Annotated in this window: 53 protein-coding genes (1 of these 53 running past the window's edge); 36 read left to right on the forward strand and 17 right to left on the reverse strand. The window is 60.2% G+C overall.

From position 1 onward, the window contains the following. Positions 1-193: 193 nt before the first annotated feature. Positions 194-754 (reverse strand): response regulator transcription factor, encoded by a 561-nt coding sequence (locus tag NA645_RS07945; protein ID WP_256048334.1) that lies wholly within the window; start codon positions 752-754, stop codon positions 194-196. A gap of 33 nt (positions 755-787) precedes the next feature. Continuing rightward, complete coding sequence (locus NA645_RS07950) at positions 788-2,041, reverse strand: ATP-binding protein (protein WP_256048335.1); 1,254 nt, start codon at positions 2,039-2,041, stop codon at positions 788-790. A gap of 318 nt (positions 2,042-2,359) precedes the next feature. On the opposite strand from NA645_RS07950, the gene NA645_RS07955 reads away from it, so the two are divergent. From NA645_RS07955 to NA645_RS07980, 6 genes are all read left to right on the forward strand, one after another. After that, positions 2,360-3,055, forward strand: coding sequence for an SIMPL domain-containing protein (locus tag NA645_RS07955; protein ID WP_256048336.1), 696 nt, complete (start codon positions 2,360-2,362; stop codon positions 3,053-3,055). A 462-nt stretch (positions 3,056-3,517) separates the two neighbouring features. Then, entirely contained in the window at positions 3,518-5,749 is a 2,232-nt protein-coding gene (locus NA645_RS07960) for a TonB-dependent receptor domain-containing protein (protein ID WP_256048337.1), read from the forward strand. Between the two features lie 162 nt (positions 5,750-5,911). Further along, positions 5,912-6,505, forward strand: coding sequence for a PepSY-associated TM helix domain-containing protein (locus NA645_RS07965; RefSeq protein WP_256048338.1), 594 nt, complete (start codon positions 5,912-5,914; stop codon positions 6,503-6,505). 9 nt (positions 6,506-6,514) lie between these two features. Beyond that, on the forward strand, positions 6,515-7,024 hold the full coding sequence (locus NA645_RS07970) for a DUF2271 domain-containing protein (RefSeq protein ID WP_256048339.1): 510 nt from the start codon (positions 6,515-6,517) through the stop codon (positions 7,022-7,024). Between the two features lie 16 nt (positions 7,025-7,040). After that, the gene (locus NA645_RS07975) at positions 7,041-7,916 is read left to right on the forward strand and encodes a DUF4198 domain-containing protein (RefSeq protein ID WP_256048340.1); all 876 of its coding nucleotides are present in this window, start codon (positions 7,041-7,043) and stop codon (positions 7,914-7,916) included. A gap of 92 nt (positions 7,917-8,008) precedes the next feature. Beyond that, positions 8,009-9,577, forward strand: coding sequence for a flavodoxin domain-containing protein (locus tag NA645_RS07980; protein WP_256048341.1), 1,569 nt, complete (start codon positions 8,009-8,011; stop codon positions 9,575-9,577). Positions 9,578-9,736: 159 nt separating this feature from the next. Here the strand turns inward: NA645_RS07980 and NA645_RS07985 are convergent, their stop codons facing one another. Next, a complete protein-coding gene (locus tag NA645_RS07985; RefSeq protein ID WP_256048342.1) occupies positions 9,737-10,900 on the reverse strand; it encodes a type III PLP-dependent enzyme in 1,164 nt (387 codons plus the stop codon). 439 nt (positions 10,901-11,339) lie between these two features. Here NA645_RS07985 and NA645_RS07990 point away from each other — a divergent pair, with 439 nt between their 5' ends. Both NA645_RS07990 and NA645_RS07995 read left to right on the forward strand, forming a co-directional pair. Beyond that, complete coding sequence (locus tag NA645_RS07990) at positions 11,340-12,923, forward strand: peptide chain release factor 3 (protein WP_256048343.1); 1,584 nt, start codon at positions 11,340-11,342, stop codon at positions 12,921-12,923. Between the two features lie 155 nt (positions 12,924-13,078). Beyond that, on the forward strand, positions 13,079-13,531 hold the full coding sequence (locus NA645_RS07995; protein WP_256048344.1) for an REP-associated tyrosine transposase: 453 nt from the start codon (positions 13,079-13,081) through the stop codon (positions 13,529-13,531). Positions 13,532-13,790: 259 nt separating this feature from the next. Here NA645_RS07995 and NA645_RS08000 read toward each other — a convergent pair whose 3' ends face one another. The 4 genes from NA645_RS08000 to ptsP all read right to left on the reverse strand — a co-directional run bounded on the left by NA645_RS08000 (position 13,791) and on the right by ptsP (position 21,992). Beyond that, a complete protein-coding gene (locus tag NA645_RS08000; protein ID WP_256048345.1) occupies positions 13,791-16,196 on the reverse strand; it encodes a membrane-bound PQQ-dependent dehydrogenase, glucose/quinate/shikimate family in 2,406 nt (801 codons plus the stop codon). A 123-nt stretch (positions 16,197-16,319) separates the two neighbouring features. Then, on the reverse strand, positions 16,320-18,059 hold the full coding sequence (locus NA645_RS08005) for a PTS fructose-like transporter subunit IIB (RefSeq protein WP_256048346.1): 1,740 nt from the start codon (positions 18,057-18,059) through the stop codon (positions 16,320-16,322). 106 nt (positions 18,060-18,165) lie between these two features. Beyond that, a complete protein-coding gene (gene pfkB, locus NA645_RS08010; protein ID WP_256048347.1) occupies positions 18,166-19,104 on the reverse strand; it encodes a 1-phosphofructokinase in 939 nt (312 codons plus the stop codon). After that, positions 19,104-21,992, reverse strand: coding sequence for a phosphoenolpyruvate--protein phosphotransferase (gene ptsP, locus NA645_RS08015; protein ID WP_256048348.1), 2,889 nt, complete (start codon positions 21,990-21,992; stop codon positions 19,104-19,106). Before ptsP ends, pfkB begins: the two co-directional genes overlap by 1 nt. 350 nt (positions 21,993-22,342) lie before the next feature. Between ptsP and cra the strand changes: the two genes are divergently transcribed. From cra to NA645_RS08045, 6 genes are all read left to right on the forward strand, one after another. Continuing rightward, a complete protein-coding gene (gene cra / locus NA645_RS08020) occupies positions 22,343-23,344 on the forward strand; it encodes a catabolite repressor/activator (RefSeq protein WP_256048349.1) in 1,002 nt (333 codons plus the stop codon). Positions 23,345-23,414: 70 nt separating this feature from the next. Beyond that, positions 23,415-23,720: a nucleotide pyrophosphohydrolase gene (locus tag NA645_RS08025; RefSeq protein WP_256048350.1), complete on the forward strand. Its 306-nt coding sequence runs from the start codon at positions 23,415-23,417 to the stop codon at positions 23,718-23,720. Beyond that, positions 23,717-24,466 carry a methyltransferase domain-containing protein gene (locus NA645_RS08030; protein WP_256048351.1) on the forward strand — a complete coding sequence of 250 codons (750 nt, stop codon included), beginning with the start codon at positions 23,717-23,719 and terminating at the stop codon, positions 24,464-24,466. Before NA645_RS08025 ends, NA645_RS08030 begins: the two co-directional genes overlap by 4 nt. Positions 24,467-24,486: 20 nt before the next feature. Beyond that, the gene (locus NA645_RS08035) at positions 24,487-25,107 is read left to right on the forward strand and encodes a DUF4136 domain-containing protein (RefSeq protein WP_256048352.1); all 621 of its coding nucleotides are present in this window, start codon (positions 24,487-24,489) and stop codon (positions 25,105-25,107) included. A 33-nt stretch (positions 25,108-25,140) separates the two neighbouring features. Continuing rightward, complete coding sequence (locus tag NA645_RS08040) at positions 25,141-25,701, forward strand: DUF4136 domain-containing protein (protein WP_256048353.1); 561 nt, start codon at positions 25,141-25,143, stop codon at positions 25,699-25,701. 73 nt (positions 25,702-25,774) lie between these two features. Then, complete coding sequence (locus NA645_RS08045; protein WP_256048354.1) at positions 25,775-26,224, forward strand: DMT family transporter; 450 nt, start codon at positions 25,775-25,777, stop codon at positions 26,222-26,224. Positions 26,225-26,239: 15 nt separating this feature from the next. Here the strand turns inward: NA645_RS08045 and NA645_RS08050 are convergent, their stop codons facing one another. Continuing rightward, positions 26,240-27,175, reverse strand: coding sequence for an SdiA-regulated domain-containing protein (locus NA645_RS08050; protein ID WP_256048355.1), 936 nt, complete (start codon positions 27,173-27,175; stop codon positions 26,240-26,242). A gap of 211 nt (positions 27,176-27,386) precedes the next feature. On the opposite strand from NA645_RS08050, the gene NA645_RS08055 reads away from it, so the two are divergent. From NA645_RS08055 to NA645_RS08070, 4 genes are all read left to right on the forward strand, one after another. Continuing rightward, positions 27,387-27,680 (forward strand): hypothetical protein, encoded by a 294-nt coding sequence (locus NA645_RS08055; protein WP_131649855.1) that lies wholly within the window; start codon positions 27,387-27,389, stop codon positions 27,678-27,680. A gap of 160 nt (positions 27,681-27,840) precedes the next feature. Continuing rightward, positions 27,841-29,232, forward strand: a complete 1,392-nt coding sequence (locus tag NA645_RS08060) for an MATE family efflux transporter (protein WP_256048356.1) — start codon at positions 27,841-27,843, stop codon at positions 29,230-29,232. Positions 29,233-29,235: 3 nt separating this feature from the next. After that, positions 29,236-29,694, forward strand: coding sequence for a DUF2214 family protein (locus NA645_RS08065; protein WP_256048357.1), 459 nt, complete (start codon positions 29,236-29,238; stop codon positions 29,692-29,694). Positions 29,695-29,814: 120 nt separating this feature from the next. Further along, positions 29,815-30,558 carry a FadR/GntR family transcriptional regulator gene (locus tag NA645_RS08070; protein ID WP_256048358.1) on the forward strand — a complete coding sequence of 248 codons (744 nt, stop codon included), beginning with the start codon at positions 29,815-29,817 and terminating at the stop codon, positions 30,556-30,558. A 12-nt stretch (positions 30,559-30,570) separates the two neighbouring features. Here the strand turns inward: NA645_RS08070 and NA645_RS08075 are convergent, their stop codons facing one another. From NA645_RS08075 to NA645_RS08095, 5 genes are all read right to left on the reverse strand, one after another. Then, entirely contained in the window at positions 30,571-32,313 is a 1,743-nt protein-coding gene (locus NA645_RS08075; protein WP_256048359.1) for a sodium:solute symporter family transporter, read from the reverse strand. 77 nt (positions 32,314-32,390) lie between these two features. Then, positions 32,391-34,178, reverse strand: a complete 1,788-nt coding sequence (locus NA645_RS08080; RefSeq protein WP_256048360.1) for a sodium:solute symporter family protein — start codon at positions 34,176-34,178, stop codon at positions 32,391-32,393. A gap of 96 nt (positions 34,179-34,274) precedes the next feature. Next, entirely contained in the window at positions 34,275-35,006 is a 732-nt protein-coding gene (locus tag NA645_RS08085) for an oligogalacturonate-specific porin KdgM family protein (protein ID WP_256048361.1), read from the reverse strand. A 377-nt stretch (positions 35,007-35,383) separates the two neighbouring features. Beyond that, the gene (locus NA645_RS08090; RefSeq protein ID WP_256048362.1) at positions 35,384-36,538 is read right to left on the reverse strand and encodes a mandelate racemase family protein; all 1,155 of its coding nucleotides are present in this window, start codon (positions 36,536-36,538) and stop codon (positions 35,384-35,386) included. Positions 36,539-36,979: 441 nt separating this feature from the next. Further along, positions 36,980-38,392 carry an alanine/glycine:cation symporter family protein gene (locus NA645_RS08095; RefSeq protein ID WP_256048363.1) on the reverse strand — a complete coding sequence of 471 codons (1,413 nt, stop codon included), beginning with the start codon at positions 38,390-38,392 and terminating at the stop codon, positions 36,980-36,982. Between the two features lie 328 nt (positions 38,393-38,720). On the opposite strand from NA645_RS08095, the gene NA645_RS08100 reads away from it, so the two are divergent. The 3 genes from NA645_RS08100 to NA645_RS08110 all read left to right on the forward strand — a co-directional run bounded on the left by NA645_RS08100 (position 38,721) and on the right by NA645_RS08110 (position 41,087). Next, positions 38,721-39,101: a hypothetical protein gene (locus NA645_RS08100; RefSeq protein ID WP_256048364.1), complete on the forward strand. Its 381-nt coding sequence runs from the start codon at positions 38,721-38,723 to the stop codon at positions 39,099-39,101. A gap of 265 nt (positions 39,102-39,366) precedes the next feature. Further along, positions 39,367-39,795 carry a DUF2231 domain-containing protein gene (locus NA645_RS08105; RefSeq protein WP_256048365.1) on the forward strand — a complete coding sequence of 143 codons (429 nt, stop codon included), beginning with the start codon at positions 39,367-39,369 and terminating at the stop codon, positions 39,793-39,795. Further along, positions 39,792-41,087 (forward strand): PQQ-dependent sugar dehydrogenase, encoded by a 1,296-nt coding sequence (locus NA645_RS08110; RefSeq protein ID WP_256048366.1) that lies wholly within the window; start codon positions 39,792-39,794, stop codon positions 41,085-41,087. The genes NA645_RS08105 and NA645_RS08110 overlap by 4 nt, the downstream gene beginning before the upstream one ends. Positions 41,088-41,372: 285 nt before the next feature. On the opposite strand, the gene NA645_RS08115 is transcribed toward NA645_RS08110, so the two are convergent. Then, the gene (locus NA645_RS08115; protein WP_256048367.1) at positions 41,373-42,338 is read right to left on the reverse strand and encodes an integron integrase; all 966 of its coding nucleotides are present in this window, start codon (positions 42,336-42,338) and stop codon (positions 41,373-41,375) included. Between the two features lie 150 nt (positions 42,339-42,488). On the opposite strand from NA645_RS08115, the gene NA645_RS08120 reads away from it, so the two are divergent. From NA645_RS08120 to NA645_RS08165, 10 genes are all read left to right on the forward strand, one after another. Then, the gene (locus tag NA645_RS08120) at positions 42,489-43,055 is read left to right on the forward strand and encodes a hypothetical protein (RefSeq protein ID WP_256048368.1); all 567 of its coding nucleotides are present in this window, start codon (positions 42,489-42,491) and stop codon (positions 43,053-43,055) included. Between the two features lie 423 nt (positions 43,056-43,478). Further along, positions 43,479-43,811 (forward strand): hypothetical protein, encoded by a 333-nt coding sequence (locus NA645_RS08125; protein ID WP_256048369.1) that lies wholly within the window; start codon positions 43,479-43,481, stop codon positions 43,809-43,811. Between the two features lie 91 nt (positions 43,812-43,902). Beyond that, entirely contained in the window at positions 43,903-44,289 is a 387-nt protein-coding gene (locus NA645_RS08130; RefSeq protein WP_256048370.1) for a hypothetical protein, read from the forward strand. 110 nt (positions 44,290-44,399) lie between these two features. Continuing rightward, positions 44,400-45,068 carry a hypothetical protein gene (locus tag NA645_RS08135; RefSeq protein ID WP_256048371.1) on the forward strand — a complete coding sequence of 223 codons (669 nt, stop codon included), beginning with the start codon at positions 44,400-44,402 and terminating at the stop codon, positions 45,066-45,068. A 75-nt stretch (positions 45,069-45,143) separates the two neighbouring features. After that, positions 45,144-45,494 (forward strand): hypothetical protein, encoded by a 351-nt coding sequence (locus tag NA645_RS08140; protein ID WP_256048372.1) that lies wholly within the window; start codon positions 45,144-45,146, stop codon positions 45,492-45,494. Positions 45,495-45,590: 96 nt separating this feature from the next. Beyond that, entirely contained in the window at positions 45,591-45,977 is a 387-nt protein-coding gene (locus NA645_RS08145) for a tautomerase family protein (protein WP_222180839.1), read from the forward strand. A gap of 129 nt (positions 45,978-46,106) precedes the next feature. Beyond that, on the forward strand, positions 46,107-46,973 hold the full coding sequence (locus NA645_RS08150; protein ID WP_256048373.1) for a hypothetical protein: 867 nt from the start codon (positions 46,107-46,109) through the stop codon (positions 46,971-46,973). A 102-nt stretch (positions 46,974-47,075) separates the two neighbouring features. Continuing rightward, positions 47,076-47,426 (forward strand): DUF3024 domain-containing protein, encoded by a 351-nt coding sequence (locus NA645_RS08155; protein WP_256048374.1) that lies wholly within the window; start codon positions 47,076-47,078, stop codon positions 47,424-47,426. Between the two features lie 434 nt (positions 47,427-47,860). Beyond that, positions 47,861-48,664: an AadA family aminoglycoside 3''-O-nucleotidyltransferase gene (locus NA645_RS08160; RefSeq protein ID WP_256048375.1), complete on the forward strand. Its 804-nt coding sequence runs from the start codon at positions 47,861-47,863 to the stop codon at positions 48,662-48,664. Positions 48,665-48,771: 107 nt separating this feature from the next. Next, complete coding sequence (locus NA645_RS08165; protein WP_256048376.1) at positions 48,772-51,000, forward strand: esterase-like activity of phytase family protein; 2,229 nt, start codon at positions 48,772-48,774, stop codon at positions 50,998-51,000. A gap of 102 nt (positions 51,001-51,102) precedes the next feature. Here NA645_RS08165 and NA645_RS08170 read toward each other — a convergent pair whose 3' ends face one another. Then, complete coding sequence (locus NA645_RS08170) at positions 51,103-51,432, reverse strand: four-helix bundle copper-binding protein (RefSeq protein WP_256048377.1); 330 nt, start codon at positions 51,430-51,432, stop codon at positions 51,103-51,105. Positions 51,433-51,614: 182 nt separating this feature from the next. Here NA645_RS08170 and NA645_RS08175 point away from each other — a divergent pair, with 182 nt between their 5' ends. The 3 genes from NA645_RS08175 (at position 51,615) to NA645_RS08185 (ending at position 54,100) form a co-directional block, all read left to right on the forward strand. Further along, positions 51,615-52,205 carry an IMPACT family protein gene (locus tag NA645_RS08175; protein ID WP_256048378.1) on the forward strand — a complete coding sequence of 197 codons (591 nt, stop codon included), beginning with the start codon at positions 51,615-51,617 and terminating at the stop codon, positions 52,203-52,205. Positions 52,206-52,362: 157 nt separating this feature from the next. Beyond that, on the forward strand, positions 52,363-52,659 hold the full coding sequence (locus NA645_RS08180; RefSeq protein WP_256048379.1) for a hypothetical protein: 297 nt from the start codon (positions 52,363-52,365) through the stop codon (positions 52,657-52,659). Between the two features lie 490 nt (positions 52,660-53,149). Continuing rightward, the gene (locus NA645_RS08185) at positions 53,150-54,100 is read left to right on the forward strand and encodes an adenosine deaminase (protein WP_256048380.1); all 951 of its coding nucleotides are present in this window, start codon (positions 53,150-53,152) and stop codon (positions 54,098-54,100) included. Between the two features lie 30 nt (positions 54,101-54,130). Here the strand turns inward: NA645_RS08185 and NA645_RS08190 are convergent, their stop codons facing one another. Beyond that, positions 54,131-55,048, reverse strand: a complete 918-nt coding sequence (locus NA645_RS08190; RefSeq protein WP_256048381.1) for a LysR family transcriptional regulator — start codon at positions 55,046-55,048, stop codon at positions 54,131-54,133. Between the two features lie 104 nt (positions 55,049-55,152). Between NA645_RS08190 and NA645_RS08195 the strand changes: the two genes are divergently transcribed. After that, on the forward strand, positions 55,153-56,166 hold the full coding sequence (locus tag NA645_RS08195) for a zinc-binding alcohol dehydrogenase family protein (RefSeq protein ID WP_256048382.1): 1,014 nt from the start codon (positions 55,153-55,155) through the stop codon (positions 56,164-56,166). Between the two features lie 30 nt (positions 56,167-56,196). On the opposite strand, the gene NA645_RS08200 is transcribed toward NA645_RS08195, so the two are convergent. Continuing rightward, positions 56,197-57,387 (reverse strand): Bcr/CflA family multidrug efflux MFS transporter, encoded by a 1,191-nt coding sequence (locus NA645_RS08200; RefSeq protein WP_256048383.1) that lies wholly within the window; start codon positions 57,385-57,387, stop codon positions 56,197-56,199. A gap of 200 nt (positions 57,388-57,587) precedes the next feature. Here NA645_RS08200 and NA645_RS08205 point away from each other — a divergent pair, with 200 nt between their 5' ends. After that, positions 57,588-57,671, forward strand: the 5' end (the start) of a protein-coding gene (locus NA645_RS08205; protein ID WP_256048384.1) for a TetR family transcriptional regulator. Its footprint extends 549 nt past the window's final position; the window shows 84 of its 633 coding nt (coding positions 1-84); its start codon is at positions 57,588-57,590; its stop codon lies beyond the right edge, outside the window.

The following is a 57,671-nucleotide window of genomic DNA, read 5'->3' on the forward strand; positions in this document are numbered from 1 at the left end:
GCTGGAAGCTGGAAGCTGGAAGCTGGAAGCTGGAAGCTGGAAGCTGGAAGCTGGAAGCTGAGAGTATGGACTGCCCCAAGCGCGTCGAGCTTATCCTTGCAGCTTGAGGCTGTTTTTCTGTCGATCGCAGGATGGGTACACCCCTCCGAACGACTCGCTTCCAGCTCCAAGCTCCAAGCTCAAGGCTGCCTTTTTACCGCCTTACCGGACGTTTTTGCAGTTTGCGCTGCAAGGTCCGCCGGTGCATGCCCAGTGCACGCGCCGTGGCGGAGATGTTGCCGTCATGTTCGGCCAGTACGCGCTGGATATGCTCCCACTGCAGGCGATCCACCGACATCGGGTTTTCCGGCACCAGCGTATCCAGATCGGCATGTTTGGAAAGCAGCGCGGCCAGCACATCGTCGGCATCGGCGGGCTTGCACAGGTAATTGCAGGCGCCACGCTTGATAGCCTCGACCGCGGTGGCGATGCTCGAATAGCCAGTGAGGATGAGCACCTTCATTTCAGGGTCCAGCTCGAGCAATTTGGGCAGCAGCACCAAACCGGAATCACCATCCATCTTCAGGTCCAGCACCGCGTAGTCAGGCAGTTCCTGCTTCGCCATTTCCAGGCCTTCTTCGGCCGATCCGGCGATGCTGACGTTCAAACCACGACGGCTCATGGCCCGCGCCATGACTCGGGTAAATGTGGGATCGTCATCCACCAGCAGCAAATGAGGCTGATCTTCGCCTTCGTGCTGCAACTCTTCGGTCATGCTTGCATTCCTCGCGTTATGGTCACGTCAGGTTCAGGCCCGCACCAAGCCATGCGGCAGGCGCAACTCGGTCAGGGTGCCACCGTCTTCGTGATTGTAGAGCTTCACCGTACCGCCGGCGCGGGTAACGCTGGCCTGGCTCAGGAACAAGCCGAGACCGAACCCCTTGCCTTTGGTCGTGATGAAAGGTCGACCGATCTGTTCGGCGATCGCCAGCGGTACACCGGCGCCATGATCGCGAATGGTCAGCTTGATCCACTGCGCATCCCAATCCAGGCGAATATCCAGATTATCCGGGCTGGCATCGGTGGCGTTGTTCAGCAGGTTGAGCAACGACTGCCCTAGATCAGCCGGCGGCATCAGGCGCGGGGGCGTACCCTTGCCCAGGCACTGAAAGCGAAAGGTCGCTTCCGGGTGCATCAGATGCCAGCGTTGCAACACCGACTCGACCCACTCGCGTGCCGTCTGCTCGACGACTGCCTGGCGGCGATCCGCCTCCGCGGCGCGCACCAGTTGACGCAGGCTCTCCTTGCATAGCTGAACCTGCGATTGCAGCAACGCCAGATCCTCGTTCAACTGGGGCTGCTGATATTCCTGTCGCAACTCCTTGAGCAGCACGCTCATGGTCGCCAGCGGCGTACCCAGCTCATGCGCCGCCCCGGCAGCCTGCGTGGCCACGGCGAGCAGCTGCTGATCGCGCATGCTTTCTTCGCGGCGCTGGGCCTGGAACTGTTCCTGGCGCCTCAATTGCTCGGCCATGCGCGCCACGAAAAAGGTAATCAAGGCAGCGGCCAGCGCGAAACTCAGCCACATTCCATAAACCAGCAAAGTTGTGCGATCGACCGGTGGCGCGATGACTGGGTCGTACCACACCAGCATCAAGGTGTAGCCCGCAAGCGCCATCCCCGACAGAACCACCGAATACATCCACGGCAAGGTCGCAGCAGCGATGGTCAGCGGCACCAGGTAATAAGAAACGAACGGGTTGGTCGAACCGCCCGAGTAATACAGCAGCGCACTGTGGATCAACAGATCCGCGGCCAAGTGCACGGCGTATTCGAGCTCGGTCACCGGCCAGGGTCCGCGCAGTCGCAGAGCGGTACCCAGGCAGATCAGCGCCGAGACGGCCAGTGTGACGCCCAGATGAAACCACGGCAGTCCGAATAGTTGAGTGGCATAGGCGAGCCCCACCGCGCCCGCCTGCGCGGCGAGCACGAGGATGCGGATCAGAGTAAGTAGCCGTAGATTCTGGCGACTGGCTGAAAGCAGGTGAACGGATGCGTACATGGACTCTCCAACGGAGTCGCGAGTATAACCAAGGCGCCCGAAAGACAGCCCTCGTGCGGCAACGCGACGCACAAAAAACTGCATCGCGCCGCTCAAGGTCTAACAAGCTGTTGAAAAACGTTGGCGAGACAGTCAAGACAAGGCGGAGAAACGGACCGGGCTCGCGATCGAGTTACGAATTAGTAGATGAGTATTCGACCGGACTGGCGATCTGTAACGCTGGTTTGATGCGGCCGGCCAGGCAACGCAGATAGTTTCCTAACAGCCTGTTAAAGTCTCTGCGCCGCACCACTGGTGCCATCGAACTCAGGAGCCGTCATGTTCGTATCCGTAACCCGCAGCGTCGCACTGCTGGCCTCTATCACTTGCCTCTCGGCTGTCGCCGATGAGCAACACTACAACCAGATTTCTCTGCGCGCCGAGGCCACCAGCGAAGTGGCGCACGATCGCATGCATGTCACGCTTTACAGCGAGGCCCAGCACGAGGATCCGGCGCAGTTGGCCGCGCAGACGACCGAAGCCATGAACAAAGCTTTGCAGCGTGCGCGCTTGGCGAAAGGCATCGTGGTCAGCCAGGGCAGCCGCAGCAGCTATCCGGTCTACGAAGAAAAAGGGCAGCAGATCACCGCCTGGCGCGAGCGCGCCGAGTTGCGCCTGGAAAGTGGCGATTTCGCCGCGCTGTCCAAGCTTACCGGTGAGCTGATGCAAGACCTCAAGATGGGCAGCATGCAATTCAGCGTCTCCGACGCCATCCGTAAACAGAACGAGGACGCCTTGCTGAAGGATGCCGTCGCGGCCTTCCGCGCCCGCGCACAATTGGCCACCGAAGCGCTAGGCGGCAGCGACTACAAGATCGTCAATCTCAATTTGAACAGCGGCAGCGGTTATCAGCCGGAGATGATGCGCAGCGTGGCGATGAAAAGCATGGACGCCATGCCAACCCCCGATATCGAGGCTGGCACCCGTCAAATCAGCATCAACGCCGACGGCGTGATTGAAGTGCAGATGCCCTGAGCCAAGCAATAAATGCCGAGCCTCCTCTGCGAATCAGCCGAGGAGGCTGTGCAAACGAAGCGGATTGGTACGACGTACTCAGGATCTGTTCCCGTTTCGTCGTAAGCCGCATTGCTGCGCCAAATCTCGTCAGGCCGGGCGGCGCTCCACAGGCGCGGAATGCGAGGTAATGGCGTGAACCGACCCGCGCCGGTCCCTTGCAAAGTCCCACAACGCCGCATGGCGCAATACGGGTGTCCAGCCTAGGCTTCGCCACCCGAAGGGCCGCGTACGAAACAAGAACAGCCCTCGCACGATCCGGCCAAATAATTAGATACACATTCGCAAAGCTCGACGGTGCAAGGCGCGCAGCCTTGCAGCTTCGAACTTCGCAGCGATTGCCGGAACGACGCCATTCCAAACCGTGATCGCGAATCACTATCATGCGCGCCAAATAATGCTTCTAACAAAGGATTTTCGCGCATGCACGCCCCGTTCACTCGCTCAGCATTAGCCGCGGCTCTGCTCGGCTGCAGCTTTCATACGTTCGCCGATACCAACAGCCCAGTTACGCTGAGCGACACCGTGGTCAGCGCCTCGGGTTTCGAGCAGAAGGTTACAGAAGCCCCAGCGAGCATCAGTGTGATCAGCAGTGAAGAGCTCCGGACCAAGCGCTACAGCAACCTCGCCCAAGCGCTGGATGAGGTGGAGGGTGTGGATATCCGCCAAGGCACCGGCAAAACCGGCGGCCTGGATATCAGCATGCGCGGCATGCCCAGCGACTACACCCTGATCCTGATCGATGGCCGTCGTCAGAATACCGCTGGCAACGTTACGCCCAATGGTTTCAACGAAACCCGCACTAGCTTTATGCCGCCCCTTTCAGCTATCGAACGCATCGAAGTGATTCGCGGCCCGATGTCCACGCTGTACGGCTCGGATGCCATGGGTGGAGTGGTCAATATCATTACCAAAAAAGTGGCGGACAAATGGGGCGCAGCGATCACGCTGGACCATACATTTCAAGAAGACAGCGATTACGGCGACACCAGCAGCACCAGCGTGTATGCCAGCGGCCCGCTCGCAGAAGGATTGCTCGGTCTGGCGGTTCGCGGAAGTTTCTATGATCGCGAAGAGTCGAACCTGACTTTCGACAACGACTCGACCGTCAGCAAGCGCGGCGCCTCTCCAGTCGAGGGCCGCAACTACAACGTTGGGACCCGTCTGTCCCTCACACCTCACGAAAATCACGATTTCGCTCTGGACTTCGAGCGTGGTCGCCAAGTCTACGAGAACGACAACTGCCAGTTGGGCACCCTCGATGGCAAGGCCTCTACCGGCAGCAACGCCGTAGCTGGCTGCGCCACAGACGACCCGTCCAACATCAGCGGCTATCAGGATCAGTTGCGCTTCGAGCGTGATCAATTCGCGCTCAGCCACACCGGACGGCTGGGCTTCGGCATTCTGGACAGCAGCATCACCTACAACCAGACCGAAACCATCGGGCGCACCATTCCCGGCACCCTCGGCGTGCCGTACGACGCACCCTATCAAGCCATCGTTGGTGGCGATGACCGCGAACTCGAATCCACTGATCTGGTTTTCGACACCAAGCTCGTCGCTCCGCTAGGCGACAACCATATCCTCACCGTGGGCGGCCAATATTGGGACGCCGAGGTGACCGATGGCGTCGCAGGAGAAGATTTCGCACAGAAATCCTGGGCGCTGTTCGTCGAAGACGAGTGGCGGCTGCGCCACGATCTGGCGCTCACCCTGGGTGCACGCTATGAAGACCATGAAGCTTTCGGCGGACACATCAGCCCGCGCGCCTACCTCGTCTGGAACACATCAGACAGCTGGACGATGAAAGGCGGCGTCAGCAAAGGTTACAAAACTCCGACACTCAACCAGCTGCATGACGGCATCAGCTCAATCAGCGGCCAAGGCCAGAACATCTCGTTCGGCAATCCTGACCTGGACCCTGAAGAGTCGACCAACACCGAGTTCGGCGTCTATTACGACAACCTTTCGAACTTCAACGCCAACGCGACCCTGTTCCATACGAAGTTCAAGGACAAAATCGATACCGGCCCAAGCCAGGCAAACTGTTTTTTCCCCGACTCACCTAATCAGCCAGGCTGCGTCAGCTATGGACCGGGCTTCCAGCAAGAGTTCTTCTCACAGGACATCAATATAGGCGAGGCCCGTATTCGCGGTTTCGAGCTGGCCGGCAAGTGGGCATTCGCGCCAGCCTGGAGTGTGAGCGCCAACTACACCTATACCGACAGCGAGCAGACTACCGGTGCAGACAAGGGCGCGCGGCTGACCAACACACCGATGCACATGGCGTTTGCCCGCCTGAGCTGGCAAGCGACCGATCAACTGAACCTGTGGTTCAAGGGTGAATACCGTGGCGAGCGCGCACGCTTCAATCAACGCTACGCAACTCTGACGAATGCCAACAAACAGGTGATCGATGCCGCTGGCGACCTCGAAGCCTACGAGGTTTTCCATCTGGGAGGCTCGTATAAAGCGACGGAAAACCTGACGCTCAATGCCACCATCTACAACCTCTTCGACAAGGACTTCACCACGGGCACCTATTACAACAATGGCACGAGCTGGGTTTCCGACTACGCACAGATCGGTCGCGGCACCGACGGGGTCATCGAAGAAGGCCGCCGCCTCTGGCTGTCCGCCAACATCACGTTCTGAGCCAACAGTGTGACGCTGATGAAGCCGGGGTTTACTCCGGCTTCATCGCATTAGGATCAGCTGCCCGCCTCGAGACGCGAATGTATGCCATTGGTAAATCTTTAGCGTTTGAAAGATCAAGCGCCCTAGAATCCGCCATCTCCTCACACGACAAGGACCACCATGCACCTCTGGCTCGGCACGCTCCGCCAATGGCACTGGATCAGCTCTGCGCTGTGCCTGGTTGGCATGTTGCTGTTCGCGGCCACAGGGATCACGCTCAACCATGCCGCGCAGATCGAGGCGCAACCTAGGGTGACCGAACGTCAGGCCGAGCTGCCACAGGCTCTGCAAAGCCAGCTGTTGTCCCAGACGCCTGAAGCCGGGCTTCCCGATGCGCTACGTCAGTGGCTCGAGAGTGAACTGAGCATTGATCTCAGCGATCGCGACGCCGAATGGTCTGACGGCGAACTCTACATCGCACTGCCCCGCCCCGGCGGCGACGCCTGGCTGAGCCTTACGCTGGAAAACGGCGAACTGCTGTACGAATCCACCGATCGCGGCTGGATTTCCTACCTCAACGACCTCCATAAAGGCCGCAACACCGGCACCGCCTGGAGCTGGTTCATCGATATCTTCGCGGCAGCCTGTGTGGTCTTCAGCCTTACCGGATTATTGCTACTGCAGCGTCACGCCAGTGGCCGGCCGACGACCTGGCCGCTGGTCGGGGCCGGGTTGGTTATCCCGCTGCTACTGGCGCTGCTGTTCATTCATTAAGGATCTGCCATGCGAAAAACCCTGCTATTGCCTCTTGCCCTATTCAGCGCACCGCTGATGGCCGCCGAGCTGAAAATCGAGGTGGAAATTCCTCGTCTGCAGGTGGCCGAATATCACCGCCCCTATGTGGCACTGTGGCTGGAGCAACCGGACAAGAGCCATGTCGCCAACCTTGCCGTCTGGTACGACCTCAAGCTCAAGGACAACGAGGGCGAAAAATGGCTCAAGGACATGCGCGAATGGTGGCGACGCAGTGGCCGCAGCCTGGACATGCCGGTGGACGGCGTAAGCGCCGCGACCCGCGCGGTCGGTACTCACAGCCTAAGGTTCACCGACGACAGCGCACCTCTCAACGACCTGCCTGCGGGCGAATACCGCCTGGTGGTGGAAGCCGCGCGTGAAGTCGGCGGGCGCGAACTGCTGCGCCTGCCGTTCAGCTGGCCGCCGGAAAAAACCGAAACGCATCAGGCCCAGGGCGAAAGCGAACTGGGCACCATCACCCTCGAACTGACCCATTGACCCAAGGAAGCCCAGCATGAAACCGATGATCAAATGGACCGCCCTGGCCCTGGCCGTTTGCCTGCCACTGTCCGCACAGGCCCATCGCGCCTGGATGCTGCCCTCGGCCACGGTGCTATCCGGCGAAGACCCATGGATTACCGTGGACGCAGCCGTCTCGAATGACCTGTTCTATTTCGAACATTTTCCTTTGCGCCTGCAGGGCATCGGTCAACTCGATCAGGCTCCGGCTGGCGGCCCGCCCGGCATGCGTCCACGTCCGGCTGCGCAACTGCAAGTGATCGCGCCGGATGGCTCCGCCGCACAACCGGAGAACGGCAGCATTGGCCGCTATCGCAGCACCTTCGATGTGCATCTGACCCAGAAAGGCACCTACAAGCTGGCGGTCGCCAATAACGGCCTAGTTGCGCGCTGGAAAGAAAATGGCGAAACCCGCCGCTGGATGGGCAACCCGGACGCGTTCGCCAAGGAAGTCCCAGCCAAGGCCGAAGATCTCCAGGTGAGCCAGAACAGCAGCCGTATGGAGGTGTTCGCCACGTCCGGAGCACCGACCAAGACAGTGCTGGAGCCCACCGGCAAAGGCCTGGAACTGTCGCCGATCACCCATCCCAACGATCTGTACGCGGGCGAAGCGGCGGAGTTCGTTTTCCTGCTGGACGGCAAGCCGGCTGCGGGCGTGGATATCAGCGTGATCCCAGGAGGCAATCGCTACCGCGACGAGCTAGGCGAAATCAAGACCACCACCGACGAGACGGGCAAAGTCAGCATAACTTGGCCGGAAGCGGGCATGTACTGGCTGGAAGCTGAACTGACCACCGACAAAGGCGTCAGCAAGCCGGCCAGCGAACGTCGTGCCAGCTATAGCGCCACACTGGAAGTTCTGGCGCCCTGATCGCAACCATTGATCGCCCCGTTAGGGCCTGTTGGAGCTTCGCACTGCGGCGAAACATCACCAGGCCCTAAGGGAGGTTCCGGATTCTTCCTGTGTTTTATTCCTCATCCTTACGGGCCCTGCGCTTCTGGCCGCTGCTGGTGGTTGTGGCGTTGGCCGTTGCGCTGTTCTGGCTCAAGCCAGCCCGTGAGCTATCCGCTGCGCTGGTCGTGGCGACCTATCTGGGTGGCTGCCTGCTTGTCTGGCAGCGACAGCGCCGTCCCTCCGGCGCCCTTGATGCCGATGGCCAACTGCTCGTGGCCTATGCCAGCCAGGGCGACCAGGCCCGGCAATACGCCGAGCGCTCGGTCGATCAATTGCAGCAAGCTGGCTTGCCTGCGCAGCTTTGCGCGCTTTCCGAACTGACTCCGTCCGCCTTGGCAGAGATGCCGCGCGTACTGTTCGTGGTCAGCACCTATGGCGAGGGTGAGGCGCCTGACAACGGCGCGCACTTTGCGCGGCAACTGCAGACCACTGAGATCCGCCTGGATCATCTGGAGTACGCCGTGCTGGCACTGGGTGACCGCCGCTACCGGCATTTCTGCGGCTTCGGCAATCGCCTCGACGCGCGCCTGCGCGCTCTTCATGCGACACCATTGTTCGACCGCGTAGACGTCGATCGTGGCGAAGCCGGCGCCCTGCGCCATTGGCAGCAGCATTTGGCATTGCTCACTGGCCACCAGCCGTTCAGCGACTGGCTAGAGCCGTCCTATCAAAGCTGGACGCTGCTCGAGCGGCGCTGCCTCAACCCCGGAAGCGCCGGCAGGCCGATCTTCCATCTGAGCCTCGCGCCGCCCGATACCGCTGTGAATTGGCAAGCGGGTGATATCGCCGAAATCGGCCCCAGGCAGCCGCGCGAGCGAATCGAGGCGCTGCTGGACAGCCTGGGGCTGGACGGTGACTCCATTACCGAAGACGGCACCGTACTGCGCGATGCGCTCGCCCAGCGTCAGCTGCCCGACCAGCTACATGAGGTGCAGAAGCTGACAGCCCAGGCGCTGCTGGACAGCCTGCCCGCCCTCGCCCACCGGGCCTATTCGATTGCGTCGTTGCCAGCGCAAGGGCGGCTTGAATTGCTGGTACGGCAGATGTATCAGCCCGATGGCTCACCCGGCGTCGGCAGCTACTGGCTCTGCCGCGAGGCACCAATGGCTGGCGAGATCGACCTGCGCATCCGTGCCAACCCCGGCTTCCACGGGCCTGCGGCACAAGCGCCGATGATTCTGATCGGTAGCGGGACAGGCCTGGCTGGACTACTGGCACATCTGCGCGAACGTGAGCGCACGCCTGGAACGCGTAATTGGTTGTTGTTCGGCGAACGCAATGCCGCCTGCGATGCGTTGTTTGCCGACGAGCTACGCCGCTGGGACGAAACAGGCCATCTGACCCGGCTGGACCTGGTCTTCTCGCGCGATCAACAAGAAAAGCGCTACGTGCAGCACCTGCTACGCGATGCGGCTGATGAATTACGCGCTTGGGTCGAGGACGGCGCAGCCATTTATTTATGTGGCAGCCTGGATGGCATGGGCCGCGAGGTGCACAGCATGCTGCTTGGTCTGCTGGGCGAACAAACGCTGGATGCGCTCGGCCAGCAAGGCCGCTATCGCCGTGATCTCTACTAAGCCCTACGCAGCAACCCGGTGAACCGAGCCTGTCGGGGTGATCGACTTCCGGCTTGAAGGCATGGCCAGACAAGCGGGAAACGACTCGACCTAGGCCTTTTTCAGTGTCGAAACGAAAACGCCCCGGGACTCAGCCCGGGGCGTTGGGGTACCAGATGCTTACAGGTAGTAAGCCTTCAGCGGCGGAAAGCCGTTGAACTCCACGGCGCTGTAGCTGGTGGTGTAAGCGCCAGTGGAGAACCAATACAGGCGGTCACCGCTGGCTAGGTTCAGCGGCAGGCCGTACTTGTAATGCTCGTACATGATGTCGGCGCTGTCGCAGGTCGGGCCGGCGATGACCACTTCTTCCATCTCGCCTTTTTTCTCGGTCCAGATCGGGAACTTGATGGACTCGTCCATGGTTTCGATCAGACCGCTGAACTTGCCCACATCGGTGAACACCCAGCGCTCGACCGCCGTGCGCGACTTACGCGACACCAGCACTACTTCAGAAACCAGCACCCCGGCATTGGCGATCAACGAGCGGCCCGGTTCAAGGATGATCTCCGGCAGCTCGTCGCCGAAATCGTCTTTGAGAAAGCGGATGATCTCGTCGGCGTAGGTAGTAAGGTCATTGGTCTTTGCGATGTAATTCGCCGGAAAGCCGCCGCCCATGTTGATCATCTTCAGGACGATGCCGTCCTCTTCCTTCAAACGTTCGAAGATCACCTTGACCTTGGCGATGGCCGCATCCCAGACGTCGATGTCACGCTGCTGCGAGCCGACGTGGAACGACACGCCGTACGGGTCCAAGCCTAGCTGCTTGGCCAGGATCAGCAGATCCAGCGCCATGTCGGTCTGGCAGCCGAACTTGCGTGACAGCGGCCAGTCGGCGGTGTTGGAACCTTCAGTGAGGATCCGCACGTAGACCTTCGAACCTGGCGCGGCCTTGGCAATGTTGCGCAGGTCGGCTTCCGAGTCGGTGGCGTACATACGCACGCCTCTGTCGTAGAAGTAGCGAATGTCCTTAGCTTTTTTGATGGTGTTGCCGTAGCTGATGCGTTCCGGGCCGACGCCGGTGGCCATCACCTTGTCCAGTTCGTAGATCGAGGCGATGTCGAAGTTCGAGCCCTTGTCGCGCAGCAGCTCGGTGATTTCTGTGGCCGGATTGGCCTTCACGGCATAGTAGATCTTGGCGAACGGGAAGTTGCCGACCAGCTGGTCGTACGAATCGCTGATGATCTTGGTATCGATGACGACGAACGGGGTTTCGCGCTCATCGGCGAATGCCTTCATCTTCTGGAAGGTTTCGCGCGGATAGTAATCTTCGATCTTGATCGACATGCATGGCTCCAAATCGGGAAACGTAAAGTCGGATAAGGGGTGAGCAAGAACGCCTGATCAGTTTCCCCACTTTGGTTCGCCTACTTCCCAAGGCATGTCGCCGAGTATCACGGCCAGGTCGACGGCAACGGGTGCGGTGACCTGGTGAATCCTGATCTCTCGTCGTCAGTACTTGAGCCGGATGGATCGTTGCCAGCATGGACGTTCGGGCGCGAACTTTAGAACCACAGCTGACCGATATCAATGAAAAATCCGTACTCGCTTCCGTTTTTTCCCGTGTCGACGAACCTACCCTTATTCAAACCGACAAATGTGACGCAGCGATGTTCCCCCTCCGGGCCTGGTCGGCTAAGGCGCAGCGACGTGCGCCACGCTGACGGACAGCCTTTGCGTTATAATCGCCGGCTTTTTCCGACACGCTTTCAATACCGGGACCGCCATGACCTCTCAGGCCGCCGAAGTCGCGAAGCGCCGCACCTTCGCCATCATTTCCCACCCCGACGCGGGCAAGACCACCATCACCGAAAAATTGCTGCTGATGGGCAAGGCCATCGCCGTCGCCGGTACCGTGAAGTCGCGTAAATCCGATCGCCACGCGACCTCGGACTGGATGGAAATGGAGAAGCAGCGCGGCATCTCCATCACCACGTCGGTGATGCAGTTTCCCTACCGCGAGCACATGATCAACCTGCTCGACACCCCAGGCCACGAAGACTTCTCGGAAGACACCTACCGCACCCTGACCGCGGTGGACTCGGCGTTGATGGTTCTCGACGGTGGTAAGGGCGTCGAGCCGCGCACCATCGCGCTGATGGACGTTTGCCGCCTTCGCGACACGCCCATCGTCAGCTTCATCAACAAGCTCGACCGCGACATCCGCGACCCAATCGAACTGCTCGACGAAATCGAGGCGGTATTGAAGATCAAGGCCGCGCCCATCACCTGGCCGATCGGCTGCTACCGCGATTTCAAGGGCGTCTATCACCTGGCCGATGACTACATCATCGTCTACACCCCGGGCCACGGGCACGAGCGCACCGACGTCAAGATTATCGAGAAGCTCGACTCGGATGAGGCGCGCAAGCACATCGGCGATGAGTACGACCGCTTCGTCGAGCAGCTGGAGCTGGTCCAGGGTGCCTGCCACGAGTTCGACCAGGATGAGTTTCTCGCGGGTCAACTGACGCCGGTGTTCTTCGGCACGGCGCTGGGCAACTTCGGCGTCGACCATGTCCTCGATGCCGTCGTCGACTGGGCGCCGCGCCCGCTGCCGCGTGAAGCCAACGAGCGCGTGGTCGAGCCGGTGGAAGAGAAATTCACCGGGTTTGTCTTCAAGATCCAGGCGAACATGGACCCCAAGCACCGCGACCGTATTGCCTTCATGCGCATCTGCTCGGGCAAGTACGAAAAAGGCATGAAGCTGCGCCACGCGCGCGTTGGCAAGGACATCCGAATCGCCGATGCGCTGACCTTTTTCTCCAGCGAGCGTGAAATGCTCGAACAGGCCTGGGCCGGCGACATCATCGGTCTGCACAACCACGGCACCATCCAAATCGGCGACACCTTCACCGAAGGCGAAAATCTCGGTTTCACCGGTATCCCGCACTTCGCTCCGGAGCTGTTCCGCCGCGTGCGCCTGAAGGACCCGCTGAAATCCAAGCAGCTGCGCCAAGGCCTGCAGGAACTGGCCGAAGAAGGCGCCACGCAGGTGTTCTTCCCCGAGCGCAACAACGACATCATCCTCGGCGCGGTCGGCGTGCTGCAGTTCGACGTCGTCGCCAGTCGGCTGAAGGAGGAATACAAGGTTGAGTGTGCCTACGAGGCGATCAACGTCTGGTCGGCTCGCTGGATCGAGTGCAGCGATGAGAAAAAGCTCAAGGAGTTCAGCGATAAGGCCTACGAGAACCTAGCGGTCGATGGCGGTGGTCACCTGACCTACCTGGCACCGACGCGGGTCAACCTGAGCTTGATGGAAGAGCGCTGGCCCGATGTGAAATTCAGGGCGACGCGCGAGCATCATTGATAGGCGATCGTTGCGATAACCCTGGGCTTCATTCGCGAGCAAGCTCGCTCCTACACATCCGCCTTTTGTAGGAGCGAGCTTGCTCGCGAAGCTTTAACCGCCGCACATCGAGTCGCGCAATTCAGAGACACCACCAACCGAAAGGACGCAAAGGAATGCGCTTTCATGGTCGCGATTTACGCAAAGGGCGAGTCAACCTGCCCGGCCACACGTATGTACTAACCTGCGTGACGCTGAACCGAACCGCAGCATTTGCAGAGTGGTCCTCAGCATCCTTACTGGCACAGGAGATCCATCGGATCGGTCAGTCTGACGCGATCCGGCCGTTAGCCTGGGTAGTCATGCCTGACCATCTGCATTGGCTCGTGCAATTGGAAGCCGGCTCGTTGAACCAACTGATGCAGCGGCTGAAGTCAAGAAGCGCGATCGCTCTGAACAGACTCCACGGCACCCGCGGTGCGATCTGGCAGAAGGGTTATCACGACCGTGCCGTTCGCAATGAGGAAGACCTGCGCAATGTAGCGCGGTATATCGTGGCAAATCCGTTGCGGGCAGGCCTGGTCAAGCGCATCGGCGACTACCCATTCTGGGATGCGGCATGGTTGTAATAGTGCTTAACCATCCATCCACTTAGAGCTTCGCCAGCAAGCTGGCTCCTACAAAAGCGACCGCCGGACCGGGACTGTAGACTAAGCCTGCTGCCCCGCGTTGAAAGTTTCGCCAGCAAGCTGGCTCCTACAAAAGCGAAAGCTGGGCGGGGCTGTCAAGTGAACTGCTTGCCCCGCACTGGACGCCTCGCCAGAAAGCTGGCTCCTACAAAGCGAATGCGAGCCGGGTCTGTAGGAGCGAGCTTGCTCGCGAATGTTTTTAACGGTCATCCTCAAGCGTCCACGCCACCACCGAATCCCCAATCTTGGTCCCAAACGACCCGTGCCCGCCGGCCATCTGCACGACGTACTGCTTGCCGGTTTTCTCCGAGACATAGGTCATCGGCGTCGCCTGCCCGCCCGCCGGCAGCCGCCCCTTCCACAGCTCTTTACCGCTCTGCAGGTCATAGGCGCGCAGGTAATAATCCAGGGTGCCGCTCATGAAGGCGACACCGCCAGCGGTGACGATCGGTCCGCCCAGCGCCGGCGTGCCCACCGGGAAGGGGATGCCGAGCGGCGCGCTGTCGCGGCTGGTGCCATTCTTGTGCATCCAGACTTTTTTCATGCTGCGCAGATCAACTGCAGTGACGAAGCCCCATGGTGGCGTCTGGCACGGCAGACCGAGCACCGACATGAACGGCTCCAGCCGCACCATATAAGGTGCACCGAGGTTGGGTTGCAGCCCGGTTTCGCCGCCACCGGTGCGTTCTTCTGGATCAACTTCGCTGCGCTTGACCATGGTCGACTTGAACGCCAGATAGTTCGGCGCACCGAACAGCAGCTGCCGGCTCGGATCGACCGCCACGGACGGCCAGTTGAAAGTGCCCACATTGCCCGGATAGATCAGCGAGCCTTGCTCTGACGGCGGCGTAAAGTCACCGTCATAGCGCAGCTTGCGGAACTGGATGCGGCACATCATCTGATCCAGCGGTGTGCCACCCCACATGTCCTTTTCATACAGCGGCTCGTCCGGTGCATAGCTGAGCGCAGAAACCGGCTGGGTCGGCGCCGCATAGTCGCCTTCCACCGTGCCCTGCGGCACCGGGACTTCCTCGACCGGAACGATCGGGACGCCCGTGCGGCGGTCCAGCACGAACAGGTCGCCGCGCTTGGTCGGTTGGATGATGGCTGGCACCTTACCCTGCGGCCTGTCGATATCCACCAGCGTGGGCTGGGACGGCAAATCGCGGTCCCAGAGGTCGTGGTGCACCGTCTGGAATTCCCAGCGCACCTTGCCAGTCTCCAGATCGAGCGCGACGAGGGTGTCGGTAAAGCGCTCGGATTCGGGCGTACGCGGCACAGCCCATTGGTCCGGCGTCTGGTTGCCGGTGGGGATATAGACCAGCCCCAGCGCTTCGTCGGCAGTAGCAATGGTCCAGGAATTCGGAGTGCTGCGCACATAGGTCTCGCCCGGCGCCAGCGGATCGGTAGCATCCGGGTTGCCCGGATCGAAATTCCACACCAGTCGCCCGTTGCGCACGTCATAGGCGCGAATGACGCCGCCGGGTGAATCCACCGCGCCGTTATCGGTAATCGAGCCGCCGACGATGACCACCTTCTCGGTGACTACAGGGGGAGACGTCGGCAGATAGACGCCCAGCGCTCCTTCGCCGAGACCGAGTTTCAAGTCCACCACCCCGGCATCGCCGAAGTCCTCGCAAGGTTTGCCGTCTTCTGTATCCAGCGCGATCAGCGTGCCGTCATTGGTCGGCAGGAACAGCCGGCGCTCGCAGCGAGCCGCAGCTTGGTCCGGCGACGGGACATTCGTCGCGATCTGACCATAGGAACCGGCATCGTGAAACGCGAGGCCGCGGCAGGTCATGTGCTGGTAGTACTCGGCATCACGGTTGATGCTCGGATCGAAGCGCCAGCGCTCCTCGCCAGTATCGGCATCCAGCGCGATGGCGATGCTGTGTGGCGTGCAGATGAACAGCGTGTCGCCCACTTTCAGCGGCGTCACCTGGTTGGTCAGCTCGCCCGGATCGCCCTCACCCGGCAAATCGCCGGTGTGATATTCCCAGGCCTTCTCCAACCGCCCGACGTTTTCGGGAGTAATCAGGTCCGCTGTCGAATAGCGATCACCATTGCTTGAGCCGCCGTAGGCTGGCCACTCGCTTGCCGAGCGCCCCGCCTGTCCGTTGGGCTCGAGACCCTGCATCTGCGCGTCGCTGAACTCGCCTTTGATCGAGTGATAGTCCTGCGTTAGCGAGTAGCCGGCCATCAGCGCCCCAGCCAGCAAGCCGAGCCCGAGCAACCCACTGGCACCGTCACGCCAGACCAGCCCATCGCTCACGTACCGATTGACGAAGGGCAAGATCAGCCACAGCCCGAGGATGCACCAGAGATCGATTCGTGGCGCCAATTGCCACCAATCGAACCCGACCTCGTAGAACGTCCAGACCAGAGTCGCCAGCAACAGCAATGCATACAACCAGATAGCCGCACGCCGCCGGGCAAACAGCAGAGCGGCGACGATGAGCAGCACGACCCCAGCGCTCAGGTAATACCAGGACCCTCCCAGTACCGCGAGGTAACCACCGCCGATCGTCATCACCGCCCCCAACACCAGCACAACAATGGCCGTCAGGGTGATACGCAAGGGACGCGGCCCGTATTCGATGCTCATCCAACGCTCTCCAGCCGGTTCGTTTCAACGCAAAAGCTGGCGAAACGTTCTGACACAGAATTTCGACCAGCTTTTAGTGGATGCAGCGGAAAGGCGTTTAGTTCAGCGGTTTCGGCCCGCTGGTCAGGTCGCTGCGCCAATGGCGAGCGGCTGTGCCTCAGGCTTCTTGATCACGGCATAGATCACGCCTGTTACCAGACTGCCGGCCAGAATCGCCAACAGATACAGCAGCGCATGGTTGATCGCGTTGGGGATCAACAGCACAAACAGCCCGCCATGGGGCGCCAGCAGCTTCGCACCGAAGGCCATCGACAGCGCCCCGGTCAGCGCGCCGCCGGCGATGCTTGCGGGAATCACTCGCAGCGGGTCTTTCGCGGCGAACGGAATCGCGCCTTCGGAGATGAAGCAGCAACCGAGCACCAGCGCCGCCTTGCCAGCTTCGCGTTCGCTCTGGGCGAACTTGCGTCGGGCGATCAGGCTGGCGATGCCCATGCCGATCGGCGGCACCATGCCGGCGGCCATCGTTGCCGCCATGGGTGCGTAACTCTGCGAGGCGAGCAGGCCGACCGAAAACGCATAGGCCGCCTTGTTCACCGGGCCGCCGAGGTCGACGCACATCATGGTGCCGAGCAGCAGTCCGAGCAGGACGGCGTTGGAGGTGCCCATAGTGTCGAGAAACTCGGTGAGCCCGGCGAGCAGCGTCGCCACCGGTGTGCCCACCACGTAAATCATCACCAAGCCGGTGACCAGGCTGGCCAGCAGCGGAATGATCAGGATTGGCTTGAGTGATTCGACACTCGCCGGCAACGGAATCCAGCGGCTGACCGCCTTGGCCGAGTAGCCGGCGACGAAGCCTGCGATGATTCCGCCAATGAAGCCTGCGCCTAGCGTTCCGGCCAACAAGCCACCAATCATGCCGGGCGCAAGTCCGGGTCGATCAGCAATCGAATAAGCAATGTAGCCGGCCAGCAAGGGCACCATCAGTTGGAAGGCCGTCTCGCCGCCGATCTTCATCAGCGCCGCCGCGAGCGTGCCCTCTTCCTTGAACGCCTCGATGCCGAAAACGAACGACAACGCGATCAACAGCCCGCCCGCCACCACCATCGGCAGCATGTAGGACACGCCGGTGAGCAGGTGCTTGTAGACGCCGGTTCTCTCGCCCTTCTGCTCGCTACTGCCGGCCCTGACCGCGGCGCTGCCGCTGAGCACCGTGGCTTCTTCCAGCGCGCGATCCAGCGTTGCGTCGGGCTGTTTCAACGCCACGCCGGTGCCGCAGCGGAATACCCGCTTGCCGGCGAACCGGCCGACATCCACTTCGATGTCCGCGGCCAGCAGCACCACATCGGCTTCTTCGATAGCCTGGGGTTCTAGCACGTTGCGCGCGCCCACCGAGCCACGGGTTTCCACCTGCAAGTCATAACCCTTGCGAATCGCCGCCTGCTGCAAGGCTTCGGCAGCCATGAAGGTATGCGCGACGCCGGTCGGGCAGGCTGTGATTGCGACCAGCTTGGGCTTGCCGGTGGCGGACGTGGTTGACGGCTCATCATCCTGCTCCAGCACCGCCGCGGTGTCGGCGGCGCTGCGCAGAAAGCCTTCAGGGTCGAGCAGGGCTTCGGACGGAGTCGATTGCGCGACGCGCTTGCCGATGAAGCGCTGCAGCGATAACGGCCCGGTCTTGACCACCACGACCAGATCCGCATTGGCGATCTGCGCGGGCGTGAGCGGCGAGCCGATGGCCTTCGGATCGTGGACTTCCACGGCGGTCGACCAGCCCAGGCGATGGGCAGCCGCTTCGAGCAAGCGCGACGTGAGCACGCTGGTGACCATTCCGTTGGGGCAGGCCGTGACGATGAGAAGATTCATTCCTTTCACCTCTTATTGGAATTGGCAGGCCGTTGAAAACGCAGGCGAGGCAGGCAAGACTGTTTTTAACGACCTTTTGACAACGCAGGTAGTTTTCAACGGCCTGTTATTGGTTCAGCGGCTGGAGCCGGACTGCAGCCTCCAGCTCGGCGAGTTGTGCCGTGTCGGTAATACCGAAGCCGATTTGCCCGACCGCTTGTGCAGCGATGGCGGTGGCGTGGCTCAGGGTGCGTTCGATGGACCATTTTTCTAGCAAGCCGTGAAGCATGCCGGCGAGCAGCGAATCACCCGCACCGACGGTGCTGACCACCTGCACTTTGGGCGGATGGGCATGCAAACCAGTGCTTGGTGCAAACCAGCTCACGCCCTCGGCGCCCTGTGAGATGACCACGTGCTCGACGCCTTCGACCTGCAATCGCCAGGCCTCACGGGCGAGCGCCTGCGCATCGGCGGCTTTCATTCCGCGGGCTTCGGCCAGCTCCTCTTCGTTGGGCTTGATCAGCCAGGGCGCCGTCGCCAAGCCGGCGCGCAGAGCCGCGCCACTGGTATCCAACGCGACCCGCACGCCGAGTTGCTTGAGCGTGCGCAACAGTTCGACAAACCACTCCACTTGAACGCCGCGCGGCAGGCTGCCGGCAACCACCACCAGATCATGTGCGGGCGCGAGGCGCTTTAGCCTGGCTAGCAGCTCGACGCGCTCCGCCTCGGCGACCATCAACCCCGGGCCGTTGATATCGGTGACCTGCCCGCCAGCTTCCGCCAGTTTGATGTTGCTGCGGGTTTCCCCCGCCACCCGAACGAACTCATCGGCGAACCCGCGCGTCTCGAACAACTGCTCGAACGCCTGCGGATTGTCCGCGCCGAGAAAGCCGGTCACGGTCAGCTGGTGACCGAGGTCGGCCAGCACCTGCGCCACGTTGAGGCCCTTGCCGGCGGCATGCACCTGGAGGCTTTCGCTGCGATTGACCTCACCCAGGCGCAGCGATGGCAGCTGCACGGTCAGGTCGAGCGCAGGATTAACGGTGACGGTCAGGACGCGCGCCATCAGCAATGCGCTCCGACAAAAGCCCGTACTTCATGCGCACCGGGCAGCATCAGCGCTTGCTGGGCCAACTGCCGGCAGGCGGCGAAATCCAACTCGCGCACCCGCGCCTTGACCAGCGCGATGCTGCGCGCCGAGACGCTCAATTCATCGACGCCCAGGCCCACCAGCATCGGCACTGCCAGTGCATCGGCCGCCAGCTCGCCGCATACGCCGACCCACTTGCCATGTGCGTGCGCGGCTTCGACCGTCATATCGATCAGGCGCAACACCGCCGGATGCAAGCCATCGGCCTGGCCGGAAAGCGTCGGATGGCCGCGGTCGATGGCCAGGGTGTATTGAGTCAGGTCATTGGTGCCGATGCTGAAAAAATCGACTTCCTGCGCCAGCACCGGTGCGATCAGCGCGGCGGACGGGATTTCGATCATGATGCCGACCTGCAGATCGGCCACCGGCAGCTCCGCACGCAGGCGATCGACCATGGCTTTGGCGCTACGCCACTCATCGATGTTGCCAACCATGGGAAACATGATCCGCAACGGGCGGCCGTCGGCGCAGGCCAGCAACGCGCGCAACTGGGTTTCGAGAATGTCCGGGCGTTGCAGGCTCAGACGAATGCCGCGCACGCCGAGGAAGGGATTTTCCTCAGCTGGCATCGGCCAGTACGGCAACGGTTTGTCGCCGCCGACGTCCAGCGTACGCACCACCAAGGGCCGCCCTTCGAGCGCTTCCAGCACGCGGCGGTATTCCGCCTCCTGAGTCGGCTGGTCCGGCGCCAGGGAGTGGTTCATGAACACCAGCTCGGTGCGCAGCAGGCCGATGGCTTCGGCTCCGAGGGCAACGGCTTCGACGGTCTCGCCGGCCGCGCCAATGTTGGCGGCGATCTCTACCGGATGACCGTCGCGAGTGATCGCCGGCTCCATTCGTCTTTCGTTCGCCAGGCGTTTGCGTTCCTCCCGCTCGGCGCGCTCGCTTCGGGCGTCTGCCAGCTGCGCAGCGCTCGGCGCGACCAGCAGTTCGCCGCGCTCGCCGTCGAGCAGCAATAGCGTGTTCGGCGCCAACCCCAGCACGCCAGGCCCAGCGCCAACGATGGCCGGGATACCCAGCGCACGGGCGATGATCGCGCTGTGCGAGGTCGCACCGCCGCCAGCGGTGAGGATGCCTGCGACGCGTTGGCAATTGAGCGTGGCAACGTCCGAGGGTGCCACTTCGTCCATCACCAGAATGTAAGGCTCGTCCGGCGCCTGTTCCGCCTCGACGCCGGTGAGACAGGCCAACACGCGACGGCCAACGTCACGCAGATCCGCCGCGCGCTCGGCCAGCAGCTTGTCGTGCAGCGATTCCTGTTGCTGCGCGGCGTTTTCGATTTCCTCGACCCAGGCGGCTTCGGCGCTCAAGCCCTTTTTTAGTCGTGCCTGTACATCCTCGCGCAACGCCGGGTCGCGAAGCATGGCCTGGTGGGTCGTGAAGATGTCGCGAATGCTGGCGACCTGGCTTTCCTCGATCAGCACACCGATTTCGCTAAAAACGCGGTCGAGCGCCGTATCCAGGCGCTGCAGCTCGGCCTCCGGGGATTCGCCGTGCTTGGGGTAGTCGATCACCTGCGGCTTGCGTACCAAGACCGGGCCGATGGCGATGCCGGGCGAGGCGGCAATGGCCATTACCCGCTCGCCGTCGCGCAACGCCGCTTGTTCGACAGTTTTTTGATCAGGTTGCGCGGCCAACGACGCGCCGGCGTTTTCCATCATCTGTCCCGGCGCGGGCAAGGCCTCGACCTCCTCGCCCAGCCCCTCTTCCACAGCGCGTACCAATGCCGGCAACGCATCGACGGCTATCGAAGGCTCGGCAATGAATTCCAGCACCTGACCACGATGCGCGCCCATTGCCAGGAGCTTGCTCAGGCTCTTGACCGACACGCCAGCACTCTCGCTACCGGCCAGCCGCACGCGGATGTCGCCATCGAAGGCCTGGGCGATTTCGGTCAGCACCTTGGCCGGCCGCGCATGCAGGCCATGGGCATTGGCCAACGGCACCTGAGCGCTTGGCCAGTCGGCGGGTACGTCGCCGCCCAGAGCTTCCAACACCACGCGGCTGGACGTCGCCTGGCTGAGTTCTTGCCCGCGCCCCTCGATCAATAGATTGCACAGGCGCTCGAGCATTGCCCGATGCGCCTCACCCAGACTGGCGAGCACGAACAGGCCATTGAGCGGTTGCCCCTGGTGTAGCAACGAATTGCTTGGCGTGACGAAGGCCAGCCCAGGACGTTGCACCGACTGTTCGCTGCTCAGCCACCACAGCCCATCGCCCAGTGGCAGCGCCTGGCTCAGTGCCAGCCCGGCATTGAAGCCGGGCTCCACGCACTGGGCGCGCTTGAGCAATTTGACGCCCTGCCAGGCCAACTCGTCGAAGTCATCGGCGGTCACACCGAGCGCCACCAGCTCACCGTCCAACGCCAACTCCTGCGGCGCACCCTGCAGCAGATCGATGATCGCCTCGGGGCCTTCCACCTTCTGCAATGCCTCGCTGAGATCACCCTCGCCAAGCGCTCGGGTCAACAACTGCAGCAAACGCAGATGCTCATCCGAACGCGCGGCGATGCCGATGGCGAGGTAAACCTGCTGGCCGTTGCCCCAGTCCACGCCGCCGGGAAAGTGCAGCAGGCGTACGCCGGTGGTGAACACCTGATCGCGGGTTTCCGGCGTGCCGTGCGGAATGGCGATGCCCTGGCCAAGAAAGGTCGAGCCCTGCGCTTCGCGCGCACGAAGCCCGTCGAGATAACCGGGCGCCACCAGCCCGTCAGCGACCAGCACCTCGGCCAACAAGGCCAGGGCGGCAGGCTTGTCGGTTGCCGCCTGATGCATGTGGATATGCTGGGCATTCAACTCAAGCATGAAGAACTCCTGTGCGGGCTCACGATTGTTTCTTTGCCGGCCGGGGGATTGAGATAATGGGCTGGCGCTTATGACCGGATAGCTGCTGAAACGTTTCAGCAAAGACTGGCACATTACGCAATATTGGGTAACTCTAGAAGCCCGAGTTCATACCACCCGTCTCGGATAGGGTCTGTTCCGTTTCGCTGCGAGCCGCGCAACCCGAAGGAACGGGCCAGTTTTTTTGCGCGATACTGCGTTTCTCGTCGCTTATTTGGACGACCAAACTGCACGACTCGCGCCTTGTCTCGCGCAAAAACTGGCGCCGTCGCGGCCGCGACGAAACGGGAACAGACCCTAAGGACCGCTCGTTGAAACTGACTGACATCGCCCGCCTCGCCAACGTCTCGGTGACCACTGCCAGCTACGTGCTCAACGGCAAAGCCGTACAGCGACGGATAAGCCAGGCCACGGTGGACCGGGTGATGGCAGTGGCTGAGCAACAGGGTTTCCAGCTCGATCAACAGGCGGCCGGTTTGCGACGCGGGCAGTCACGCACCCTGGGCTTCATCGTCCCCGACCTGGAAAACCCCAGCTATGCGCGGCTGGCGAAACTGCTCGAACAACGCGCCCGGCTACGTGGCTATCAGTTATTGATCGTCGGCTCCGATGACGAGCCGGAAACCGAACGCCAGGTCATCCAGGTGCTGCGCTCGCGCCGCTGCGATGCGCTGATCGTCGCCAGCTCCCTGCCGGCTGACGACGCCAGTTACCGCAAGCTGCTCGCCAGCGGCACGCCGATCATCGCCCTCGACCGAGCACTGGACCCGGACCAGTTCTGCTCGGTAGTCAGCGACGATCATCAAGCCGCCGCACAACTGACGCACTCCCTGCATTCGCCAACCGACGCGCATATCGCGCTGATCAGCGCTCGGCCCGGCTTGCGCATCAGTCAGCAGCGCGAAGAGGGTTTCCGCCAGGCACTCGCTCAGCATCATGGAAAAATCAGTGTGTTGCAGGCCGAGCAGTTCAGCCGCACCTGCGGCCGTGAGCAGATGTTGGCGCTACTCGATCGCGGCGCGATGCCCGATGCGTTGATCACTACCGCCTACGTTCTGCTCGAAGGCGTCTTCGATGCCCTAGGCGAACGCGGTCTGCTATGGCCTGCGCAGTTGCGGCTGGCGACCTTTGGTGACGCGCAGTTGCTGGATTTTCTGCCGATACGGGTCAACGCCATCTCCCAGCAACATGAGCAGATCGCCGAGCTGGCGCTGGACCAGGCGATTCGCGCCATCGAGCAGAACGACTACCGCCCCGGCGTGCTCGCCGTGGCACGGGTGCTCAAGGTACGCTGCACCGCCGAGACCATTTGAACCGATGCTGCCCCTTGCGAGCATCGGCGTGCTGACGGAAGCTAGCGGCCTTCCAACGAGCCGCCCTTTGATGAACATCGAACAGATCACTCAACGCCTGCACGCCATCCGCGATCGCAACGACTGGCATCGCTTTCACAGCCCGAAGAATCTGGCCATGGCCGCCAGCGTAGAAATGTCCGAGCTGGTGGAAATCTTCCAGTGGCTGACCGAGGACGAGTCGCGCCAGCTGCCCGCCGACAAGCTGGAACACGCCGGCCAGGAAGTCGGCGACATCCTCATGTACCTGCTGCTGATGTGCAGCGAGCTGGGCATCGACATGGAGCAAGCGCTGCTGGCCAAGCTGGCGGATAACGAGCGGCGGTTCGCCCAATGAGCGACCGCCATTTCGACGAGCTGGCGACGCGCTTCGCCGAGAAGATCTACGGTGGCGCCAAGGGCGCGATCCGCCTCGCAGTGTTGCAGGCAGACCTCGCCGAAGTGCTGCCGCAACGCCCGCTTCGCGTGCTCGATATCGGGGCGGGGCTTGGCCACATGAGCCTCTGGTTGGCGCAGCAGGGCCATCAGGTCACCCTCGCGGAGCCGGCCGAGCCGATGCTCGAAGGGGCCCGAAAGCAGTTCGCCGAAGCTGGCCAGAGCGCCACCTTTATTCAGGCGCCCTGGCAGGACGTAGAAAGCCATGTGGAAGGCCGTTTCGATCTGGTCATCTGCCACGCGGTGCTGGAATGGCTGGCCGAACCGGGGGCGATCCTGCCGGTACTGCATCGCCTGGCCGCCGCCGATGGCTGGCTGTCGCTGGCCTTCTACAACCGCGACGCGCTGATCTACCGCAACCTGCTCAAGGGCCATTTCAAGAAGCTGCGCAGCCAGAGCTTTGCCGGTGAACGCCAGAGCCTGACGCCGCAACAGCCCCTCGATCCACGTGAGCTGGCCGCGCAACTCGCACCGCACTGGCGGGTCGAATCAACCAGTGGCGTGCGTGTATTCCATGATTACATGCCCGCCGATTTCCAGGCCCGCACCGAGCCTGCCGACCTGATCGAGATGGAACTGGCGTACCGCCGCCACCCTACTTTCGCCGGCCTCGGGCGTTACCTGCACTGGTTGTGTCGGCCCCGCTGAATGCCGGCCGGGAGGTACCGATGTCGATCCGCATTGCTTTGCCACTGTTCTGCCCCCTGCTCGGCCTAAGTCTTGCGGCCTGCCAGAACAGCAACCCCTACACCAGCGAATCCGCTCCGATTCCGCCAGCGCCGCCTGTCGAGCAGATCCAGTCTCCGATCTACCCGGCCGCGCCGCGAGACTTTTCCAGCTACCAGAGCTGGAGCTGGCGCACCCCGCCAGCCGGCACAGCCTCGCTTGCCGGTGAAGAATTGCAGGAAATGGTCGCCGGCGCCCTGGATCAACGCGGTCTGCGCCCGGCGCCAAACAACAGCCGGGGCGATGTGCAGATCAGTGCCAGCGCCCAGATGGAAACGCGGGTGCGACAAACCTACGATGATTACGGGCCCCGCGTCGGCGTGGGTCGCTATGGCGGCGGCTATGGATACGGCAGCGGCTACGGCATCGGAACGAGCGCGCCCATCGTGCGCAACTATGAAGAAGAGGTGGTATCGGTGCGCATCGAGATGTTCGACGCGAGCTCCGGCCAATCCGTCTGGAGCAACCGTGCCGAAGCCCGTAGCGGCGGCGATCAGGGCGAGCGCAAGGATGCGGCACGTGACGCCGTGAACCGCGCCCTTGCCGACTACCCGCCGCGCTGAGCCTGCGCCTGCCCTATTGCGAGGAGAACCGAGATGATCCGTTCATTGCTGATGCTTCCCCTGCTCCTGCTGCTGGTGGCCTGCCAGAGCACGCAGGTGCAACGCGACTTCGACCCGCAGCGCGATTTTTCCGCCTACCGGACCTGGGACTGGCAGGAGCCGGCATTGCAGTACCGCCCGGACGACCCGCGCATCAAGAGCGACCTCACCGAACAGCGCATTCTCAGCGCGGTCAGCGAGCAGCTCGATCAACGCGGCCTGCGCCAGGCCCAGGCCAACAACCCGGCAGATGTGCTGGTCCAGGCCTGGTTCATCGTCGACGAGCGCTCCCAGCAGTACACTTCCGCGTCGATGGGTGCCTGGGGTAGCCCCTGGCACGGCTTCTGGGGCGGGCCGATGTACACCGATACACGCACTATTCACTACCAGGTCGGCACACTGCAGATCGATTTCTACGATGCCGATGACGGCAAGCTGATCTGGCGCGGCAGCGCCGAGCAAGTTCTGCGCGATAATCCCGGCAGCCCGCAGGAACGCGCCGGGATGTTTCGCGAGACAGTCACGAAAGTCCTGTCCCAATACCCGCCGCACTGAGTGCCCGATGCCATAGCCCTCGCCGAGCCCGGCGGGGCTGAACTCGTTTTGTCTAATTAATGGAGAGGTTCGAATGCCGGTCGTTGCCTGGTGGCTTTTTGTTTTGCCGTTTATCGCGGGGGCGTTCTTACCGCTGCAGGCTGGCATCAACGGGCAGGTCGCCAAACACCTGAACAGCGTCATGGGCGCAGCGTTGCTGTCCTTTGCAATCGGCACCGTGGCGCTGATCTGCGTCGTTCTGATCCAGCGAGACGTGCCTTCGCTTCAAGCGCTGAAAAGCCTGAACTGGTGGCATTGGACCACTGGCTTGATGGGCTGCGTCTTGATCGCCACGGCGGCTTTCGCCGGCCCGCGCATCGGCGCGCTGCTGCTCATGGCGTTGATATTGGCCGGGCAGCTGGCCATGGCGCTGCTGCTCGATCACTTCGGCTGGGCGGGATTCCGGCAATCGTCGATCAGCATCGGAAAGATCGCCGGCCTGCTGCTGGTCGTCGCTGGCGTCTGGATGATCCGCCGCGGCTGACGCGACGGTCCGCCGCTACTCGCGCTCGAAGGCGTAGAACAAGTTGGGTTCGCTGACCAGATACAGCTCGCCCTTGTCGTCGAAGGTCATGCCCTCGGCCTGGGGCACGCTGTCTTTCAGCCCGGCAAAACCGCTCCACAACGAGCGATAGCTGACCAGCTCACCGTCACTGTCGAGCTCCAGCATCATCTTCGCTTCGTCGCTGAGCAGCACCAGATGCCCGGTGCCCTCGTCGAAGTGCACCGAAGACAGATCGCTGGCCATGTCCTTGTCTTCTATCCATTCCTGGCGGTCGATGATGTTCAGGTTCAACTGACCGTGCAGGCTGCTCTTGATGCCCTGGATTTCGTAGAGCTTGCGCGGCGAATGCTCTTTGACCACGAACAGCCGGTCACCGGCGCGATCATAGCCAAGCCCTTCGAAACCGGTATTGTCGCCCGAGCCCAGTCCCAACGAGACCGATGCATAGTCCGCGCGCTGCAGCGCGCCGGGGCGCTCGGGCACCGGCAGGATCACCAGCGTCTGGCTGCGCTCTTCGGCAACCGCCAGCAGGTTGTCGCCCAGGTAGGTAATGCCTTCGACGTCGGTGAAGCCCTTCAGTGGATAGCGCGCAAGGAAGTTGCCATCGCGATCCACCGCGACCAGCTCCTCGGGATTGTTGACCACCGCCCAGAGGTGATCGCGGCGCTCATCGAAGGTCAGTCCGGAGAGGTTGTCGTCGACCGAGGCCACCGGTAGCGCATCGACACGCACCTTGTATTCAGGCAACCAGAGACTACGCGCTTCCCAGCTGTTCTCATGCCAGGCCGACTTCAGCCCGTAGTACAGCCGCTCATCCAGGTGAAACGCCGTGGCGCAATAGAACGAAGCGGCGGCCAGCAAGCCTAGCGCCCAGACCCGAGGGCGCGCGCCCGGCAGCCACAGCGGTCGTACATTGGTAATGATCGGCATCTGTTCTTCTCATCGGAGCAACGGCGAACAGCCTGCTCGGGAAAGATTGCAATTAGGTGACACGCTCAACGGAAGGCGGATCAACCCGGTACTGACCCATCAGCGAGCGGTGGGTTCAATCAGACGCTGGGAACTGCCAGACGGATTGGTAGCCCAATGCCCCATGGAACGGCTGCGCTTGCAGCCTTGGATCGTACGGCAGGAGAGCAACATGCGGGTGGAAAGCTTTTTCGAATGGTTGGGCCAGGCACTCGGCACGGTGATTCGCTACATCGTCGATGCACTCAGCGGGATCTTTTATCTGTTTGCCGAGGCTGGAGCCAACTTCCTCGAAGGCCTGTCGAGAACGCTGGGCATGGACCGCTCGATAATCAGCCTGATTGCGCTGGCCATCGGCCTGTTGCTACTCGTTGGGGCATTCCGAGCCTTCTTCCGACGCTCGTTCATCGCCGGTGTGATTTACCTGTTTCTGGGCCTCTGGCTGTTGAGCTGGCTAATTCATTGATGGAGTAGATGGCTGGAAGCTAGAAGACAAAAGCACCAGGACGCTGCTTCATCGTCAAGCTTCTAGCGCGCTTTCGACCCTTCAGCTTTTCGCCGGCAGCCCGCTCGCTGGCCGCCTTCGTCGTGCCGACGTATCATTTCGGGCTGTTCTGGAGCCCTTCATGTTGTTGACCGCCTGGCAGCACGCGCCCACCCATAAACGGGTATGGGCGCTGGCTGCACCGATGATTCTGTCCAATATCTCCGTGCCGATGGTGGCGCTGGTCGACAGCGCCGTGATCGGCCATCTACCACACGCACACCAGCTTGCTTCGGTGGCGGTGGGCGGCAGTCTGTACACCCTGCTGGTGTGGGTAATGGGCTTTCTGCGCATGGGCACCACCGGCTTCGCCGCGCAGGCCGCCGGGCGCGAAGACGGCGGGTCGCTGCGCCAGATCCTCCTGCAGGGCTTGTTGCTGGCGCTGGGCTTCGCGCTGCTATTGAGCATGGTTGCCTTGCCGCTCAAAGGCTTCGCCTTGCAGCTGATGCAACCCTCGGCCGAGCTCGACGCGCTCACCCAGCATTATTTCTACACCCGCCTGTTCGGCTTGCCCGCCGCACTGGCGAGCCTGGCGCTGATCGGCTGGTTCCTCGGCACGCAGAATGCCCGTGCGCCCTTGGCGATCCTGCTGACCACCAACCTCGTCAACGTCGCGCTGGACCTCTGGTTCGTCCTCGGCCTTGACTGGGGCGTGGCCGGCGCGGCACGCGCCTCGGTGATCGCCGAATGGTGCGGTGTGCTGGTCGGCCTGGCGCTGACGCGCGGCGCCTTGCTGCGCTATCCGGGACAGCTGGACGGCCGCATCCTGCGCCGCTGGGCCAGCTGGCGGCCACTGATGTCGGTCAACCGCGACATCTTTGTGCGCTCATTGGCGCTTCAGCTCGTATTCTTTCTGGTCACCGTGCAAGGGACGCGGCTGGGCGACGCCACCGTGGCGGCCAATGCGCTGTTGCTCAACGGCCTGATGCTCACCGCCCATGCGCTCGATGGCCTGGCCCATGCGGTCGAAGCGCTCAGCGGCCATGCCATTGGCGCTCAGGACCGTACCGAGTTGCGCCGTATCCTGACCGTGGCCGGAGGCTGGTCGCTGCTCGCCAGCCTCGCTTTTGGACTGTTCTTCCTGCTCGGTGGCGAGCTGTTCATCGGCTTTCAGACCGACATTCCGGCCGTCCGCGAAACGGCGCTCGCCTACTTACCTTATCTAGCCGCGCTGCCGCTGGTAGCCGTCTGGAGCTATCTGCTGGATGGCCTGTTCATCGGCGCGACCCGCGCGCGGGAAATGCGCAACGCGATGCTGTTCGCCGTGGCGATTTCGTTACCATTGGGCTTGCTATTGCGCGAGATGGGCAATCATGGATTGTGGTTGGCCTTCCTCACCTTCATGCTGGTGCGCGGCATTTGCCTGGGCAGCATCGCCCGACGTCTGCAACGCCAGCAACAATGGTTCGCCTCGGTCCACGCAGCGCCCACCGTGACCGAAACCCTTACAGCAAACACAACCAAAGGACGCTGAAAAATGGCCTACGCCGTCGCCGCTTATCTGCACTTCGTGGCGATCTTCCTGCTGTTTGCCCTGCTGGTGCTCGAACACCAGCTCTTTCGCCTGCCGCTGAACTTCAAGCGCGCGCGCAGCCTGTTCCGCGTCGACTTGGCGTTCGGTATCGTCGCCGGCGTGGTACTGATCACCGGCGCCGCGCGTGCCATGCATTACGGCAAGGGTCTGGATTACTACCTCAACAATAGCTTCTTTCACGCCAAGATCGGGCTGTTCGTGGTGGTCGCGCTGTTGTCGATCTACCCCACCGTGACCTTTCTCAAGTGGCGCCCCGCGCTGAAGGCCGGACAGATCCCATTGATCAGCCCAACCAAAGCGCGTTGGGTCAAGCTGATCATCCGCATCGAATTGCTTGCCCTGTTACTCATCCCGCTGCTGGCGGCGCTGATGGCACGGGGAATCGGGGTGAAGCCGATCTGATCGGCCACCCACTGCAAAACGTTTGCGTGACGGCTTCAGCGCTAACAAGCGGCATGGATGCTGAAATGTGTATCCTGCCGGCTGATGGTTCAGGTCGACCTAAAGAAAAATGAGCCGTACATGATCGAAGGGCATCCACAACAGCCGAAGCGCCGCGCCGAAATCCTGGTGGCGAGGTTGTCTCAGTACATCCGCGACGGGGTACTGAAACGCGGCGAAAAACTCCCGCCGGAAGTCGAAATCGCCAGCAATGAAGGCTTCAGCCGCAGCGTTGTTCGTGAGGCCATCCTGCGGCTGCAGGCAGCGGGCCTTGTGGAAACGCGCCGCAGCGTAGGCACCTTCATCATTGACATGCCGCCACCGCAAGAACTGCGCCTCGGCCCGGAGAGCATCACCACGCTGGAAGAAGTGCTGCATCTACTCGAGCTACGCATCAGTCTCGAAGTCGACACAGCCGCGATGGCCGCACGCAATCGCACCGATGGCGAACTGGCAGACATCCAGCAAGCGCTGCAGGCAATGAAGGAGCCGGACTCCAGGAAACCAGGCATCGCCATTCATGCGGACTTCCAGTTCCACCTGCGCATCGCCAGAGCGTCCGGCAACCGCTACATGTTCGACATCATGAAGCACCTGGGTACCAAACTGATCCCGCGCACGCAGATGAACTCCGCCTATGTCTCGAACGCAGACCGCCTGGCCTATCTCGAGCAGGTCCACCACGAGCATGACAGCATCTTCGGCGCCATAGCCATGCAAAGCCCCGAATCGGCCCGAGCTGCCATGTATCTGCATCTGAACAACAGCCGCGAGCGGTTGCGTCGGGCGCACATGGCGAAGCTGTCGCCCTACCACGTCGAGTAAGCGCACCGACTGTCAATCTGGCCGCGCGCCTTCATCGTTTCTGGCCAATCGGCGCAGCGCCAGCCCAGCCGCGCCCACCGTCAGGACAATCGCGGCATGCAACCAAAGCCCTTGCGGATCTTCCGCCAGCCATAACAAGGGCAGCAGCAAAATGCACAACCCGAACAACAACGCGCCGAGTTGCCGGGCCTGCAAAGGGTCGGCGCGGGCCATCTCGGCTGGCTGCAGTGATAGGCACATGTTGCTGAACATCGCCCGCAACTGCCGCATTCGCCTGGAATTGCGTCGGGGCCGATAGAACAGGCGGGTGCAAAAGAAGTAGCCGCTGGTGAGGGTCAGATGCGCCAGCACGGTCGCAGCGAACTTGAGATCGCCCGCCTCGCGCGGACTAAACGCCCCGCCACCCAGCCATTCCGGCAGCACCACCGGGTTGAACCCCAGATACATACTCGCCGATACCAGGCCACCGACCGCCACCGTGCTCCAGCCGGCCCAGTCCGGCGTGCGGCGCACCAGCACGGCAAGCATCGCGGGGATGGACATCGGCAGCAGCAACATCGAGCTGATCATCAGGACGAGGTCGAAAAAATCGAACTCGGTCTGCTGCGCCATCCACCATGCCACCAGCGTCGCCAGGAAACCGTTTAGCAGCGTGAACAGGCGTCCGACCTTCATCAGCTGCGGCTCGGTGTGACCGGGGCGCTGATACACGTTTCGTATGAAGATGCCGGCGTTGCGGTTGAGAGCGGCACTCATCGGCGCGATCGTCGCGGCCAGCATCGCGGCAAGCGTCAACCCGAGGGTTCCCGCCGGCATCGCCCGCTCCACGAAGTAAAGATAAGCCGCGTTGGTGGTCTGTTCGCCAAGCTGGGGATACTGGACGGCCAGATCCACATGCCAGGCCGCGGCGACCCAAGGCGGGATGAACCACAATACCGGGCCGATGACGAACAGCACCCCGGCCAGCAGCGCCGCTCTCTGCGCCTCGCGTTCATTACGCGTGACGAGGAAGCGATAACAGGTGATGGCGTTGTTGGTCGAGACGGTTTGCTGCATGAGAATCACCGCCATCCAGAACCCAAGGATGCCGACCATGCTCATGTCCCGGCCGAGCCAGAAATTCACCGGAAAGTCGCTGATCATTTCGACCGGGCCCCCACTGGCGTAGAGCGCATAGCTGCCGGTGACCAGCGTGATGGCCAGTATCAGCACCAACTGGATCACGTTCGTGGCACTGACCGTCCAGGCCCCGCCGCTGGCCGCGATGAAGGTGATCACCACGCCCGTACCCAGCAGGACCGGCACCATGCCGAAACCGGTCATGGCGGAAATGATGTAAGCCAGACCGTTGAGCCAGATCGCCGCGGTCAAGGTAGAGAGTGGCAACTGCAGCCAGGTGAACAGGCGCTCCGTCGGCCTGCCGAAGCGCTGCGCAATGACCTGCATCGAGGTTTCGACCCGCAGCTTGCGATAACGCGCAGCGAAGAATCGACTCGCGATGAAGAAACCAAGGGCATTGCCCCAGAACAGCATCAACACCGCGAAGCCGTCGGTGTAAGCCTTGCCGGCGGCTCCGGTAAAGGTCCAGGCGCTGAACTGGGTCATGAATGCCGTGGCGCCGGCCATCCACCACGGCATGGAGCCTCCGCCGTTGATGAACTGGCTGCTGTCGCTGGCCATACGACGAAACCACTGGGCCGCGCCGATGATGAACAGCACGTATACCGCCAGTACCGCCTGGTCCAGTGAGGTCATCGCCAGCTCTTCGCCACGTCACATCGAATAAAAAAACCAACACCGGCAAACGAGGCCGATGTTGGTCAACGCAAAACTTAGGAAGGCCGCTCAGCCAGCGGCGTAGGCACTAACCGTTCGACCGGATCTACTTCGGCGCTACGCTTGAGCAGGTAGCCGACCAGCAGGATGGACAAGGCACAACCGGCGAACATCAGCCGTCCCCACAATGGGTTCGGTAACAGCACCATCAGCATCAGGCCGGCACCCATCATCAGGCTGATCTGCCCCAGCTTGCTGCGCTGCAGCCGGTCGTAGATGTCTTGATCGTTATCAGCGATCACCGGCGTTTCGACATCGCGGAAGAAGTGCGCGGTACGCTCGCCCTCTTCGTCGGCGGCAGTTTCCGGCTTGTAGAACAGGCTGGTGGCGCAGAAGAAACCGCCGGTGAATATCAGGTGCGCCGCGACGGTGATGGTGGTGGTCAGCTCGGACAATTCGCGACCGGTCAGGCTGATCCCGAATACGCCGGCAAACCATTGCGCGGTGAATACAGTCATCACCAGCCAGGACACCAGCATGCCAAAGCAAACCGTGGCCCACGCCGCCCACTTGGGCGTGCGGCGGATGAACATGCCAAAGAACAGCGGCACCAGGATCGGCGATTGCAACAGCGTCGCGACACGCATCATCAGCTCGAACAGGCTGAGCCCCTTGAGCTGGGCGAACATCTGAGCGATCAGAATCACCAACACGCCGTTTACGATAGTCGCGACCTGGCTGATGCGCAGCAGCTTACCCTCGCTCAGCGGCTTGTTGCGGGCCACGACCGGCACCCAGAAGCTGCGGACGAATATCCCCGCGTTACGGCACAGCGCCGAATCCATCGACGACATCGTCGCCGCGAACAAACCCGCCACCAGCAAACCGATGGTGCCGATCGGCATCAGGCGCTCGGCAAAGACCAGATACACCGCATCACTGGCCTTGTTGCCGAGTTCGGCGTGCGCACTAAGGGCATCCGGATAAAGCACGGCGGTTGCCCAGGGCGGAATGAACCAGATCAGCGTGCCGCACACCATCAACACCAGGGCGAACAATGCGGCTTTGCGCGCATTGGCCGAGTCCTTCGCGTTCAGGAAGCGATAGGAGTCCTGCATGTTGTTGATGCTTTGCAGCTGCTTGACCAGAAAGAAGATGAACGAGCCCACCAGTAACAGCCCGTAGTTCATGTCCGGCCCCATGAAGAAGTCGGACGGGAACTTGCTGACGATTTCACCCGGCCCGCCAACGGCAACCAGCGCCACGATGGCGCAAGCCACCGAGATCACCGCCACCACCAACGTCTGGACGAAGTCACTGGCAACCACGCCCCAAGCTCCGCTGAGCAGCGAGACCAGTAGCACCGAGATACCGGTAATCCAAATGGTAGTGGTCATGTCGTAGCCGAACACGGCGCCGACGAAAATTGCTAAACCATTGAGCCAGACACCGCCGTTGAGCACGCTCAGCGGAATGATGGCCCAAGTGAAGAATTGCTCATTGCCACTGCCAAAACGGCGTCGAATGCCTTCGGTGGGCGTGTCGACACGCATTTGCCGGAAGCGATGGCTGAACCACCAGTAGGAAAAGATGTAAGCGAAGATATTGCCGAGAAATACAAAGGTAACGGCGAATCCATCGTTGAACGCTTTGCCTGCGGCGCCGGTGAAAGTCCAGGCGGAAAACTGCGTCATAAAGGCCGTGGCACCGACCATCCACCACAACATACGGCCACCGCCGCGAAAGTAATCACTGGTCGACTGATTCGCCATTTTGCGGAAGGCAATACTGATCAAGATCATCAGTAAGAAGTAGCCGGCCACTACCAGAATATCTATGTTCATTACGCTCTCTCGTATTGGGAGGCATCGACGTTGTACCGGGCCATATCAACAGGTCGACCGGCTCGGCAACTCGGCGCTGCGCATGTCTGTTGATGGCTAGTCGAACTTGTAATGCACACCCACGCGCAAGCGCAGTTGTCTTTCATCGTCAGTCGAATTGACCTTGACGTCACCGATTTCAAAGAACGGTTGCCAGTTCTTGTCCCAACGGTATTTGAAGGCGAAATTGTTTTCGTAATCGTATTTCTCGTTATCGAAGCGGACATAGTCGGTTTTCATGTAGACGAAGTTATATTCGTACGTCCAGTTGCCGCCCGGCATGTAGGTGAGCCAGCCATCGAACCGATTGATGTGCTGATCCTGTCGGGCCCTGTCCGGTATCGTTTCGTCGACTTTGTCGCGGTCCAGCTTGCGCGCCTCGTAGCGATAGCGACCGGCGAGATTGAACTGCTCGTTCAGACGGTGATCGACACGCAGGCCGCCGCTATATGTCATGGATTCTTCGACACTGTCCAGCCGTAAGAAAGGCGTCAGCGTCCATTTCGGCGAGAGTGCGTGGCGGTAGTCAATGACCAGCTCATGGCCACTGCCGACCGTGTTATCGAACGCCACATCCTTGCGCGAACCGGCAGTTTTATATTTGAGTTCGCCATGAAAACCGAGGCCGTTTTCAAGGCGCTTGCCGATCAGAAGGCGATCTGAATGCAGACGACTATCGTCCAGATACTGGTGCCGGTAATTAATATAACCGTCAGCGAATGCGACACTGCCAAACGATGAAAGCACGGCAGTCGCCGCCATGGTCATGACACAGATTTTATTTTTCATGATTTTATTCTTATTAGTTGAGATTAAAAGTTCGCGAGAATGGATATCCCAATTCTCGGCGCCCTTAACCAACTCACCTTATTTTTTCAGTTACGCTTTTCCAGGCGAAAGAAAACCATCACCGCGCAGAGCGAATTTCAAATACAGCAAAGGTTTATTGAGGGCGTTACAACGGAACCAAGCCGTTCAGCCAGACGATTCAGGCGGGGATCGCCCGCAAGAATCATCGGAGCGCCATATGCATCCCGTGGTAACGGGCGTGCAACTTGGTAGTGCTGGCCAGGCCGTCTGACCTGGCAACAGCGGGGGATTACTGGAACGCTTCATGGGTCAGCCTTTTTGTATTTATTCAGACTTGAAGCTGGTCTCTCGGGATTTCAGTGGCGACTCAGCGTATTGGCCTCGATGTAAGCGAAGTTGATGTCTTCACCCAGTCCAGGCCTCTGCGGCAAGTGCACGAACCCTTCATCGTCCATCGGGTCGACGATGCTGTTGAGATAGGCCGGTACGTCGTCGTACTCCAGGAAGGGATGCAGCAAACCGCGTTCGTACCACCCGCAGTTCTTGATCGCACCCACGACGGCAAGATTGGGCGCGCCGTTTCCGTGGATTTCGCAATCGAGACCGAAGGACTCCGCCAAGTGCGCCACCTTCATGACCGGCCCGATACCGCCAACTCCCGCCACACCCGCTCGCAGGATGTCGCAGGACTTTCCACTGACCCAACCGGCACGGCTGTGGTATTTGCCGCCCAGACTTTCAGGACCAAGCACCGGAATGCTGAGGTTCGCCGCGAGCCAGGCGTAGGACTCGGCCGACTCTTCTATCATCGGCTCCTCGAACCACGCAAAGCCGAGCTTCTGGATTTCCTGGCCGATATAGAGCGCATCGGTCCGGTTGTACCAGTGGTAGCCATCGAGCATCAGCGCAATATCCGGCCCAACGGCTTCACGCACCGCAGCGCAAGCCCTGACGTCCATTCTGGGGTCGGGCGCGAAGGAAATAGGCGGCATCCAGGTGTGCAATTTGATGCCCTTGTATCCACGGCGGACCAGCTTTTCAGCGAACTGACCGTATTCGTCCGGAGTGGACAAACCACCCGGCGTGTCGTCCCCACACATGGTCGAACCGTACGCCCGCACCTTGTCGCGATAGCCGCCCAACAGTTTGTAGACCGGCACCTCGAATCTGCGCCCAGCCCAATCCCAGAGCGCCTGCTCGACCAGCGCCAGACTGCGATCGGTCAATTGTCCGCCGCTCCCGCGCTGCCAATGTGCTAGGTCCTGCCAGATGCGCTCGCGGTCCAGGACGTTCTGTCCGACAAGTACCTTGCGCACGTAGCTTTCGATGATATGTGCACGAAGCAATTCCGGCGCACCGAAGGCATAGCCTTCACAGCCATCTTCGGTAGCGATCCGCAGCAGCGCCATGCGCGCCTGGACTTCTTCACCTGGGTGGGAGTGACCGGCGCTGTCTACGGCGCGGCGCGTGGGATAGGAAAACACTTCGACACTGACACGGGTGATTTTCATAGCAGCGAGACTGTCCTGGGCATTGTTCTTCTGATTTGCACGCTCTGTATGTCGTCGTACTAATGGCGAGTATTTTCCGCCAGAAATGGTTTGTCAACACAGAGGTATGACGACTTTCTTAGCTCGCCGCAGCCGGCATAACAGAAAACCAGCATATAAATGCTTGTTTTATAAGACAAACAGGAGAGTTCTTGGAAAGGAAGAAATGCGACTTGACCGTTAGTCAGACAACTACGACAGACATCTCATCGTACAAACGTTCGATCAAAGTGCATCGAGACACCCTCTATAGAGGACGCAGTGCGCGGTCATCAGCTGGGCAGAGAGGTCATGGTCAGGATTCCGCCCCGTGCTCACCGGGGCGCTGCCCAGCCGAAGAGGCGGAAGGGGTAGTTACAAACTGAATGGCGGTACCCCGGCACCAATACCGGGGCGCCCCCGCTATCGCCAGATGTCGTTGTGGATCTTCGCCTTCAGCTCAGGGTAATCCTTGACCCTGAACGTCGGCACTACACCTTCCTTGATCTGCGCCATGTAGTCCTTGGTCAGTTTCACCACCGTGCCGGAGAGCAGCATGATCGCGATCAGATTGATCGTCGCCATGAGACCCATGGATGCGTCCGCGGCGTTGAACACCGTGGCCACGGCCTCATAGGCGCCCCAAACCACCATCGCCAAGGCCGCCAGGCGTAGCAGTGTCAGGCCGAGCTTGTTGCCTGCGCCGAGGAAGATCAGCGCATTCTCGGCGTAGGAATAGTTGGCGACGATCGAGGTAAAGGCGAAAAACAGAATGGCGATGGCAACGAAATAGCTCCCCGCCACCCCAATATGGCTTTCCATCGCCTGCTGCGTCAGCTGCGTCCCGGTCACGCCCGAACCCGGCTCCAGCACACCCGACAGCAGAATCATCACGGCTGTCGCAGTGCAGATGACTATGGTGTCGATGAACACACCCATAGCCTGAACTAGCCCCTGCGACGACGGATGATGCGGAGCTGGCGTCGCAGTCGCCGCCACGTTGGGTGCCGAGCCCATGCCCGCCTCGTTGGAAAACAACCCGCGCTTGATACCGTTGAGCATTGCGGCGGTGACCGAACCGGCGGCGCCGCCCGCTGCCTCTTCCAGGCCAAAAGCGCTACGGACGATAGTCATCAGCACGCCGGGTACTTCGCTGATATTGATCACCACCACGATCAGCGCCATGAGCACATAGAGCCCCGCCATTAACGGCACCACAAGCTCGGCGAAGCGCGCAATGGAACGCAGCCCGCCGAAGATCACCAACCCGGCGAGGATGGCGACGGCGGCCCCTACGGCCAGCTTGGGAAAGCCGAACGCCCCCTCCATCGCATCGGCAATCGAGTTGGCCTGGACGGCATTGAACACCAGTCCGAACGAGATGATCAGCGCAACGGAGAACACGCCGCCGGCCCAGGGTGCGTTCAAGCCCTTGGCGATGTAGAACGCCGGCCCGCCTCGATATTGGCCGTGGCCATCGCGTACTTTGTAAAGCTGGGCAAGCGAACTCTCGGCATAGCCCGTCGCCATGCCGACCAGCGCCACCATCCACATCCAGAAGATCGCCCCGGCACCACCGAGATAGAGCGCCACCGCCACCCCCGCCAGGTTCCCAGTACCGACCCGCGAAGCGAGGCTGGTACACAGCGCCTGAAATGGCGATATGCCCGAGGAGTCGCTCTGCCGCGCCCCTCTGATGGCGCGCACCATCTCACCGAAATGCACGAACTGCAGGAATCCCAGGCGGATGGTGAAGAACACCCCGACCGCGAGCAGACCGTAGATAAGGATGTAACCCCAGAAGATTGAGTTGAGAAAGTCGATGATAGCGGTCATGTAGGCGCCTTATCGTAAGGAGACGGAAGGATACGGTTAACTCTAGCCGCTGAGCCGGAGCGCACCAGCTAGAGCGGGCTCGCGATCGATAACCGGATGACGATACCCCGCAGCCATACAGCGCGCGGCAAAGACGCAAGGTCGGAACCGACTCGGTTAAAAGGGTTCAATCGAAACCGCCCGCTCTGTCGATCAAGGCTCTGGTTCGGCTCGAACCATACGCCGGCAGGCGCTATACGCACCTTAGCCCAGCAAAAGACACGGAATCAGAACCGAACCCTCGGCCTTCGAGCCCTTCTAAGCAGGCATCGACTCAGAGGAGGTTTCTATGACCAAGCAATTGCTCGCCGCCTGTGGCCTCGCACTTTGTGCACCCATCGCATTGGCCCAGACGCCGAAGCCGGAGATCATCGCTAACCTGAACGGCCTGAAGATCGACGTCAGCCCCATGGGCGTACCCACACGAGCGGAGGGCGTCGAAGGCGAACTACTGGGCGTACGCGCCGTGAAAGTGTTCAACCATACCGGCGAGCAAGTGACCTGCGAGTTCCACGTACCGGACGACGCGCGCGCGGACACCTCGGCGCCACCGGTTTTCACCGTTGCGCCCAACAGTCAGGCCGTGGAGCGCGTTCCGGGCGAATACTCATTAGGCGAACCCTACGCCGAAATCACCTGTCGCTCCGCAGTGCGCAATTCCGCCCAATAAGTAACAGCGCGCAAGCAGGATCCAAGAAGCAACCGCCATGGCGCCCGACGACGATACGGAAGCCATTGGCGGCGCGAACCGGTGTTGTCTGCTGGCTTCGACCGCGGGCGCGAGATCGGATACGAGTTGGCCTTCGGCCCAATGGATCGGAGTGAACTAACCGCTAGCGCTACGTTCCCCTTTTATACACAGTCAGAGCGAGCCCGGCGGGCCAACGCATCCGCACCGAGTCAGGCCAGGGTCGCCCAGCGAAGAGGAGTCCGCCGTGACCGCTACCACCCAGCGCACCTACCGAAGCAGGCCAAACCCGTTACACGCGACCTTGCTTGCCGGAACCGTCCCCCTCTTTCTCGGCGCCCTGCTGAGTGACATCGCCTACTTTCGCAGCTATCAGATCCAGTGGAGCAACTTCGCCTCTTGGTTGATCGCCGGCGGGCTGGTTTTCTGCGGGCTGGCGCTTCTGTTCGCACTGGTCAATCTGATACGAGCCCATCACAAGAAAGGTCGGCCACTGGTGTACTTCCTGTTACTGCTGGTGACCTGGGTGCTGGGCTTCATCAATGCCTTGGAGCATGCCAAGGACGCCTGGGCCGCCATGCCCATTGGCCTGGTTCTCTCTGTGATCGTCACCGTGTTGGCCTGCATTGCGACCGGGATCGGCCTAACCAACCTGCGCGCCGGAGGTGCACGATGAAACATCCGAACGCACTGACCGCGTTGTCGCTGGCCGTACTGCTCGCCGGTTGTGGCATCGGGGGTGAGGACACTGATCAGGAGTACGGCGCCACCCCGAATCTGCCCGAACCCGAACGGGGAATCTTGCCCAGCATGAAGATCGCCGAGCCCACGCCGTGGGGCGATCAACTGCCGACGGTGCCGCAGGGTTTCAACGTCCAGGCAATTGCCACCGATCTAAAGATCCCGCGCCAGACCCTCGTGCTGCCCAATGGCGACATCCTCGTAGCCGAAGGCCGAGGCGGCAATGCGCCGAAGCTCAAGCCCAAGGACGTGATTGCCGGCTATATCAAGGCTAAGGGCAACACCTCGGTCGAGAGTGGCAATCGCCTGACACTGCTACGCGATGCCGATGGTGACGGCACCTACGAGGTCCAGACCGTATTCGCCGAAGATCTCAACGCACCGTACGGGCTGGCGTTCCACGACGGCACTCTGTACGTGGCCAACCAGGATGCGCTGGTGCGCTTCGATTATCAGGAGGGCCAGACCGAGGCCAGCGGCCCGCCGACGAAGGTCGTCGACCTCCCCTCCGAGATCAACCACCACTGGACCAAGGCGCTGACCATCAGCCCAGACGGCCGTTTCCTATATGTAGGCATCGGCTCCAACAGCAATATCACCGAGCGTGGGATGGAAGCCGAAGTCGACCGCGCCCTGGTCTGGCAGATCAACGCCGAGACAGGCGCCTACAAACCCTACGCAACCGGCCTGCGCAATCCCACCGCATTGGCGATCCAGCCCGGCTCCGGGCAACTCTGGGCAGTGGTGAACGAGCGGGACGAACTGGGCGAGGATCTGGTGCCGGACTACCTGACCTCAGTGCAAGAAGGCGGCTTCTACGGCTGGCCTTACAGCTACTGGGGCCAGAACGTAGATGATCGCGTGCGACCGCAGGACCCGGAAAAGGTCGCCACCACGATCACGCCGGACTACGCCCTGGGCTCCCACGTTGCGGCGCTCGGTCTGGACTTCTCCGAACCGTCCATGGGCGAGCAGTTCGCCGACGGCGTGTTCATCGGCGAGCACGGCAGCTGGAACCGCAAGAATCCGGTTGGCTACAAGGTCCTCTTTGTCCCCTTCAGCGACGGACGCCCCTCGGGACCGCCAGTCGACTTCGTGACAGGCTTCCGCACAGAAGATGGTAAGACCCGCGGTCGACCCGTCGGTGTGACTGTCGATCCAAGCGGCGCGCTAATCGTTGCCGACGATCTGGCCAACACCGTGTGGCGGGTGACCCGAACCCAGTGACCGATGTCGGTCAATCAAGAAGCCGACAATCAATAGGGTTGTTGGCTTCATCCACTCGGTGAAGGCCCATTACTGGCGCTTTGATTGACTATTCAACTTTGGGGCCGAATTTATTCGGCGTTGTATTTGGCCGAATAAATTCGGTCCTACGGCTCTTCTCCGGACTCTTTATCCCACTCGAAAGAGCGCTTCCGTCACAACCATGGCGAAACGGGTTAGATGATCGTAAAAGGATGCGAATCGGGCCCATCCGCCTTATGAAGGTATATCCCTTCGTTCGCGAGATTACATTCGATCCAGCGGGCTCAAGACAGCCAAGCCGCCACGATTGAGCACATGGGTGTAAATCATCGTTGTCTTTACATCAGCATGCCCCAGCAGCTCCTGCACGGTGCGAATGTCCTGCCCGCTTTCCAACAAATGAGTGGCAAAGCTATGCCTCAAGGTGTGCGGTGTTGCCGGTTTGGAGATACCAGAAGCTTTAACGGCACGCTTGAATGCGCGCTGGACCCGCTTCTCGTCAAGGTGGTGCCGGCGCACCGCGCCACTGCGCGGATCTACCGAAAGGCTGGACGCCGGAAACACATACTGCCAAGCCCAATCCCAAGGCGCTCTAGGGTATTTGCGAGCCAGAGCATCGGGCAGATAGACATCTCCTCTGCCCTCGGATAACTCCTGATCATGGATGGCCCGAGTACGGGAAATGTGCTGTTTGAGCGGCCCGACCAAACTTGCGGGCAGTATAGTAACGCGGTCCTTCTGTCCTTTACCGTCTCGGATGACGATCTCGTTACGAGAAAAATCGACGTCCTTCACGCGGAGCCGAATGCCCTCCATCAAACGCATGCCACCGCCGTACAGAAGCCGCGCAACGAGCCCAACCGGCCCATCCAGCAACCCGAGTATCTGATGCACCTCCTCCATGGAGAGCACCACAGGTAACCGGGCCGGCTTCTTGGCACGCACGACTTCGCCCAACCACGGCAGGTCTTGTTTAAGGACTTGTTTGTAAAGAAACAGCAATGCAGCGAGCGCCTGGTTCTGCGTCGAAGCCGAGACGTCCCGGCGAATAGCAAGGTCGGAAAGAAAGGCTTCTACCTCTGGCGCACCCATATCAACCGGGTGCCGGTATTCGTGAAAACGGATGTAACGCTTAACCCACTCGCAATAGACACGCTCAGTTCTGATCGAGTAGTGTTTAAGCCTGATCTGCTCACGCACCTGATCCAGTAAACGCGGCTTCCCTTCCATGATGTATAACTCCTTTATACAGTTTTCACCCCTCGAAACCGCCCAGCCTAGACAAGGACATCCTCAATGGCAAGAAACGTTATACACCAAGCCCGTTCGGCGTCTTATGCACCAGTTGGTGTCTAATTATAGTTATGCCAAGGACAGACAGTGAAAAAATTTCTGCAGGATAATTTCCCAAGAATTGACCCTAGTCCATTCTTTATCTGGGCAATTGGATCCTCTGCAATATATCAACTCCCAATAAACGGCGTGGAGAGAGCTTTTCTTGAAAATAACGCGACAATTATAAATCTAATATTTGGAGCTGTTATTTCAGCTGCCTTCGCCGCGCTACTTATAATCCTTCTTCTTTTCTTAAGCAGCCAAAATAGAATATTTTCATACGCGCACTGGATCTCGAAATTATTCTCCGACACAGCTCTAGGATCAGCAGGCTTCATATTCTCAGTAGAACTACTGATAAATAATGACTGGGAGCACGCAGCATATCTTTCACTGACAATTATTTTATACGTCATTCTAATCAATCATTTATTCATGGTCGTTTTTGATGACAATACCGGCACTCTAAAGCTAGTGAAATCCATTGACCGATGTTCAGATACAGAAATACCGTCAAGAGAGATACACATAAAAACCATGGCTTTCGCAGTGATTGTCTCCTGCTTAGTGGCGGCAGGGATACTTTTCAACATTTCACAATTAAAAGCATAACAATTGGTTCAAATCGCTCACTTCGCTCGCTGGGACGGGCTAAAGCCCGCCCCTTAACAAAACGTTAGGGTTCCCATGTCGCAATTCGCAAACCTAGCCACCGAGCTTAAATCTGCCGGAATCCGCATGGGGCAAATCCGCATCAACGAAACACCCCAAGACTGTTGCTTTTGCATTCTCAACTATGGCGATGAGATCGAGTGCTTCTACTTTGAGCGTGGTGGAAAATTCGACCTGGTGTCTTTCGCTTCGCAACCCGAGGCAATTGAGCACTTTAAGAATTGGGTACTATCCAATAAAACGCTATATGCAACCTGGGGAGGCACTGTTGGACAACCCTAACAATAGGTTCAAACCGCTCGCTCCGCTCACTGGGACGGGCTAAAGCCCGCCCCTTAACCAAACGTTAGGCACACAAGAAAAATGAACGCAGCATATAAAATATTTACTGACTGTTCGTCAAAAGCAGCTGCGGCAAAAGTGGCTAAGCGCTATTTTTCTACTATTGGGTCAGAACCAAGCACACTTACTATCGCTCCCTATCACAAGGGCGGTTTTTTGATTGCTGGGGTTATACCTATATCTGCCCATAATTGGCCAGAAGTAATATTTGAAGCACTATCTATAGCCCAAAATGTAGGCAGAGCATGGGTAATAACAGGTAATATCGATGAAGAACTAGATGCTTGGTCAAGCGACTCGGCCATTTCGGGTGTCTCATCAATACAACTACAGGTCGTCCGTGCATGCGCCTAACAAGTCGCTTAAATCGCTCACTTCGTTCGCTGGGACGGGCTAAAGCCCGCCCCTTAGCTTAATCGTTATGCACCCAAAAAAGAGAGAGACCATGAGAACAATAAATCCGCTCATCATGCTCTGCGCAATATTAATTTCAGGATGTGCAACCACTGCAAAATATGAAGCCATTTTGGCTTCTTGGGTTGGCTCTCCTGAAGGTGATCTTATACGTAGCTGGGGGCCGCCCCAGCAGGTATACGACACTGGAAGTGGAACCAAGTACCTAACCTACTCCAGTTCTCGCCAAGTTTATATTCCAGGCACAAGCCCAACCTATACAACAAATTACAACCCGTACACCAATAGCGCCACAACAACAAGTTATGGTGGAACACCTGCGCAAAATATTAATATGGGATGCCAAACAACCTTTGAGGTAAGCGGCGGGGTAATTTCAAGTTGGCGCTGGCAAGGAAACGATTGCAGAGCACAGTAGTGCACGCATAACAATGCGCTCAACTTCCGCTCACTTCGTTCGCTGGACGTCCAAAAGCTACGCTTTTGTCCGCCCGTTAGCTTAATCGTTATAAGTCATCGAGGTTCTGAGTGAGCAATGAGATCAGGGCAATAATCCAGAAAGCGGAAGAAACCCTCCAAACTGCCCGATTTGGCTACGAAGATCTCACGTCCGGAAACCGTTACCGGAGGTATTCTGGTATCCGGAACTTGGTCGTGTTTGGCCGGTCGGTGACCTTTGTAATTCAGAACCTCAAAAGTCCAGTAGGGTCTGATCGGTTTGATGCGTGGTACCAACCGATACGCGAGAAAATGCAGGCTGATGTTCTGATGAAGTATTTCGTAACATTGAGAAACGAGATAATCAAGCAGGGAAAGCTCCCGGTCAGTACGTCTGCTTCACTCAACTTCTCGTCTTCGGATATGAAAAAGCTGGGAACTCCGCCACCGGGGGCCAGTGGCTTTTTTATTGGAGATCAAACTGGTGGCAGCGGGTGGGAAATCGAGCTACCAGACGGAACTAAAGAGAAGTACTACGTTGAACTCCCCGAGAGTATGGCCAAGGTTCAGCAGCACTTCAGTGAGTTGCCGGTGCCAGATGACGATGATTTGAAAAGGAAGCCTATCGAGGAGCTCTGCGAATACTACCTGAAAGAACTTGAGTGGGTAGTGGATGAGGCTCGGAAAGCGTTCTTGGGAGAGGACACTCAAAGAGCCGGGGGCAAGAGGCTTCCACCATATTTACGAGTCGTGAAATGACTTATAACCAGTGCAGGCAAGGGACGCTCCTGACGTCGCGCCCTGCCGCAATCGTTAGCGCTCATGGAGAGAACAATGGAACTTGCAGGAAAATCAGATCAGGACATTCTGTCCATCGCCAACCCCATCATGGACAACCTGATGGATGCCTCATCAGCAATTGACTATGAGAGGCATATCCGGGATTTCACTGATCGCCTGAAGGGCGTTCTCCCCAAGGAACGCCTGGAGTGGATTTGCCAGGACTACCAGAGCACAAAGGGCTTCTTTGCGGAGCGCGAGTTTGTCGCTGCGTTCCGGCGCCCAGACTCTGTCGCTATCGTCTGGAAGCAACGCTTCACTAAGCAGCCTGGAGACTTCGTGGCGGAGATGGTTCTCGTCCATCAAGATGGCAAGTATCTTGTTGACCATGTGATGGTCTTCTAGTGAGCGCTAACTAGTGGTTCAAGGGCGTTCGCTTCGCTCACTGGGACGGGCTAAAGCCCGCCCCTTAACCAAACGTTACACATTGCAGGAGGCATCGTGATAGTCATCTATGGAATCAAAGAACACCTTAACCCGATCAAGGCTCAGCTCTCTGAGGTCATTCACGGATGTATGCAATCCGTACTTGGGATGCCGGAAGACAAACGGGCTCATCGTTTTATCCCTATGGAAGCCGAGGATTTTTATTATCCTGGTGGCAGGACACCCGCCTACACGGCCATCGAGATCAATATGATGCAGGGTCGAAATCCCGAGACCCAAAAGGCCCTGATCAAGGAGCTCTTCAACAAGATTGAGTCCGTGGTTGGCATATCACCCGTAGATGTTGAAGTCACGATCAAGGAGCAACCGCCACACTGTTGGGGCTTTCGCGGCATGACTGGAGATGAGGCGCGTGACCTCAAGTATTCAGTCAATGTGTAACAAGGCAATCAAATTCGTTGCGGCCCGCTGGGCCTCCACCGGACGGCTTTTTCTCCGCTTCGCTGCGTAAAAGCCGCCGTTTATCGCTGGCGTTATGTTTAAACCAAGCCATGCAGGCAAGACCTGAAAATGACACCGGAATATAGAATTGAAGCGGAAAGGCAGATTACGTCCTACCTGCAAAGTAATGATGTTGTAAATATAAAATACATGCAGGTTGAGCAAACCTACAATGATCTTGGCGTCGAAATCAACGTTTGGAACGTGAGAGCAGAAGGTGGCAACTGGTGGGTTGTGGAAGGAGAAGGCGCACCAATGAATCTGTACACCCAAGATACCTTCTATTTTTCCGCCGATGAAGCCTATTCCTTCCACATGGGTATAACTCAAAGATTACAAGCCCGGCACCACAAAGAATTCAAACACATCATCGATGAGCTGCCATTGGATATTAATGGGGTAAAATCCATTAGCCGCAGGTTAAATCTGGCAGCGCAAAGCCTAAACGAGACCACAGGCATAGAGCACATTCAAAGTATTGGGCTAACATGCAGAGAAAGCTTAATTGAGCTTGCCGCAATACTTACAGAGGCCAATCCAACCGTCCTGACTGACAACAACCTCAAAGCCGCAGACTTCAAAGGCATATCAAAAGCAGTCATTGCCATATACGCCCATGGAAAAAGTAATAGCAACTTAAGAAAGTACAGCCGAAATATGGCAGAAATGGCGTGGGACTACTCATCTGAAATCGTACATTCGCCAAACAAAAATATTCCAGATGCAAAGATCTGCCTGCTTTTTACATGCTCAATTGTTTCCATAATCCAAAACCTCTACCTTAAGCATTTGGGGTTTGATGCAGAACAGAAGTGTCCAGAATGCAAAAGCATGGATTACAATCTGCACGAAGCGGATGATTTGGGTTTTTTCATGCTGTGCAGCGACTGCGGCCATGAAGAAGCGGTTCAAGTAGAGACCCAAGGCAGCGAGTAAAACATAACAATCGGTTCAAATCGCTCGCTGCGCTCGCTGGGACGGGCTAAAGCCCGCCCCTTAACCAAACGTTAGGCACCAAACCAACCATTCCGAGTGACCATGGCATTTAGTGAGCTAGAGACCAAGCGAGTGGAAAAGGCTGTCGGAAAGTTCGTCGAGGAGCATCGCCCGCCGCCACACATCCGACATGAATTGGATCTTTCGTATCGCATTAATGGGCAAAGCGTTGAGATCTTTGAGGTTCGTCCGCGGTGGCGTGGCGCTCCTGGCGAGACCATGGAACAGCCGGTCGCGAAGGCTACGTTTGTCAGAACTACAAACCTTTGGAAGGTGTTCTGGATGCGAGCGGACCTGAAGTGGCATGCCTATCCACCCACGCCTCAGGTCGGCACAGTTGACCGGTTTCTTTCCTTGGTGGCAGAGGACAAGCATGCCTGCTTCTTCGGCTAGCATTGGTGCCTAACTTAGGTGTTAGGCCACCCCCGAAATGCTCAAGCCCCGCACGCTAAAAGTTCTGGTTGCGCTTCTTCTCGCGTATGGCTTGCTATGGCTGCCTGCTGCATGGATTTCCTCCTACCCCAGTTCCCCGCTGGGCCTGCTGTTGGCTGTTCCGCTTTTTTCCGTTTACGCACTTCATCAATTCGGCGTGCCGCGGCTTCTGGAGCACAACGGGATGTGTGGCTGGGGTTGGTGTGCCCCGACAACGTTGGGCTGGCTCCTTGGGGCTTCCGTTCTGGTAATTGGTGCCTGGGTGATCGCTTGGGCAATAGCCTCATGGCGCCAAGCCAAGGTCGGCACTTGAAACATGCATGCGGCGACGGCAGGGCGCTACAGTTGCGGACGCTCGTTGAGTTTTCGTTTCCATCGACTGGCCGCTGAGTACCATGACCGACCCCATGCCTGCCGCCTCGATTGATACGCAGCTATCTCAGGCTCGCGCTGTCATAGAACGCCACCTAGCACCATCGCTACTGGCCATACACCTGTTCGGCTCCGCACTGGATGGTGGTCTGAAGCCGTACAGCGATATCGACCTGCTGGTTACCGTGCGCACGCCACCCGACGAAGCCATCCGGCGGGCGCTCTCGCTCGAACTGTTGACCGTCTCGGCGCCTCCCGGCCACAGCGAAGCGCTGCGGCCGCTGGAGGTGACGGTTGTTTCGCTGAGTGAAGTGCTGCCCTGGCGCTACCCGGCTCGGCGCGAGCTTCAGTTCGGGGAATGGCTGCGAGAAGACCTTCTTGCGGGCGTCTTCGAGCCGCCTGTTCTGGACATTGACCTTGCGATTCTGTTGTCGAAGGCGAGGCAGCATAGCCTCGCGCTGACGGGGCCAGCGGCGGACAGGCTTTTCGAAGCGGTGCCCAAGCACGACTTCTACGCTGCGCTCGCTGACACGCTCAGGCAGTGGAACGCGCCCGAGGATTGGCTAGGTGATGAGCGGAACGTCGTGCTCGCGCTGGCTCGCATCTGGTACAGCGCTTCGACCGGGCGGATCGCGCCGAAAGAGGTTGCGGCGGCCTGGCTGCTGAATCGCCTGCCTGCTGAGCGTCAGCCGGTACTGCACGAGGCTCGGCATGCCTACCTGAATGGCGAGATAGATAATCTGGCGGCTCGCGCAGAGGAGACTACTGCCTTCATACGCTTCGCCAGGGCCGCGATCTCTGCCCTGCCTGAAATGTCCAGAACATAACCACTCATCCGAGCGCGACGGGCGCAACGAGCATCGGTCATCGTCCCGTAAGAAACCCGGCATAGCGTGCGTTGGCTAACTCCCAATCACAGAATGCCGAGGCCCGCATGAGAACACCGACCCGCCTGACCCGCACTGCGCTGTCGACCGCGCTGACACTGGCTCTGCTGCCGTTGGCTGCCCAGGCCGCGCCTTCGCGCGCCGCGGAGTACTTCGAGCGGGTCGCGACCTTTCCGGTGTACCGCAACCTTGGCGCTGATGAAGACGCGTCGAACCAGACCGTTGCTGAAATCACCGCCGTGAGCCGTGATGGCCGGACGTTGATCTACACCGACAGCCCTGGCAAGCGGATTGGTCTGGTGGACATCCGCGATCCGAAATCACCGAAGCCGGCGGGCTTCGTGCAGCTCGAAGGCGAGCCGACTTCGGTAGCGGTGCACCAGCACTATGTGCTCGTCGCGGTGAATACCTCGCTCAGCTTCACCCAGCCCGATGGTGTGCTGGCGGTGTTCGATATTCGCCATCCCGCGCAGCCCAAGCGTGTCGCCACGCTGCCGATGGGTGGGCAGCCGGACTCGATCGCCGTCAGCCCAAGGGGCCGTTATGCCGCGGTGGCAATCGAGAACGAGCGTGACGAGGACCTGAACGACGGACTGATTCCGCAATTGCCGGCCGGCTTTCTACGGATCGTCGACCTCAAGGGCCAGCCGTCGCGCTGGAGCACTCGGGATGTTGACCTGACCGGGCTTGCCGATGTGGCCCCAAGTGATCCGGAGCCGGAGTACGTCACGATCAACGACCAGGATGTCGCCGCCGTCACGCTGCAGGAGAACAATCACATCGTGCTCGTCGATCTGCGCGGTGGTCGTGTGATGCGTCACTTCAGCGCCGGCCAAGTCGATCTCGAAGGCGTTGATGTGGAAGAAAACGATCGCATCGAACCGGTCGGCGTGCTCAAAGGCAAGCGCCGCGAGCCAGACGCCATCGCCTGGGTCGGGCCGTTGCTGGCGACCGCCAACGAGGGCGACTACACGGATGCGAACGGCGAGGAAGGCGGTAGCCGCGGCTTCACCCTGTTCGATTACAACGGCCAGGTTTGGCATGAAGCCGGTGCCTCGATGGAGCATGCTTTCATCCGCGCAGGCCATTACCCGGAAAGCCGCTCGGAGAACAAGGGCATCGAGCCCGAAGGCATCGCTTCGGCCAGTTTCCGCAAGCAAGACTTCCTGTTCGTGGGCAGCGAGCGCGGCAATGCGGTGGCCGTTTATGACGTGGCGCGCCCGTGGGCGCCGGTGTTGCATCAGCTTCTGCCGACAGGCATGGGGCCGGAAGGGTTGCTGCCGATCCCGTCGCGCAACCTGTTGGTGGTCAGTAGCGAGGAAGACTCGGCTGAAGACGGCTATCGCTCCACCCTTTCGATTTATCAATTCGGCGCCAAGACGGCATCGTATCCGGAGATTCGCTCGACGGACAGCCAGCTGATTCCATGGGGCGCACTCAGTGGCATGGTCGCGGACCGTACGCAAGACAACCGCCTGTACGCCGTGCCGGACAGCTACTACAAGGCGTCGCGAATCTTCAGCATCGACACGAGCAAAACGCCAGCCCTCATCGACAGGCAGATCGAACTGCGCAAGGCAGGTGAGACGGTCGACTACGACCTGGAGGGAATCGCCCAGGCCAGTAATGGCGATTTCTGGCTGGCGTCGGAAGGCAACGGCAAGGCCAAGCCGAACCTGCTGATTCGCACCAATGCGCAGGGCGGGGTGCTCGAAGAACATGCCCTGCCCGCAGACGTTGCGGCGCAGCAGACCAGCAATGGTTTCGAGGGTGTTGCGGTGGTTGGCGAAGGCGCCAGTACCCGCATTTACGTGGCTTTCCAGCGGGAATGGAAGAACGACCCGGCCGGAAAGGTGCGCATAGGCGTGCTCAATCCGAACAATGGCGAATGGGGCTTTTATCACTACCCGCTCGACCCAGCTGTCGAAGGCGGCTGGGTCGGGTTGTCCGAACTCACCTCGATCGGCAACGGCCAGTTCCTGGTCATCGAGCGTGACAACCAGCAGGGACCTGCAGCCGAAGTCAAACGGCTCTACCGCATCGACCTAAGCGGCATGCAGCCAGCCGCGGAAGGCCAGCGTTTCCCACTGCTCACCAAACAGCTGGAGCGTGACCTGCTGCCTGACCTGAAGAGCACTGGTGGTTGGGTGCTGGACAAGGTCGAAGGCGCCGCCGTCGACAGGCAGGGCCGCCTGTTCGTGGTGACCGACAACGACGGCGTGGAAGACGCCAGCGGCGAAACGCGCTTCATGCGCCTTGGCACCATCAAGCGATAGGACCAACCGGACCGTAGACTCGGCGGCGCACGTAGCGGTGGATCAGCGGCCTCATCGCTACGTGGGCATTGGCCTGCACCGCGGCGGTCAGCGCGACCACCATCAGGCCGCCATCTTCTCGCACTCCTCGGCGCACTTGCGGCAAGCCTCGGCGCATGCCCGGCAGTGGTCCGCCTGGTGCTTGGCGCACTCTTCGGCACAGGCGCGGCAGGCTTGTGCGCAGATCCGGCACATTTCCTTGGCCAAGGCGCTATCACGAGTCATCAAGACGGCGGCAAGCGCGCAGAGATCGGCGCAGTCGCGATCCAGCGTGATGCAGCCGGCCATCATCTTCACGTCTTCCTCGCGCAGGCAGGACGCCGCGCAGTTTTCGCAGACGAGCGCGCAGTTGGAGCATGCCTGGATACATGCCTGATACTTGGAATTGAGCATCGCTGTTCTCCTCGGTAAGTCGCTGTTGGGTAGGTCGCCATCCGGACGACACGGGTATTTCGTTTGGGGAACGCGGGCGTCTAAAGTTCAGCCTGATCCACCGAGCGGTATCCGTGTGTTCAGCGCAGCATGGCCTCGGGCGCCGGTACAATGCCCGCCTACTCCACTACGCAAACACGCCGATGACGTTCACCCTCGCAGCGCCTTGTGAGTTCCAGGAAACCATTCGCAAGAGCCGCTTTCTCGCCATGGCCGCCCCGGTATCCAGCCCTGAAGAAGCCCAGGCGTTCATTCAGGCGGTCAGCGATGCCACCGCAACGCACAATTGCTGGGCGTGGAAGATCGGCAGTCAGTATCGGTTCAGCGATGATGGCGAGCCCGGCGGAACGGCAGGCAGGCCCATGCTGACTGCGATTGAAGGCCAGGATTGCGATCGGGTCGTGGTGGTCGTGACCCGCTGGTATGGCGGCATCCAGCTCGGCACTGGCGGCCTGGCTCGCGCCTACGGCGGCTGTGCCGCGAAATGTCTGCAAGCGGGCGTGCTTGTCGAATTGGTCAGACGCGAGCGCTACGGCTGTCATTGCCGCTTTGCCGAGCTGGCTTTGTTCAAGGCGCGCCTGGGTGAATACGACGCTTTGATTGAAAGCGAGACGTTCGACGCAGAGGGCGCCGAACTGGTGCTGGCGTTACCGCCAGAGCAGTGGCCACGGCTGCAGCAGACGCTCGCGGACATCAGCCGTGGTCGCAGCGAACTGCGCCTGCTGGACGCCTGACTGCCCCTCTCCGTGGGAACTGCAAGCAACACGGGAAGTCGCTATTACAACGGCACTGTGTTGGGTCAACCGTTCAACTGCGCGCTTTGTCCCACCGATGCCGTGGTCGTGGAAGTGCCGAAGCACGCATTCCCGTTGCGATAGAAGGAGTCAACCAATGAAAAGCAATTACAAGTGGGTCATCCCAGGCGCCGTGCTGCTCGCCTCCTTAGGCCTCGCCGGTTGCGATGTAGAAAAAACCGAAGAAGGCTCGCTGCCGGACGTAGAAGTCGAAGGCGGCAACATGCCCGAATACGATGTGGATGCGCCGGATGTAGATGTTGGTACCAAGGAAAAGACCATTACGGTGCCTGACGTCGATGTCGATATGCCCGCGGACGACGAGCCGGATATCGGTGAGCCCGTCGAGCCCACCGTACCGGCTCCAACAACCGAGCCGACTCCCCAGAACTGAACGGCTGTGGCGGATTCGAAAACGAATCCGTAATTCGTTTGAGCCATGCCCTCCCGTCAGGGCGTGGCGTTTTTATCGACTGTTTTTCACTTCTGCTGTGCATGACTTTGTGGATAAGGTTGGGGAGACCAGCAGCAATGGGCGCTCGAGACGATCGTTCATTTTTTAGCCAAACTGCCTCCGCTTCAATTCAAGACTCTTAAAAGCCTTGATTTACAAGCATTTTTGGCGTTTCAGGCTGCCCAACAAGCAATAGCATCAAAATGCTACCTCTCAGCCAGTTTTTATACGCAATTTGCGTGGAAAACTCTGTGGATAATCTTTGGATCGTCTATCGCTGGGCACGGCTGCGCTCGTTTGCAGCGCGTTGGTCAATTCTTGCGCAGGACAGGCGGCCCGCTTAGTTTCGTGCCGAGCAGCCTGACCTTGGGGTCAGCTCTTCGCGTGTTGTGGTTAGAATGGCGCTTTCCTACCGGACGGGGTTTTCCTTATGTACGACTGGCTCAACGCCTTGCCTAAAGCCGAGCTGCACCTGCATCTCGAAGGTTCTCTCGAGCCCGAACTGCTGTTTCGCCTGGCCGAACGTAACAAGATCGCCCTGCCCTGGGGTGATGTAGACGCACTGCGCAGCGCGTACGCGTTCGGCAATCTTCAGGAGTTTCTCGACCTCTATTACGCGGGCGCCGACGTGCTGCGTACCGAGCAGGACTTCTATGATCTGACCTGGGCCTATCTGCAGAAATGCGAAGAGCAGAACGTAGTCCACACCGAGCCCTTCTTCGATCCACAGACGCATACCGACCGTGGCATTCCGTTCGAGGTAGCCATGCGCGGCATCAGCGAGGCGCTGGCCGACGGTCGCGAATTACTGGGCATCAGCAGCGGCCTGATCCTCAGCTTTTTGCGCCACCTGCCTGAAGAAGCGGCTTTCAAGACGCTGGAGGAGGCGATGCCCTTCCGAGACGCTTTCTTCGCAGTCGGCCTGGACAGTTCAGAAATGGGTCATCCGCCGAGCAAATTCGAGCGCGTGTTCGCCAAGGCGCGAGCAGAAGGCTTTCTCGCAGTCGCCCATGCCGGTGAGGAAGGCCCGCCGCAATACATCTGGGAAGCACTGGATCTGCTCAAAGTCAGCCGAATCGACCACGGCGTTCGCGCCGCCGAAGACCCTAAGCTGATCGAACGCCTGATCGAGCAGCAGATTCCGCTCACGGTCTGCCCGCTGTCAAATACCAAGCTCTGCGTGTTCGACGACATGAGCCAGCACAACATCCTGCAATTGCTGGAACAGGGCGTGAAGGTCACGGTGAATTCCGACGATCCGGCCTATTTCGGCGGTTACGTGACGGAAAACTATATGGCGCTGCATGAAAGCCTGGGCATGACGGAAGAACAGGCACGCCGTCTGGCACAAAACAGCCTCGACGCACGGCTGGCCAAGTGATAAGCAGCGGGTCGCCAAGCGCAACCCGCATCAATGCGCGAACGGTGCCTGCTGGAGCAACAGCCGGCATCGGTCGACGAGATGTTCGCGCAATAGCCGTACCACTTCGCCCAGATGAGCGCGATGAGCACAGATGAGGTTCAGCGGCGCCGGCTCGCCCAGCAGCTCCGGTAACAGCACGACTAGACGTCCCGCCTGCACATCCTGGGCAACGTCCAGCCACGATTTATATACCAATCCCCGTCCGGCCAACGCCCAGCGCCTCACCACATCGGCATCGTCACTGATGCGATCACCGCTCACGATCTGCTCCAGTTCACGTCGACCGTCGTAAAAGCACCAGCGCTCGTGAACCCGCCCCGCCAGCATGAAGCGCAGGCAGTTGTGGTCAGTGAGCTCGGCCAGCGAGCGCGGCGCCCCTTGTGCGGCAAGGTAGTCAGGCGCGGCGCAGAGCACGCGGCGATTAGCGGTCGCCACGGGCAGCGCTACCAGGCTGGAGTCCTCCGGCTGGCCGTAGCGCAACGCGATATCGACCGGCTGTCGAAACAGATCGGCATTGCGATCAGCCAGTAACAATCGAAGGCCCAAGCGCGGATGCAACACCTGAAATTCATCCAGCCAAGGCAAGAGCACATTGCGGCCGAAGTCCGACGGAGCCGATAGCTGCAGCGTCCCACTGATGGTCGCCTTCCCTCCCGCCAGCAGTTGCTGCCCGTCGACAAGGCTCTGCAAGGCCGAGCGCGCATGAGGCAGATACAGCTCGCCTTCACCTGTCAGCCTCAGGCTACGGGTCGAACGCGCCAGCAACCGACAGCCCAGCTCCGCTTCAAGCCGCTTGAGGGCCATGCTTGCCACGGCAGGCGACAGCTCCAGCCGCCGAGCTGCGGCAGACAGGCTTCCCAGTTGAGCGGTCAGGACAAACACATGGAGGTCATCGGCACGCAGCATTTTCAATAATCCGTTGAAAGAGCCTCTGCGGAATATGCTGTTTTTCTTCGTGGTGCGAAAGCCGAACATGACGGCATTCCGCTTTCCATCCAGAGGAGACCACCATGAAAGCCATCGGCTACCAACAGTCGCTACCCATCGGCGATCCGCGCTCATTGCTCGATATTGAACTGCATGATCCGACGCCCGGCCCGCGCGATCTGCTGGTGGAAGTACGCGCCATCTCGGTGAACCCCGTGGATACCAAGATTCGCATGCGCGTCCAGCCGGAAGACGGCCAGCAGCAGGTGCTCGGCTGGGACGCGGCTGGCGTGGTGCGTGCGGTAGGAAGCGAGGTCAGCCTGTTCAAGCCCGGCGATGAGGTCTTCTACGCCGGGGCGCTGGATCGGCCAGGGGCCAATAGCGAGCTGCATCTGGTTGATGAATGCATTGTTGGCCGCAAACCGACCAGCCTCGATTTCGCTGCAGCTGCGGCGCTACCGCTGACCTCGATAACTGCATGGGAGCTGCTGTTCGAACGCTTGCAGGTCAGCGAAGGCAAGGAAGACCGGGGCCAGCGTCTGCTCATCGTCGGCGCCGCGGGCGGTGTCGGTTCCATCCTCACGCAGCTGGCGCGTCAGCTGACCGGACTGCACGTGATCGGCAGCGCCTCACGCAGCGATACTCAGGCCTGGGTTCGCGAGCTCGGCGCCCATGAGGTGATCGATCACAGCCAGCCACTGGCCGCAGAACTCCTGCGTCACGGCATCAGCAACGTCACGCACGTCGCCAGCCTGACCCACACCGACCTGCACTTGCCGCAGATCGTCGAGGCGTTGCAGCCACAAGGTCGTCTGGCCCTGATCGATGACCCGGCGAACCTCGACATCAGCCTGCTCAAGCGCAAGAGCCTTTCGCTGCATTGGGAGTTCATGTACACCCGTTCGCTCTACCAGACGCCGGACATGATTGCGCAGCACCATTTGCTCAACCGCGTCGCAGAGCTGATCGACAGCGGTGTGCTCAAGACCACCCTGGGTGAGCACTACGGCACGATAAACGCCGAAAACCTGCGCCGCGCTCATGCCTTCATCGAAAGCGGCAAGGCCAAGGGCAAGATCGTCCTCGAAGGGTTTTGAGCCGATCCCGCCGCACCCCAGGCTCCGTCCTCAGGAGGATGGCGCCCGCGACGCATTCGTTTGCTGACCGGTGTACCAGGCCAGACACGCCGCCATCAGCGCGCAGACCGTAATCACCAACGCCATGGGCACCGCCGTGCCGTTGTGCAGCGCGCCGACTGCCGCCGATGCGCCAGCCGCCACTCCGAATTGCAAACTCCCCATCAGCGCCGAGGCCAGCCCCGCCTGCTGGCCCTGGCCCGCCATCGCGCAGGCGGTCGCATTCGGCAGGATGCTGCCAAGGCCTCCCAATCCCATGAACAGCGGGATCAGCAACGGCCAAAGCGACTCCGGCTGGCTCCAGGCAATCACCAGCAGCGTGGCGCCGCAGGCGAAGTAGAACCAGACGAAACGCCGCAGCCAGAACCCCGGCCCGCGAAGCCGCAGCAACCTCGCGTTGATCTGCGATACGACGATGAACCCCGCCGCGTTACAACCGAACAGCCAGCCGTAATGCTCTGCGGGGACGCCGTATAGCTCGATGAAGATGAATGGCGAACCGGCGATGTAGGCAAACATGCCCGCCATCGACACGCCGCCACAAAGGGCGAAGGCAATGAATTCCCGATCGCGGAACAGCCCGAGATAGCGCCCTAGCGTGCCGCTGAGCGGGTGCTTCGGTGCATCGGCCGGGAGCGTCTCAGGCAACCTCAGGGCAACCGCGAGACCGCACAGTGCGCTGAAAATCGTCAGCGCGACGAAGATCGACTGCCAGCCAAACGCGTTCATCAACAGCCCGCCGGCCAGCGGCGCAAGAATCGGTGCCACGCCCATCACCAGCATCAGTTGGGAAAATACCTTGGCGCCTTGCACCGGATCGCAGCTGTCGCGCACCACTGCGCGCGTCACCACGATACCGGCGCATCCGCCTAGCGCCTGGACCACGCGTGCGGCGATCAGCCAGTCCAGCGTCGGTGCGAACGAGCATGCCAGCGACGCCAGGGTAAACAGCGTCACGCCGATCAGCAGCGGCCAGCGTCGCCCATAACGATCGGCCAGCGGCCCGTAGATCAACTGGCCGACCGCGAGGCCGATGAAATACGCCGCCAGGGACAATTGCACATGTTCGACATCAGTAGAGAATGCTCGCGCCATCGCCGGAAACGCGGGCAGGTAGAAGTCGATGGCCAGCGGACCAAAGGCGCTGAGGGCACCCAGAATCAGGAGAAGCGGGAGGGGCATTGAGGAACTCGCAGAATGGAAAAGTCGATTCGCTAGCGCAGAACGGGTAGCGGCTGATATCGAACGTTTACAGGAACGGTAAGATGCTGTTACATACAAGGGCGTTTGTAAACAGCCAAAGTTGCAGAGATTGAGGTATCAACTCAGCACCATCCGCCTTCAGGACCCTAACGCAGCCTCGACGCTGCCGTAGTGCAGACATGCGAAGAACCAAAGAAGACGCCGAAAAAACCCGTATCGCCCTGCTCGCCTCGGCCGAGCGGTTGTTTCTGGACAAGGGTGTG

The organism is Stutzerimonas stutzeri (assembly GCF_024448955.1).
Taxonomy (GTDB): Bacteria; Pseudomonadota; Gammaproteobacteria; order Pseudomonadales; family Pseudomonadaceae; genus Stutzerimonas; species Stutzerimonas stutzeri_AQ.

Excerpts from the sequence above, each read along its gene's own strand:
- NA645_RS08185 (WP_256048380.1), top strand. The coding sequence starts at position 53,150 with ATGTACGACTGGCTCAACGCCTTGCCTAAAGCCGAGCTGCACCTGCAT.
- NA645_RS08170 (WP_256048377.1), bottom strand. The coding sequence starts at position 51,432 with ATGCTCAATTCCAAGTATCAGGCATGTATCCAGGCATGCTCCAACTGC.
- NA645_RS08025 (WP_256048350.1), top strand. The coding sequence starts at position 23,415 with ATGAACATCGAACAGATCACTCAACGCCTGCACGCCATCCGCGATCGC.
- NA645_RS07965 (WP_256048338.1), top strand. The coding sequence starts at position 5,912 with ATGCACCTCTGGCTCGGCACGCTCCGCCAATGGCACTGGATCAGCTCT.
- NA645_RS07970 (WP_256048339.1), top strand. The coding sequence starts at position 6,515 with ATGCGAAAAACCCTGCTATTGCCTCTTGCCCTATTCAGCGCACCGCTG.
- NA645_RS07990 (WP_256048343.1), top strand. The coding sequence starts at position 11,340 with ATGACCTCTCAGGCCGCCGAAGTCGCGAAGCGCCGCACCTTCGCCATC.
- NA645_RS08180 (WP_256048379.1), top strand. The coding sequence starts at position 52,363 with ATGAAAAGCAATTACAAGTGGGTCATCCCAGGCGCCGTGCTGCTCGCC.
- NA645_RS07960 (WP_256048337.1), top strand. The coding sequence starts at position 3,518 with ATGCACGCCCCGTTCACTCGCTCAGCATTAGCCGCGGCTCTGCTCGGC.
- NA645_RS08000 (WP_256048345.1), bottom strand. The coding sequence starts at position 16,196 with ATGAGCATCGAATACGGGCCGCGTCCCTTGCGTATCACCCTGACGGCC.
- NA645_RS08110 (WP_256048366.1), top strand. The coding sequence starts at position 39,792 with ATGAAACATCCGAACGCACTGACCGCGTTGTCGCTGGCCGTACTGCTC.
- NA645_RS08040 (WP_256048353.1), top strand. The coding sequence starts at position 25,141 with ATGATCCGTTCATTGCTGATGCTTCCCCTGCTCCTGCTGCTGGTGGCC.
- NA645_RS08160 (WP_256048375.1), top strand. The coding sequence starts at position 47,861 with ATGACCGACCCCATGCCTGCCGCCTCGATTGATACGCAGCTATCTCAG.
- NA645_RS08115 (WP_256048367.1), bottom strand. The coding sequence starts at position 42,338 with ATGGAAGGGAAGCCGCGTTTACTGGATCAGGTGCGTGAGCAGATCAGG.
- NA645_RS08095 (WP_256048363.1), bottom strand. The coding sequence starts at position 38,392 with ATGACCGCTATCATCGACTTTCTCAACTCAATCTTCTGGGGTTACATC.
- NA645_RS08065 (WP_256048357.1), top strand. The coding sequence starts at position 29,236 with ATGGCCTACGCCGTCGCCGCTTATCTGCACTTCGTGGCGATCTTCCTG.
- NA645_RS08175 (WP_256048378.1), top strand. The coding sequence starts at position 51,615 with ATGACGTTCACCCTCGCAGCGCCTTGTGAGTTCCAGGAAACCATTCGC.
- NA645_RS08055 (WP_131649855.1), top strand. The coding sequence starts at position 27,387 with ATGCGGGTGGAAAGCTTTTTCGAATGGTTGGGCCAGGCACTCGGCACG.
- NA645_RS08035 (WP_256048352.1), top strand. The coding sequence starts at position 24,487 with ATGTCGATCCGCATTGCTTTGCCACTGTTCTGCCCCCTGCTCGGCCTA.
- NA645_RS08155 (WP_256048374.1), top strand. The coding sequence starts at position 47,076 with ATGGCATTTAGTGAGCTAGAGACCAAGCGAGTGGAAAAGGCTGTCGGA.
- NA645_RS08080 (WP_256048360.1), bottom strand. The coding sequence starts at position 34,178 with ATGAACATAGATATTCTGGTAGTGGCCGGCTACTTCTTACTGATGATC.
- NA645_RS07955 (WP_256048336.1), top strand. The coding sequence starts at position 2,360 with ATGTTCGTATCCGTAACCCGCAGCGTCGCACTGCTGGCCTCTATCACT.
- NA645_RS08060 (WP_256048356.1), top strand. The coding sequence starts at position 27,841 with ATGTTGTTGACCGCCTGGCAGCACGCGCCCACCCATAAACGGGTATGG.
- NA645_RS08140 (WP_256048372.1), top strand. The coding sequence starts at position 45,144 with ATGGAACTTGCAGGAAAATCAGATCAGGACATTCTGTCCATCGCCAAC.
- NA645_RS08195 (WP_256048382.1), top strand. The coding sequence starts at position 55,153 with ATGAAAGCCATCGGCTACCAACAGTCGCTACCCATCGGCGATCCGCGC.
- NA645_RS07975 (WP_256048340.1), top strand. The coding sequence starts at position 7,041 with ATGAAACCGATGATCAAATGGACCGCCCTGGCCCTGGCCGTTTGCCTG.
- NA645_RS08030 (WP_256048351.1), top strand. The coding sequence starts at position 23,717 with ATGAGCGACCGCCATTTCGACGAGCTGGCGACGCGCTTCGCCGAGAAG.
- NA645_RS08100 (WP_256048364.1), top strand. The coding sequence starts at position 38,721 with ATGACCAAGCAATTGCTCGCCGCCTGTGGCCTCGCACTTTGTGCACCC.
- NA645_RS07995 (WP_256048344.1), top strand. The coding sequence starts at position 13,079 with ATGCGCTTTCATGGTCGCGATTTACGCAAAGGGCGAGTCAACCTGCCC.
- NA645_RS08165 (WP_256048376.1), top strand. The coding sequence starts at position 48,772 with ATGAGAACACCGACCCGCCTGACCCGCACTGCGCTGTCGACCGCGCTG.
- NA645_RS08050 (WP_256048355.1), bottom strand. The coding sequence starts at position 27,175 with ATGCCGATCATTACCAATGTACGACCGCTGTGGCTGCCGGGCGCGCGC.
- NA645_RS08125 (WP_256048369.1), top strand. The coding sequence starts at position 43,479 with ATGAACGCAGCATATAAAATATTTACTGACTGTTCGTCAAAAGCAGCT.
- pfkB (WP_256048347.1), bottom strand. The coding sequence starts at position 19,104 with ATGGCGCGCGTCCTGACCGTCACCGTTAATCCTGCGCTCGACCTGACC.
- NA645_RS08130 (WP_256048370.1), top strand. The coding sequence starts at position 43,903 with ATGAGAACAATAAATCCGCTCATCATGCTCTGCGCAATATTAATTTCA.
- NA645_RS08200 (WP_256048383.1), bottom strand. The coding sequence starts at position 57,387 with ATGCCCCTCCCGCTTCTCCTGATTCTGGGTGCCCTCAGCGCCTTTGGT.
- NA645_RS08005 (WP_256048346.1), bottom strand. The coding sequence starts at position 18,059 with ATGAATCTTCTCATCGTCACGGCCTGCCCCAACGGAATGGTCACCAGC.
- ptsP (WP_256048348.1), bottom strand. The coding sequence starts at position 21,992 with ATGCTTGAGTTGAATGCCCAGCATATCCACATGCATCAGGCGGCAACC.
- NA645_RS08075 (WP_256048359.1), bottom strand. The coding sequence starts at position 32,313 with ATGACCTCACTGGACCAGGCGGTACTGGCGGTATACGTGCTGTTCATC.
- NA645_RS08070 (WP_256048358.1), top strand. The coding sequence starts at position 29,815 with ATGATCGAAGGGCATCCACAACAGCCGAAGCGCCGCGCCGAAATCCTG.
- NA645_RS07985 (WP_256048342.1), bottom strand. The coding sequence starts at position 10,900 with ATGTCGATCAAGATCGAAGATTACTATCCGCGCGAAACCTTCCAGAAG.
- NA645_RS07945 (WP_256048334.1), bottom strand. The coding sequence starts at position 754 with ATGACCGAAGAGTTGCAGCACGAAGGCGAAGATCAGCCTCATTTGCTG.
- NA645_RS08085 (WP_256048361.1), bottom strand. The coding sequence starts at position 35,006 with ATGAAAAATAAAATCTGTGTCATGACCATGGCGGCGACTGCCGTGCTT.
- NA645_RS08090 (WP_256048362.1), bottom strand. The coding sequence starts at position 36,538 with ATGAAAATCACCCGTGTCAGTGTCGAAGTGTTTTCCTATCCCACGCGC.
- NA645_RS08190 (WP_256048381.1), bottom strand. The coding sequence starts at position 55,048 with ATGCTGCGTGCCGATGACCTCCATGTGTTTGTCCTGACCGCTCAACTG.
- NA645_RS07950 (WP_256048335.1), bottom strand. The coding sequence starts at position 2,041 with ATGTACGCATCCGTTCACCTGCTTTCAGCCAGTCGCCAGAATCTACGG.
- NA645_RS08150 (WP_256048373.1), top strand. The coding sequence starts at position 46,107 with ATGACACCGGAATATAGAATTGAAGCGGAAAGGCAGATTACGTCCTAC.
- NA645_RS08045 (WP_256048354.1), top strand. The coding sequence starts at position 25,775 with ATGCCGGTCGTTGCCTGGTGGCTTTTTGTTTTGCCGTTTATCGCGGGG.